This window comes from Oceaniserpentilla sp. 4NH20-0058 (assembly GCF_040371755.1).
Lineage (GTDB): Bacteria > Pseudomonadota > Gammaproteobacteria > Pseudomonadales > Oceanobacteraceae > Bermanella.
The window spans coordinates 57,672-115,342 of record NZ_BAABWE010000008.1; the positions used below are offsets into that span (position 1 = coordinate 57,672).

Below are 57,671 nucleotides of genomic sequence, written 5' to 3' on the forward strand. Positions count from 1 at the left end.
TGCGTTTATTAAGCGTGTTTAGTAAAGTATAAATAGGATGCGGGGCCATTATGGGCGATCGCCATGATTACGTAGCCCTTGATTGGGTTAAAGGCGAAATTGAAGAAGTCTTAAAACAGGCGCAGTACGAATTAGAAGCTTACGTAGAAGCTCCTGACGATACTGCTCGTTTGAAGTTTTGTCTTACATATCTCCATCAGGTGCGTGGCACCTTACAGATGGTTGAATTCTATGGGGCTGCCATGTTGGCAGAAGAAATGGAAGTCGTCGTTCAAGCAATGCTAGACGAAACCATTACTCATATTGAAGAAGCCCGCGAAGTATTAATGCAGGCGATTTTACAACTGCCGAATTACTTAGATCATATTAAGCTGGGCCGCAGAGATTTACCTGTTGTATTGCTGCCTGTATTGAATGATTTACGCAGTGCCCGTGGCGATAGTTTATTATCTGAAACGTCTTTATTTCAGCCAAAGCTCAAACATGCTGAAGCATTGACAGACAAACAACTGCATCACTTTTCCGATAAACAGTTTTCAGATGTTCTGCGAAAGCTACGTCAAATGTATCAAGTGGCTTTGTTAGGTGTATTAAAAGGCAAAGATACCAAACATAATCTTGAATACCTGCAAAAAGTCAGTGTTAGGTTGGTTAAGTTATTTTCCAATACAACCGCTGAGTCAATATGGAAAGTAGCCAGTGCCGTTTTAGATGGTCTATTGAATGATGGTATTCGCTTAAATAGCGCCGTTAAAGATTTGCTTAAACAGCTTGAACCTGAATTAAAAAATGTTGTTACCAATGGCGCACAAGCGTTAGAGCATATACCAGAAGAGTTAATTAAAAACTTACTGTTCTATGTTGCAAAAGCTGAGAAGCCAACAGATAAAATCACCCAAATTCGCAAAGAATATCAATTAAATGATGCATTGCCTTCCAGTAGTGAAGTTGATGAAGAACGCAGAGCACTCGACGGCCCAGATAAAGACACACTAGGCTCAGTGGCTGCGGCACTAATCGAAGAAATCACACGCCTTAAAGATGAACTAGATCAACTTGTACAAGATAAAATTGCTCAGCCATCTCAATTGGCAGGACTAGTGCCAGGATTTAAACAAATTAGTGACACAATGGGCATGCTGGGTTTAGGTGTGCCGCGTAAAGTCATTCAAGACCAGTTTGAAACCGTTAAAGGTTTTGTCGATAACAATCAGCCAGCAGATAATACCCAGCTAATGGATATTGCTGGTGCACTGCTTTATGTTGAAGCTACGTTGGTTGGCCTGTCTGATCGTTTGGGATCAGGTAATAACGAGTCGCCAGAAAGTCATCAGCTAGGTGAAGCTCAACGAGTTGTTATTAAAGAGTCGAAAAACTTTATTGAAAAAGTGAAAGACTTAGTTGTGGAATACGCCACCAAAAACGGCGAGCTGTCTCTATTAGATGAGGCAGCTGAATTACTCATGAGTCTTCATGGCACTTTAGTTATGGTGCCGCAGCAAGAGGCGGCGGATATAGCCAGCGATTGCTCGTTTATTCTTCATAACCATGCATCAGAGGCTACTCCTCCTGTAGAAGCATTGTTAAATGCCTTGGCAGAATCATTAAGTGGTATTGAGTATTTCTTAGAGCGTTTAGAGAAAAACAATCATAATTCTGGCTTAGAAATTTTACAGCGTGCGAGAGAGGCAATTGCAGCATATTTGCCTGAAAAAACGCAAGCTACTCCTGAGAATGATACGCATGAAACACAAGGGCAAGAGACCTTTAATTCAGGAGAAACCAATTTAGAGGTAGCGCCTTTATTAACGGTTGAAGATGATGAGTTTTCGTTTGAGCCAGTGATGGACTCAGAAGAAATCAGTTTAGAGTTGCCGCAACAAGACGAAACAGATATTGATCAAGAGGCATTAGAAGCACAGGCTTTAAATGCTGAATTTAATGAATCCATGCAATCTATCGATGTGGAAGAAGACCCACAAGATTGGGCCATGGCATTAGATGATGTATTGCAATTAGACATTAACGAACCCTCATCTTTCGATACACTTGAAGCAAACGAATTTACTGAAACAGAGTTTGAGTCCACAGAGCCTGAATTGGTTACTGAGGAGTCTGTAGTTGAAGTTGAAACGATAGAAACTCCAGTTACAGAGGTAACTCCTGAAACGAATGATTTCGATGACGATGATGATTTAATCGATGATGAAATCATTGAAATATTCTTAGAAGAAGCCGAAGAAGTTTTAGAAACCATTAATGAGTCATGGCCCGCTTTCAAAGCAAATAATGCTGACGATGAATCACTTACAACTACCCGACGTGCATTTCACACCTTAAAAGGCAGTGGTCGTATGGTGGGTGCTGAAGATATCGGTGAGACAGGCTGGGCAATTGAAAATATGTTCAATCGTTTATTGGATAAAACCATCCAACTAAGCGACCCTTTTGTTGATATTGTGGACTTTGCTGTGGAGCAAATTCCTAGCTTAATTAAAGCATTTGAAACGCGTCAGTCATGTGATGTGGATGTCAAACTGATACAAGAATACGCTGATGCGGTGTCTAAGGGTGAAGATGTATCCCCTTGTGCAGAAGTCATGAGTCAAGCACTGCAGCAAAATATCGAACAAGCTCAAGAAGCCCAAGACAACCTAGAGGAAACTCAGGTTTCAGCTCTCGACCCGGCTTTGCTCGAAGTATTTAGCTCAGAAGTCGAATCCCACTTAAAAGTGCTAGAAGACTTCATACAAACTGAACAAGACGCAGACTACAGTTCGCCCATTACTGACGAATTGCAACGGGCACTGCACACACTTAAAGGCAGTGCACATATGGCTCATATAGAGTCGATTGCCGAAATAGCAAGTGTGTTTGAAGTTTTTGCCAAAGATCTGCGTGCGTATCATGTCGAAACCACTGCTGAGATAGTGCATTTGTTTATTCGTGGTAAGGATTTGATCGAAGAAGGCTTTAATCAACTTGCGAGTAATCCGTTTGCACCAATCGCAGGTAGTGAAGACATCACTTCGGATGTAAATCGATTAAGCCAGCAGCTTATTCAACAGTTCCATCAAAAACTAGGCACTAATGCCAGCCGTAATAATGTTGACCCACAGGTGTTATCTGTTTTCTTATCTGAAGGAATGGATATCCTGATGGATGTGGAGCAAACATTAGATGAATGGCAGGCAGACGAAACAAATTTACAATTGCTAGATAGCATGGAAGACGAATTACACACCCTAGAAAAGGGCGCACAAATGGCAGACTTATTGCCAATTGTTAGTCTGTGTGAAGCCATTCGTCAGGCATATATAGCAGTTAAAGAGCATCGCATAGATGTAAATAATGAATTTATCGATATCATAAAAGATGGCCATGAAGGGCTGCTAAATATGATGGATATGGTGGCGGCTAGTCAAGCTGTGGTACCTGCTACCGAGTTAGTGCAACAGTTAACTGAAAGCATTCAGTACACAAAGCCAATAAGCTCAGATGAAGACACCTCACTTAATGACATCAATGAAATAGAGTCTAGTGAAGTTCTTATTATTGAAGAGCCCTTAATAGACGAGCCTGCAACTTTCGATGAAGAAATAGAATTAGATTTACCTGAAATACAAGTGGAAGAGCCTCAGGAGCAATCGGACATTGATCCTGAGCTTTTAGATATCTTTTTAGAAGAAGCTCAAGAGCTTGTGGATTCCATTAGTACGTCATTAGATGAATGGCAGCAAGACCCAGATAACCTAATTCAAGTTGCAGAATTACAACGTGACTTACACACCTTTAAAGGTGGCGCACGTATGGCAGAGATCAATGCCATTGGTGATCTCGCCCATGAACTTGAAGAGTTATACGAAGGCTTAAGTCTTGGGCGCTTAAATGCCACCAATCAATTATTTGATTTATTGCATCTTTGCCAAGACAGATTAGCCGAAATGGTTAATCAGCTATCTAATCAGCAAGTAATCAAATCAGCACCGGAACTGATCACCGCCATCCAGTTATTCATTACAGGTGAATCATTAGAGTTACCTGCGGAAGAATTAGATATTGATGTGCCAGAGCTTCAAGCTCCAGCCACTAATAATGACGAACCGCAAAGCGTGTCTGTTGCACAAATGGCAATAGATGCAGATGAAGAAGTGATTGAAATCTTCCTAGAAGAAGCTGAAGAGCTAATGGAAGAATTAGACGCAGCCATCGAAAAATGGAAGGAACAACCCGACCAGCTTGAGCATAATGAATCTATTCAACGTGTACTTCATACTTTAAAAGGTGGAGCCCGTATCTCTGGATTAAGCGAGATTGGTGATCTTGCTCATAACATGGAAGATGAATTACAGAATCGCTTACAGAGCAAACAAGCAGGTGATGATGAATTATTTAACCACCTTCATCAGCAACTGGATTTAATTGCTAGTCGTTTGGATAGTGTGCAGCTATGGCTAAACCAGATAGAACAAGCACAGCCCGTTGTAATTGAAACTCAGCAGGCTCCTGTTGAAGCAAGTGCTCAAGCACCTGCGGAAGAATCAAGTAATGTTGTATCTTTACCTGTTGCAAAAGCAGCTCCAGCTCAAGTAGAGCAAGCGGTTCCACAGGCTAAAGTCAGCCAAGCACAACAGGCTCGTATTCAGCCGCAAGAAATGATCAAAGTACCGGCGGAATTACTCGACGGATTAGTGAACTTAGCGGGTGAAACCTCTATTAGTCGTGGCCGTTTAGAAAACCAAGTAACGGACTTCTCCTACACCCTAGAAGAAATGGATTCCACGCTGGATCGTTTGAAAGATCAGCTGCGTCGTTTAGACATAGAAACAGAAGCACAAGTCCTGTTCCGTCGTGAGCAACAAGGGCCTGATTACGAGGACTTCGATCCATTAGAAATGGACCGTTATTCTCAGCTACAGCAGTTATCACGTTCGTTAGTGGAGTCTGCTTCGGATTTAATGGACATTAAATCCACGCTATTAAACAAAACCAAAGATGCAGAAACCCTATTGCTGCAACAGTCCCGTGTAAATACCGAGCTTCAAGAAGGCTTGATGAAAACACGCATGGTACCGTTTAGCCGATTGGTTCCTCGTTTACGTCGTATTGTTCGTCAGGTAAGTCAAGAACTGGGCAAGCAAGTAGAACTGCACGTTAATAATGCCGAAGGTGAAATGGATAGAAGCGTGTTAGAGCGTTTAATTTCACCACTTGAACACATGCTACGAAACGCAGTGGATCACGGTCTAGAAAACCAACAGCAGCGTCAAGCAGTAGGCAAATCTGAAACCGGTAATATACATTTGAGTTTGTCTCGTGATGGCGGTGACGTGGTACTGACCCTATCTGATGATGGTGCTGGTATACAGTTAGATGCGGTACGTAAAAAAGCCATTGAACGAGGCTTACTAGAAGAGCATGTACAAATTGCCGATGAAGAAGTTTTACAGTTTATTCTTCAAGCTGGTTTTAGTACCGCTGAAAAAGTGACGCAAATTTCTGGTCGCGGTGTGGGCATGGATGTCGTAAACAGTGAAATCAAACAAGTGGGTGGCAGTGTTGTTATTGCCTCTCAAGAAGGTAAGGGCACTGAATTCACGATACGTCTACCATTTACCGTATCGGTTAACCGAGCGTTAATGACAAAAGTGGGCGACGCATTATTTGCAATACCATTGAACAGTATTGAGGGTATTGTGCGTATTAGCGCGCAGAACCTCAAAGAACTCTATAAGCAAGATAAACCTGTATACAACTATGGTGGTCGTCAATATCAATTAGATTACCTAGGTAATCTATTGCGTGACGAAAATAGCATACGCTTGACTGATAGCAATGCTCCGATGCCTGTTGTACTTGTGCGAGGCTCGTCTCCGGCTGCGATTCAAGTCGATACCTTAATGGGCTCTCGTGAAATTGTCGTAAAAACCCTTGGGCCTCAGTTTAACTCAGTATTAGGTGTTTCCGGTGGCACGATTCTAGGTGATGGTAGTGTTGTAATCATCATCGACTTACCGAACATGATGCGTCACGTAAACAGCTTAGAATATAAACAACATATTAAACTTGAACATCAAGCGGAAGCCAAACTGGAATCCGAATCAGACAAAATCACCTCGGTATTAGTGGTGGATGACTCCGTAACCGTACGTAAAGTTACCACCCGTTTACTTGAACGTAACGGCATGGAAGTACGAACTGCAAAAGACGGTGTTGATGCTCTTGAAGTCATGCAAGAATATGTACCTGATTTAGTATTGCTTGATATTGAAATGCCACGCATGGACGGCTTTGAAGTGGCTACGCAAATGCGTCACCACTCGATATTGAAAAACGTTCCTATCATTATGATTACCTCCCGTACCGGTGATAAACATAAAGAGCGTGCGCTTTCGATAGGTGTGAATGAGTACCTTGGTAAACCATTCCAAGAAGATATTCTATTAAACACCATACAAGGCGTAACAAGGAATGATCAGTGAGTGAAAGCAGCTCGCTTAAGGTGGCTGTAGTTGCACAGGATACCTTGCAACTACATCGCCTTAGAAATGCCATTGAAGATTTTGGCTGTGAAGTACTTAGCCTAAGTCCACAAAGCCTAGAGCAAAAAGGTTTAGATCCGAAGGTCTCAATTTGGCTTGTTGATTTACATGAAGACCATGACCAACTTGATGCGTTTTTCGAATTAGACAAACCCGTACTTTTTGGGTTTGAGTCGGCCCCTTCGAAGTCCACGCCTGAATATCCAAAGTGGGAAAAACGCCTATATGCAAAACTTAAAGGTTTAATAGGCAACGACTTTATTGCTGCGCGAAACACCCAAGCAAGCTTACAAGCCATAGAACAATTAGCTCAACAGTCAGTGGAAATTCCACTGCCAGAATCTGTCATTGCCGACACTGAAAACGTTGCTAAATACATCTTTATAATAGGTAGCTCATTAGGTGGTCCAGAAGCGGTAAAAGAATTTCTTGATGCCCTACCAAAAGGATTACCGGTAGGCTTTATTTATGGTCAGCATATAGACGCACAATTTGTTTCTGTTTTGGCCAATGTATTGGGTCGACACTCACATTTTAGGTTGCGTGTAGCCGAGCAAAACATGAATATTAAAAACGGTGAAGTACTCATCGTACAGGCGGATAAAGAAGTCACCTTTAAACAAGGGGCGATACATGTATTAGAACGTCCATGGCCTGGGCCATATGGTCCATCGGTGGATCAGCTTATCGTCAACACACTAAAACACTTTCCTTACGCTGGAATCATATTGTTTAGCGGCATGGGGAACGACGGCGCAGAAGCCGTCTCTCAATTACAAAGTGAACATACGCAAGTATGGGCACAAAGCAGTGAAACCTGTGCAAGTGCCGCCATGCCTGATGCTTCCCGTGAGACGGGTTCCGTAAACTTTAGTGGCTCACCACATGCGCTTGCGCAGCATTTGGTTGAACATATCAAACAACTAGAAAATCAACACTTGATGGAAAACTCCCATGCAGCAACTGACAAGTGATAAAAAAACAAAAGAAGCACTCCCTTGTTTATTAATTCCCATGCAGGGCGGGCGCATAGTATTACCTAACGTAACCGTCGCAGAATTAATTCCATTTCAAGTTCCTCAAGAAAGTGCAGCGGACGCTTCATGGATCATTGGTAGTATAGAATGGCGTGGCACCATGATTCCGGTCGTGGCGTATGAAGATTTTTGTGGACAAAAATCCGGGCCAAAAGGACAAGATCTACGTATTGCCGTGATTAATGCACCTAATGGTGAATCGGGTAGTTTACGTTTTTTTGGATTAATCACACAAGGGATACCAAGCTTGGTAAAACTAGAAGACGCTGCCATTAAAGAGAATCAAAATACAAGCTTGCTTCGTGGCCAAAAAATGGCCGTGACGCTAGAAACTGGCCACGCAATAATTCCTGATTTGGACATGCTTGAGCAAGCGATACTGGCGGAGAAGTGGCAGTAGGCTTTACGCTCCTCAGGAGATGCTAAAAAGATAAAGCGGGTACGTGAAAGCGTATCCGCTTTTTTTTTTGTAAAAATCATTATGGCAAATGAGGGATGGAAATATATAGGCCTTAGTCACTTAATAAAATTGAAACCTGACCCAGATAAAGGCCATGAATTGGATGAAGAAATGTTTCTCATCCCCGAAATGCACGATGCGCTGTTAAACGATCCAGATGTTTTAAAGTAATCGGAAATACCAATTTTATGTAGATACCATCTGGAGACATCACACCCATTAAGCAAAATGATACCGAAGACGATTATGAAAAACTGGCCAAGGCTGTTGGTATTTACAACAGTAACGGTGCAGATGATCGCCTAATCTTTACTAATCGTAGCTGGGTAGGGAGATTGTGGTCGTAGCTTCAGAATCGCTTTTTATGATAAAGCTTATACCGCCAAGCATGATGTTTCAGATAAAAATTTGAAAATGATTATAATGGGTGACGAAGAAGTGATCATTGATGAGAATGGTCATACCGATGATGAATATGAAGTCTTAGTAAAAGCACTTGGGGCGTATAACCAAGGGGCGACGAAGTTTAATAATTCACTTTCTTGGTCAGAGATCTTAACTGATTCAAAAACAATGGAAGATGCAAAACTGGTTAAAGCAATTCGATATGGTCTTGATATTCTAAAAGACATAGAAAAACCACATGTAGTGAGAACGGATCATGGAATTCGCTTGCCACTTCGCACTTATATATGGAAAGGCGGCACCTATCCAGCTAACCTGACCGATGAAAATGGTAATTCTGATCCAAAGGCAGGAACAGAATGGTGTTTTGAGTATGGTGAGGAAGAATGGTTGGCTGGAGGCAAAATTATGGGTGATGATGGTAAGTTAAGGGATAAAGTATTTAGTGACTATCAGGATGTAGCTGACTTCGATGTAGATCAAAGGGTGGACTGTCAATGATAAATAAAAAAATTAAATTTTTATTACTAATTTGTTCTTTGGTGTCAGCTCATGTTTATGGCATTACCTTAGAAAAAGGAAAGACAAGGAGTGAGGTCGAAAAATCTCTTTTAAAAAGTATTTATCAAAAATATCAGACGCTTCCAGGTTATTTATATGAAATCTCGGAGGGTCAATATTTTTCCTTATCTAAAACAGGAAATACAATAGGTGTATTTAACTTATTGGATGAGAATGATGTTCTATCAGGTTGGCCCCTAACCCCTTGGCCCAATGCTGTTCGCATGAAAGGCGAAGGCACCAACTGGAAGGTTAGGCATATTATTGCCGGAGCCTTAGGAGGCGACACCACTCCTGTCACCGATCCAAATACCATGATTTTAAGCCAAGAAGCCTATCAATTACCGGCTTTTAAAGAGTTTTTAGGCTGCTTAGCATTAACACCATTACGTTATGGCGATATTGATGGAGACAATACTCAAGAGTTAGTACTGATTTTAGATTCAGACTTAGTCGTATTCTCACCTGATCAAGCAAAGATCATCTTTTCAACTCGCTTTGCCGATGCAGATGAATTGGCACCACACGAAGTGGCTTCTTGGTTTGATGGCAAAGAAAGCGATGTAATCAGTCAGTATGTAGCAGAAAGTGGAGTTGGTAACCGCTTAAATGCGGCATTTCCAGCAACGCGATCTTTCGCAAAAATATTTCTAGGTGATTTTAATAACGATAATAAAAAAGATATCGTGGTTTGGCGTAAGCTTTACGAGTCTCGTTTAAAGTCTGACAGCACTTTAGGCTTTCAGTTAGAAGCAGAACTGTTTGTACATTATCAATTAGAGAATGGAGAATATCAGCTTCAAACTAATGAGCCAGCGGAAGATGGGGAATTTCCATTGGATGCTGTTCAACAAGATCAAATCAAAGGCTGGCTCACCGCTAATAACCTCACTTGGCAAAAAGGCTTTCCATCCAAAAGCGAATGTGTGGGACAAGAAGGGCAGTTAATCCCTGAAATGCACGATGCGTTGTTAAACGATCCGGATGTTTTAAAGTAACCGGAAATACCAATTGTATGTAGGGTGGGTTAGCGAGGCACGAGCGTAACCCATCTTATTTGAAAGTGTAATTGATGGGTTACGATTTCGCTTCGCTTAATCTAATCCATCCTACATCTGGAGACATCACACCCATTAAGCAAAATGATACCGAAGACGATTATGAAAAACTGGCCTAGGCTGTTGGTATTTACAACAGTAACGGTGCAGATGATCGCCCAATCTTTACCAATCACATCTGGGTAGGGAGATTGTGGTCGTAGCTTCAGAATCGCTTTTTATGATAAAGCTTATACCGCCAAGCATGATGTTTCAGATAAAAATTTGATAATGATTATAATGGGTGACGAAGAAGTGATCATTGATGAGAATGGTCATACCGATGATGAATATGAAGTCTTAGTAAAAGCACTTGGGGCGTATAACCAAGGGGCGACGAAGTTTAATAATTCACTTTCTTGGTCAGAGATCTTAACTGATTCAAAAACAATGGAAGATGCAAAACTGGTTAAAGCAATTCGATATGGTCTTGATATTCTAAAAGACATAGAAAAACCAAATGGAGTGAGAACGGATCATGGTATTCGCTTGCCACTTCGCACGTATATATGGGAAGGAGGAGTGTACTCTTCCTTTAAATTCAATGAATCTGGTGAGTTGATATTAGATGAGAATGGCGCGCCAACCGTTCACCCCCAGGCAGGGAAAAAATGGTGCTTTGTGTATGGTGAAGAGCACTGGATAACTGGCTTGAAATACGATGATGTAAAAAAACAATCCAAGGCTCATGCGAGTGGTTATCCAAAATCAGAAGATACCGATTATCGAGTAGGGTGTAGTTAGTATGAAATTTAAAACAAAGGCAAGTATAGCTTTACTCTTTGCGCTTCTCTTTTTTGTCCAGTGTGTAAACGCTTTAGAACTACAAAAAGGGAAGCTAGCGCAGCAGGAATACCCAGAAGAATTATCGCTTTATAAAGAATATTTTCTATAGTTGACGGATGGCTAACATCAGCAATTAAGATATGGGATGAAGGATTAGGAAGTACGGTGCCGATAACCTATACAAAGAGCAAACATGATGCGGTGCTAACGCTTGCAGGGGTAAGCGGTGATCAGTACAACCGAAAAGCATTACTAAGATCATGGAAGGCACGTGAAACGAAATCACATTGGGGGCATGGCTTTCCTCAAACAGGGTATAGAATGACAGAAGGTGGTGGAGATGAATTGGGTAGTATGAGTTTTAACCAAATTCAGTACCACTATCGCTATAGCAAAAAGCCTATCCGTGTACACAAAGAGAAAGCATTAAATTATTTTGATCCAGAAGATAACTTAAAGGGCTTCATCGTACATACAGCAGCTAATGCACCCGGTAATACAGCAAATGACTATGGTCACACTGGCGCGTTTTATAAAGTGTTTGCTCAAGGTACGGCCAGAAGCCATAATGACAGTGATTTAAAAGCTTATCGTCATTGCAGTGGATCCGGTACGTGTACTGCCGTAAGCGCAATCAAAACCCAAGAGGATGAATACGAGCAGTTAGCTCGAGCCATTGCGGAATATAATCTTAATCCGGGTGATAAAAGTTGGCCTATCATTCTTAAAAATAAGAAGTTAGCGGATTGTAAGTCATGTGAATACTCCATAGACGTTCGAAATAGTGCGGACAAATTTAATTTGCCCTATCGAACTTATATATGGAAAGGCGGCACCTATCCAGCTAACCTGACCGATGAAAATGGTAATTCTGATCCAAAAGCGGGAACCGATTGGTGTTTTGCGTATGGTGAGAACGAATGGATGGAACCATTTGATGTTAAGGAACCTGGGCAGCCTACAAGAAAGGCAAAATTTGAAGATTATAAAAAGAAAGCCAAAAGAGATAAGAACCTAAAGGTTAGTTGCATATGATTAAAATTAATAAAAAACTATTAGCAATTTGTCTATGTTCGTTCGCCTTACAACTATGGGCACTTGAGAAGTCTACTTTATCCAACGGATTTGATGATGAAGAAAGCCCAATACCATTTGATACTATCTATAATCATTTTGAATACACTCCATATTACTTGGTAGAAAAGTCTCAAGATATATATTATGGGCTTTCAGGGGGTGGGCAAGGAATTGGATATTATGACTTGAAGAATAAAACGGAACCAATTGGCTGGCCTCTAACTTCCTCATCTCCCTGCAATGCTTCTAATGATGACTGTGTAGAACCTTGGTGGGTTGGACGTTGGAGTGAGCAGGAATTCTTAGAACCTGAAATCAAAAAACGATTAAATGATTATGAGATTACGCTGCCTTATGAATTAAGTTATGGAGATGAGGTTGCTGATGCCATTGGATGCTTAGAGCATACACCCTTACGTTATGGCGACATTGATGCTGATAGCGACTCGGAACTTGTATTGTTTTTAAAAAATACCTTGGTTGTCTTTTCTCCGACACAAGAAAAAGTGGTATTTAGTACATTATTTAACTACCCCGATTATATTACATGGCAAACGCTTATAGATGCAGAAATGTATTTAGATGACCCTGATGCAAATACACCTCAATACGCATCGTTGTATGAATTTAAAAAAGATCGTAATGCCATTATTGGTTATAGAGGGTACTCAAAACTATATGTGCAAGATTTTGATAATAACCAAAATGTAGATTTGGTACTTTGGCGTAAGCTATATCAATCTCGCCTTCAAGGGGATAGTTTGAAGGGTTTTGAAAAACTAAGTGATAGCTACTTACACTACAAGAAAGTTGATGGTGCATACCAACTACAAACCGGCACCGCCCCTGAAACCGTTCAAGGTTGGCTCACCGCCAACAACCTATCATGGCAAAAAGGCTTTCCATCAAAAAGTGAATGCGACGGACAAGAAGGGCAGTTGATTCCAGAAATGCACGATGCGTTGTTAAATGATCCGGATGTTTTGAAATAGTTGAAACAACAACTGAAGTGGGATGGGTTAGCACGAGCCTCGGCGAGGGCGTAACCCATCTTATTAAATTGAATGGTTTTTTGATGGGTTACGATTTCGCTTCGCTCAATCTAACCCATCCTACGAGAGTGCTCCGCCTCCGGAATGACAAAAGAAATTTTTTGACTAAATCGCTGCGAAGACTTTAGCTGCGTCTCCCGTCTCCCGTCTCCCGTCTCCCGTCTCCCGTTTTAAAAATCTCCCCACTGACTTTGCAATAGCGTCACCGCCGTCAACGCGGCTGTTTCTGTTCTTAACACTCTTGGGCCAATCAATTTAGCTTTAAAGCCTTGCTCACAAGCTTGTTTAATTTCATCTTGTGATAATCCACCTTCAGGGCCAATGGCGATGACGGCGGATGTGACTGTTTCTGGTGAGGTCTGTTCTGCATTTCCTCTTGGGTCCAGTACCCATTTTTCATCGGCGTTGACGTGTGCAATCCAATCTTGAAATTTAACCACAGGGTTTAATGTTGGCAGCAGATCTCGGCCACATTGCTCACACGCGCTGATGATAATGCCATGCCATTGTTTGAGTTTTTTCTCCATGCGCTCTGCATTGAGTTTTACATCGCAGTGTTCTGTCCATAAAGGGGTGATTTCATTTACCCCAAGTTCGACTGCTTTTTGAATCACTAGCTCCATTTTGTCCCCTTTTGAGAGGGCTTGAGCCACATGAGTATGCAAGGGGGATTCGTTGTTGGTGTCAATTTTCTCAATAATAGATACGCTGACCCGTTTTTTATCTGCATGTTCGATCACTGCATTAAAATGATATGGGCCTTGGCCATTAAACAGAACCAGTTTGCGCCCTGCTTGCATGCGCAACACCTTTCCTACGTGATGGGCGGCATTGTCATTAAGATCAATCTGAGTGTTTTCAGATAAGGGTTGAGGGGTGTAGATTCGTGGGATGCGCATCTGAATTGGACCTAGGTTTTATTGCAGTCATTATATATTATCCATATTAAAAGATAATCCTTGAAAATATAGGGAGGTATCATGAGGTTATCAAAGGCCGTTTTAGGGATTTGTCTTTTCATCGTTTTAGGTTATGCCATGCCGATGAATGCTCAGCTATACAAATGGGTCGATGAAAAAGGGCGGGTGCACTATAGCGATAAAAAGCATGCAGGCGTGCAACTTCAGGAGGTGAAGGGCACCGTTAACTCTTATGAGAATGTCACCTACGACGAAAGCTTATTCTCCCATACCGATAAGGTGGTGATTTACACTCGGCCCAAATGTGGATATTGCAAAAAAGCCTTGGCATTTTTTGCTGAAAATAGAATTCGTTATAAAGAATATAAGGTTGAACACAGCGAGTTAGCTAAGAAAAAGTATGCACGTCTAAATGCGACTGGTGTCCCCGTTATTTTTGTCGGGAAGAAAAGAATGAATGGCTTTTCAAAACGTGGGTTTGAAAAGGCCTTCTGCAAAACCACAGGCCCGTGTGAGTTTTATTAATGATAAGCCTAATGATTTATCTTGAGTGGCTGCCATCACAAAAAGGGGCTTTTTCGGTGTCTTTACAGGCACACAAAAACTTCGCTTCGCTTTTTTCAGCGGTGAATTTTAACGGCTGATATGGGGTGCCTTTATGGCTGCCATCACAAAAGGGTTGATTTTGGCTGCGACCGCATTCACACCAAAAATAGGTTTTACCGGCTTCTAATTCAACTCGAATAGGTTGGCGCATGTTTGTTCCGTTAGATGTGGTATGGGAGATGTAAGATGTATGTGACAGGAGTATGAGAAATGGAACCCCCCATCTCTCATCTTACATGCCACATCTTACGTATTACCAAAGCCCTAAGTTCTTCCAAACATTTATACACGGATCAGCTTGGTTAAGTGTATAAAAATGCAGCCCCGGTACGTCGTTTTCAACTAAGTCTTCACACATTTGAGTAATGACTTCTTCGCCAAATTTCATGATGCTTTCGCTGTCATCACCATACGCTTCTAGTTGCTTGCGAATCCAGCGTGGGATTTCTGCACCACATGAGTCACTAAAGCGTGCTAGCTTGGTGTAGTTGGTGATGGGCATGATGCCCGGCACGATTGGAATGTCGATGCCCATTTCTTCACATCGATCCAAAAAGTAAAAGTAGCTATCAACGTTAAAGAAGTATTGAGTAATGGCGCTATCGGCACCCGCATCTACTTTGCGTTTAAAGTTGAGTAAGTCTTGCTCAAAGTTAGTGGCTTGAGGGTGCATTTCTGGGTAGGCAGCCACTTCAAGTTGGAACTTATCGCCGTGTTCGGCTTTGATTAGCTCGACCAACTCATTTGCGTATTTTAATTCGCCTGCGCTGGCGGCCATGCCAGACGGTAAATCACCACGTAGTGCTACAATGCGTTCGATGTCGCTTTGAGCATAATGGTTTAATAACTCTTTAATATTGTCTTTGGTTTCACCCACGCAAGATAAATGAGGAGCGGCACTGATGCCTTTGGCGTTCATGCCTGTGACAATGTCTATGGTGTTATTGCGCGTCGAGCCGCCGGCACCATAGGTGACAGAGAAAAAGTCAGGGTTTAACTGGGCCAATTTATCGCGGGTGGCGAAAAGCTTGGCGGTGCCTTCTTCCGTTTTGGTGGGGAAGAATTCAAAGCTTAAACGGAAGTTGTCCATAGAGACCTCTGGTTGCTTTACGCTGTACGGAAAATAGAAATTTCCGAATCTGGGCTATAGAGTTGAGTATTGGTGCCTTTATACCACACCTGCTCGGGAAACAGGAGAGCAGCGTCTCCCGTTTTCCGTATAGCATTTAGCGTTTTAGTATTTGTAGCTTTCTGGCTTGTATGGGCCATCGACATCCACATGAATGTAGTCCGCTTGGTCTTTGGTTAATTGTGTAATCACACCACCAAAACCTTCTACCATGTCTTTTGCCACTTCTTCGTCCAGCTTTTTAGGTAGTACTTTCACGTAGATGCTTTCTTTTTTCTCAGCTTCCATCATGTTGGCGAATTTACGTTCGTACAAATAAATTTGCGCTAATACTTGGTTGGCGAATGAACCATCCATGATGCGGCTTGGGTGGCCTGTGGCGTTACCAAGGTTCACTAAGCGGCCTTCGGATAATAGGATTAAGTGATCGCCATGAGCTTTGTTACGGTAAACCTTATGTACTTGAGGTTTTACTTCATCCCATTCCCAGTTTTCACGCATGTAAGCTGTGTCTATTTCGTTATCGAAGTGGCCAATGTTACAAACTACTGCACCGTTTTTAAGAGCTTGCAGCATGTTTTTATCGCATACGTTCACGTTACCCGTGGTGGTTACGATTAAGTCTGTTTTACCTAGTAGGTCTTTATCAACCCCTTCTATGGTGCCGGTGTTAATGCCGTTAACGTAAGGTGATACCACTTCAAAGCCATCCATGCAGGCTTGCATGGCACAGATTGGATCCACCTCAGATACTTTAACGATCATACCTTCTTGGCGAAGAGAAGCGGCAGAGCCTTTACCTACATCACCGTAACCGATAACAAGGGCTTTTTTACCACTTAATAAGTGGTCGGTGCCGCGTTTGATGGCATCGTTTAATGAGTGACGACAGCCGTATTTGTTGTCGTTTTTCGATTTAGTGACGGAATCATTTACGTTGATGGCAGGTACTTTTAGTTCGCCTTTTTCCATCATTTCTAACAAGCGGTGAACACCTGTGGTGGTTTCTTCAGAAATACCGTGGATGTCATTTAATAATGCAGGATATTTGTTGTGAACCATTTCAGTGAGGTCGCCACCGTCATCTAATATCATGTTGGCATCCCATACTTTATCACTGCCTTTTTCGGCAAGGATGGTTTGCTCAATACACCATAGAAATTCTTCTTCGGTTTCCCCTTTCCATGCAAATACAGGAATGCCCGCTGCGGCAATGGCTGCTGCTGCGTGGTCTTGTGTTGAGAATATGTTGCAAGAAGACCAACGAACGTCTGCACCTAAATCCACCAATGTTTCAATTAATACTGCGGTTTGAATGGTCATGTGGATACAACCCATGATTTTCGCGTCAGCAAGGGGTTGTTCCTCTTTGTATTTACGACGAAGGGCCATTAGTGCTGGCATTTCACCTTCGGCAATTTGAATCTCTTTACGACCCCAAGCGGCGTCTAACGCGAATTGTTCTGCTGTGATGGCTGCTACTTTGTAGTCTGTGAATGACATAACTTATCTCCGGGAGATGTGGAACGAGAGATGTAAGATGAATTTCAACAACTTAGCTCTCGTTGTAATTTTCTTTTCAAGCTTTGGATAAGTGCGGATAATTTTGCAAAAACTTTATTGCATTGATAAAGCAATTGGCTGCTATCTACACAAAATCCTAAGCGGTGGCATATCTTAATTTGAGTTTCTAATTCAGCTAATGAACCTCGAGCGATGACTAGAAACTTCAAATAATCTTTTGTTGTATCTCGGGCAGCTCCTTCAGCAATATTTGAAGGAATACTTACAGCTGCACGTTGCATTTGTGAAATGAGTCCGAATTTTTCAGAAGTGGGCATACTTAAACAAAACTGATATATGACTTCAACCAGTGCCATTGAATCTTGCCAAACTGTCAATTTTTCATGTAGTCGTGGCATCATCCTTGAGCCTCCATCTAACATCTTTCATTTCACATCTAACGGCTAAACTCCGGCTGCCGCTTTTAACTCGTCAATCTTATCCGTACGTTCCCATGTAAACGCGGTGAACGTTTTAGATTTTTCTTCGCCTAGGTCGTTGTACGTATAAGTGTACTCAAATGGTTCGCGACCAAAGTGACCGTAAGCCGCAGTTAATTGATACATTGGGTTCAATAACTCTAGCTGGTTTTGAATGGCGTATGGACGCAAATCAAATACGCTGCGAATGACGTTTGCTAATTCGATGTCTGTTAGTTTGCCTGTGCCAAATGTATTTACAGAAATAGAGGTCGGTTGTGCGACACCAATGGCGTAAGACACTTGAATTTCACAACGGTCAGCCAAGCCTGCAGCCACAATGTTCTTAGCCACGTAACGGCCCATGTAAGCCGCAGAGCGATCCACTTTTGAAGGGTCTTTGCCAGAGAACGCACCACCACCGTGACGAGCCATGCCGCCATAAGTATCAACGATAATTTTACGGCCCGTTAAGCCCGCATCGCCCACAGGACCACCTATTACAAAGTTACCGGTTGGGTTGATGTGAAATAGTGTATCAGAGGTTAACCAGCCTGCTGGAAAAACAGGCTTGATGATGTTTTCTAATACGGCTTCGCGTAAGTCTTCTAGAGAAATAGACGGGTCGTGTTGAGTCGACAATACAATCGCATCTGCTTTTGGTTGGCCACTTTCGTAGTTGATGGTTACCTGAGACTTAGCATCTGGACGTAACCAAGGCAGAGTGCCATTGCGGCGTAATTCACTTTGGCGTTGAACCAAAAGATGTGCGTAGTAAACTGGCGCTGGCATTAGATTAGGGGTTTCGTTTGTCGCATAACCAAACATTAAACCTTGATCGCCAGCTCCTTGATCTTCTGGTTTTGCACGGTCAACCCCTTGGTTGATGTCCACAGATTGCTTGCCAATGCCGTTTAAAACTGCACAGGTAGCGCCGTCAAAACCCACGTCTGAGCTGTTGTAACCTATGCCTGTGATCACATCACGCACGATGTCTTCTAGGTCTACATAGCAAGATGTGGTCACTTCACCAGCTACCACGGCCATACCTGTTTTGACTAGGGTTTCTACCGCAACACGGGCCAATGGGTCGCGAGCAATGATGGCGTCTAAAACGGCATCACTGATTTGATCGGCCACTTTATCTGGATGCCCTTCGGATACAGATTCAGAGGTGAAAATCGAATATTCGCTCATGGTAGTTCCTCGTATAATTTTGCCCTACGGCAAATTGTATTTTAATTTAATGACGTTTAATAAATTGTTGAATTTGGATTTGAAAGCCGTTTCTCAAACCCACAAATACTTGATGCTGCGCATCTAATTGCGCATCGTTTGCCCATTGTTTGATATTGTCTGGGTCTAACCCTAGCCATACATCACCACAGCTTTCTTTTACCCAGTTTTGTTCATGTGGGCACAGGTCGGTGATCAACAGCGAGCCGCCAGGGTTGAGTAACTCAAAACAGGCATTCAATACATCTGCGGGTGTTGGTATGTGATGAAGCACCATATTAAAGGCCAATACATCAACGCGGATATTTTGTTCAACCGCTTGTTGTGGCGTGCCTAAAACAAATTCAACGTTACCCTGAGTGCAATGCTGCTTGGCTAACTCCAACATGGCTGGTGAGTTATCCAAGGCATATACCTGATGAAAGCGTTCGCTTAATGGCTTTAAAAAGCCACCTTGGCCTGGGCCCACTTCCATGGCGCTAGCATGGTTGGGTAGTTCAATAGCTTTTAGGATTTCTTCTAAACTTTCTGCGTAATGATCGTAACCAGCAATTAAATCAGTTACCTCTGTAAATTGACCGGCGTGCTTTTCAAAGAAGGTTTGGCTTTGTGCGCCGCGCTCGGCGTATATGCTTTGTAGGCCTGCTTCTAGCTCTTTATTCCACACCATGTTATCTACGGCTTTAAAAATTTCACTGCGAACGGGGTCTAGCTCGTTGTCGTTTAATAATGCTCGGCGATAAAAAATAGAGTTGCCTTCGCGTTGAGTGCTGACTAACTGCACGTTAGCCAGAATCTTTAGGTGATGGCTCATACGGGACTGGCTAACATCAAAAATGCCTGCTAATTCCAGCACCCCAAATGAATCTTGTTCTAACAATTGCAGTACTTGTAAGCGCATAGGATCGCCAGCGGCTTTATTTAAAGCAGCTAGGTTTTCTATTTGTTGAAGCGGTTCGAGTACGTGCACAGAGCTACCCATTCATAACAGTGGAGCAAAGGTAACACTCCAAAAGGGAATTGCCAATATCTATATTAAAATATTTTAATATAGATTGTGAGATTGAGAGTAGACCATGAAAAGGGGTCTGTCCAACTGGCGAGGCTTGTCTTATGCAAAATAAGTATAATTAAAAGTGATAAAAGTAAGCGGTTTTGGTGTGTAATGCATCAAGTTCTGTCAGTTATGGCCGCTAATAACAATAAGAAACAGGTAAGGATGAAGTTATGAAAAATACGCTAGGAGTGCTCTTTTTTGCGGGCTTATTGTCCATGGTGTTAACGGGTATGGTGTATTTGCAGCCAGAAAAACCTCAACCGCAAACCGCCGATTATGATATGCGTGGTTTTCCTGCTTTACCTAGTGAGATTAAGTAGCCACTGAACGTTATGCGACGCCTCTTTTGAGGCGTTATTTATATCTAGAAAGAAATTTTCATTTAATACTGATAATATTTAGGCTGAAGTGCGTTTACTATGCAGAGCGCTTCACTTCAATTACAAGGAAATATTATGATAAGATCAGTATTGTGTGTTGCCGTATTAATGTTGTTGGGAGGGTGTGCCTCTCATTACATGGATAGTGCAAAATCTAACCATGGCGGCCAATTTGTTGTTGGTGCCTATGATCATAGAGCCTCAATTTATCACTGCCCTTCTTCACCTAATACAGGTGATTGCGAGCGAGTAGATGTTGAATACAAATAAAATAAGGAAGAATTTATGATCAATAAATTAATTTTAAGCTCATTGTGTATTGTAGCTTTGTCTGGGTGTGCTTCTAATTTCACAAGTATTACACCATCCGAGAAAGATGGGCAGTATTACGTTACAGAAATTACAGCCACTTTTCCTGCTACAACAAGTGAACTATATTTGTGCGAAGCACAAAGTAATCAAAGAATGACTTGCGAAGAAATTGATTAACTATAATCACTTGTAAGTGAATAAAGGCGCTATTTGGCGCCTTTATTGTTTATGGCTTTTCTAAAACGCTACAATCTTTGGTTTATAAACCTTCAAATTCGGCATGGTCATGCCTAAGCTTGCATTAATATAGGTTGGATCAGTGACGGTATAGCGTTTGCCATTGTGCATCCAGCTATCGCCTGTGGTGTCGCTATTAAATGCCACGGCGGCGGCAATATGTCCTGGGTAATCTAATAATACGGTATCCAGTTTCAGTAGGCCTTTCACCAGCCATGCAAAAAGGGAGGCTCTGTCTTCGCAGTCGCTGTATGGGTAGTGTAAGGTTTCGATAGGATAGAGGTAGTTTTCTTGCTGGAACTGCTGTTCGTCGGTTTTGTAATTAAACGCGGTTTGCACAAAGCGTAATAATAAATTGACCGCATCCTGTTCACTTTTACTTTCCACCATAGGAGCTAATTGGCTCAGTAATTCATTGGCGGTGTTTTCCGGTAAGCCTTCGTGTGCATATTGGCTAATATTTAGTTGCGGCGTGGTATTGGCCAGTTCAATTTGTCCAATATCGTAGCTTAACGTGAGGGTATGATTTTGTCCTTGGTATTGAAAACTAAGTTGTTTTTTCTGGTGGTTTGCTGAGGGCAAAAGCTGTTGGCTGTTAGTGAAATCCAGTGGGTGTTTAGCGTCTGCATGTTTACCGCTATAGGTGTAAGCGCGGCCAGTATTGAGCTGTTTGCCATCTAGGCTTACTGCGTAATAACGGGTACCAGTAAAGGTGAAATAAGTAACACCATAAAGGGCTTGCTTGGAAGGCATGAGTAAAAATGCATTTTGATTGTAAGCAACACGAGCATCAAATCCTGCTTTAACCAACAAGTACCACGTGGTGAGTTGTTGAGCGTTATGGTCGTTGATTCCTAGTGTCTTGATATAATAATGAAACAAAACGGCCGTGCCCCAAGGGTTGAGCCTTAATTCTTTTGCTTTGGTTTGTAAGTCCTTAATGGCGTTATCGTGATTATGTTTGGCAAGTTTGCTATAAAAATTGGCAATGCTGTCGCTGTTCATGTTGCCCGTAAAGGACTGTTTTAAATTTGCGTCTTTATATATTGCCACGTTATGGGCAAAAATTTTCACATTCACAGTATTATCTGGTTGTTGAGCAATGGGCTTTGGAGTTGGATCGGGCTTAGGTTTAGGGATAATTGGTGCAGCCACAATAACGGGTTTACTAATAGGCTTACTGGTAATGGGCTTATCAACTGGTTTGGGTGCAGTGGGAAGTAACCTTGGTTTTGGTTTAGTGTCGAGTAGCTCTGGTTTTTTAACGTCCACCTCTTTCCATTGCTGTTTCAAAAAGCCTAAAAACGCCTTGTCGTTGGCATCCATGTAGTCTTGAAATTCTTGTTTGGCAGCGCCCATATCCATAGTGTTTTGTTTGAGCCAATCGTTGTATTCGCTATTGGCAAAAGTCGGTAGGGTTAGGCAGGCACATAAGCCTGAAAGTATTAATCGCTTCATGAATGTTCCTTATTCTTTTGCAAGTGAGCATATAGGTATTTTGATATAAGTGAAATGTGGATAGTGAGTTGATATCAGCGCTATACGCTAGTACATTTGCGGAGTCTTAGAATTGATAGAAAGGAAAGATTTAATGATTAGGGTATTTATTACTTTGGCCTGTGCGGTCATATTAAGTGCGTGCGGTTCAGGTGACTCCGATACACCTACATTAGATGTTAATTTTGATGCCCAAAAGGGGAGAGATTCAGCCTCTAGTCTTACAGTCGTTCAGGTTGAAAGTAGGGGTGAGGTCGATATTAATAGCCAAATTAATGCCGAAATTTCAGAAGATGAATCTTTTTGGGTTAGCTACACGGCCACTACAACACAAATGGTGATGGTGAAGCTCTCAAGTACGGCTGAGGATTTCGAGTTATTTGTTTACGGAGAAAACTATTACGATGAATGGAATAGTTCAGGGATAGATTCAAATGAATTGATTTTCTTCGAAGCTCAGGCGGGTGAAACTTATGGTATTGAAGTTTGGGCATTGTTGGGAGAAGGAGCCTTTACCCTTGATATAGCCGAGCCGAGCCGCAGTGCTTTGGGTTTATCTAGTAATGAATATGTTTACCAACTAAATGAACAGAAAAGTATAGAATGTGATGATGGTGAGTTTTCATTTAGTGACGTTTCTAATTTCGTTATCAACTATCAAGATGGATATTTAAAGTATTGGAATGTTGATGAATTAATTAGCTTTTCTTCTGTTGATGATTACACCGTGATCCTAAGAGAGTCCTATAGTGAATCCGAAGGTGAAGAAAGTTATTCTGCTGATTTTAATATGGAGTTTACTGTGAATCCAGATACTGGGAATATTTCTGGTACAGAGGTGGTGGATTCTGTAGGACAACATGAAAGTGGTCCGTATTCCTGTCGCTTTGAAAGCCGTTTTGATGGCGAAATTCTAATGTAATTTTCTTAATTACTTTGCACATAAAACCGGCCTTTGTGCCGGTTTTTTTATGATAGTTATATTCACCTTATATTTTTCAAATGTTTGCCCCTTTTGCCATTCTCAGGGATAATACCGCACCTAAAATTATCGCGCCTGTAGTAAGTACTTGCTTACTGCATACAATAGATCAAGCAGATCAGGAGTCATTTCATGACAGATCGTCGTCAGTTGGCCAACGCAATTCGTGCCTTAAGTATGGATGCTGTGCAACAAGCCAAATCCGGCCATCCAGGTGCTCCAATGGGCATGGCAGATATTGCTGAAGTGCTGTGGAACGACCACATGAACCATAATCCAGCCAACCCAGACTGGTTTGATCGAGACCGTTTTGTGCTGTCTAACGGTCATGGCTCTATGTTGATTTACTCTTTGTTGCACCTAACGGGTTATGCCTTAACTATTGATGACCTTAAGCAATTTCGTCAAATGCATTCAAAAACCCCAGGTCATCCAGAGTATGGCTATGCACCCGGTGTTGAAACCACCACTGGCCCGCTTGGCCAAGGTATCGCCAATGGTGTAGGCATGGCGTTGGCCGAAAAAATCATGGCGGCTCAATTTAATAAGCCGGGTCACGACATTGTTGACCACAATACCTATGTATTCCTAGGTGACGGCTGCATGATGGAAGGCATTTCCCATGAAGTGTGCTCTTTAGCGGGCACCCTAGGTTTGGGTAAGTTGATTGCTTTCTACGATGACAATGGCATTTCCATCGACGGTGAAGTGGAAGGCTGGTTCACTGATGATACTGTTCAGCGTTTTGAATCCTACGGCTGGCAAGTGATTCCTGCAGTTGATGGTCACGACAGTGCAGCTCTTGAAGCGGCAATCCAAGCGGGTAAAGCCGAAGCCAACAAGCCGACTCTAATTTGCTGTAAAACTATCATTGGTTTTGGTTCTCCAAACAAAGAAGGCAAAGAAGACTGTCACGGCGCGCCACTAGGTGATGACGAAATCAAACTGACTAAAGAGCGTCTAGGCTGGAATCACGGTGCCTTTGAAGTACCTGACGATATTTATGCAGGTTGGAGTGCAAAAGAAAAAGGCGCAGCCAAAGAAGCCGCTTGGAACGAAAAATTCGCAGCATACGCCAAAGCCTTCCCAACAGAAGCGGCTGAATTTACTCGCCGTATGAAAGGGGAGCTTCCTGCTGACTTCTCAGCCAAAGCCGATGCCTTTATTCAAGAATGCCAAGCCAAAGGCGAAAGCATTGCATCACGTAAAGCCTCGCAAAATGCGATTAAGGCGCTGGCCCCTGAATTACCAGAAATTCTAGGTGGCTCTGCTGACCTTGCTGGCTCTAACCTAACTTTATGGCCACAAGCCAAAGGTGTAGAAGCGAAAGATGCTTCTGGTAACTATGTATTTTACGGCGTGCGTGAATTTGGTATGAGCGCCATCATGAACGGTGTTGCCTTGCACAAAGGTTTTGTGGCGTACGGCGCAACCTTCTTAATGTTCATGGAATACGCTCGTAACGCCATTCGTATGGCTGCCCTAATGAAGCAACGGGCCATTCACGTTTACACCCATGACTCTATTGGCCTAGGTGAAGACGGCCCAACTCACCAACCGGTTGAACAGCTAACAAACCTGCGTACTACGCCTAACTTAAATACTTGGCGTCCGTGTGATGCGGTTGAAAGCGCAGTGGCTTGGAAAAATGCGGTTGAACGTGCCGATGGCCCAACCGCCATGATTTACTCGCGCCAAGGTTTGCCACATCAAGACCGCAGTGCGGCTCAAGTGGCAGATATCAACAAGGGTGGTTACATTCTGAAAGATGCCGCTGATGCCAAAGCCATCATCATCGCCACCGGCTCTGAAATTGGTTTGGCCATGGATGCAGCAGCAGCTCTTGAAGCCAAAGGCACACCAGTACGAGTGGTTTCAATGCCATGTGCTGAGATCTTCTGCAAACAAGATGCAGCCTATATTGAGTCTGTATTGCCAGCGGCCATTACGGCTCGTGTTGCAGTTGAAGCAGCCCATAAAGATTACTGGTACAAGTTTGTTGGCTTGAACGGTGCGGTTGTGGGTATGGAGACGTTTGGTGAGTCTGCTCCGATTGCGGATTTGATGGAGCACTTTGGGTTTACTGTAGAGAAAGTAGTAGCGGCCGTAGAAAACGTGCTTTAAGGGAAGCTATTGCGCTTGCTTATACTTTGTTAAAAATTATTTTTCACTCGTTACATAGGCAAGCTATGCGCCTTGCGAAAAATAATTTTTGCCTCGTCTAAGCTGCGCTCACAACGCTTCTGGAAACTCTCTTGTGAATTCACTTGAGAGTTTTTGTTTGTAAAGAATGAAGAAAGTAGGCCAACTTATGGACATACCGGTACTAAATTCAATAGGTATTTGGGGTATTGTTTTAAGTGCAATTCCATTTTGTGTTGGCCTGTTATTTATGTCTTTGCCAGCACTTGAAAAATATGGCCTTTTAGTTTTTCCGGCATCGATAATTTATACACTTATAAGACATTATGATGATGTTGAATATGGTTTTTCACTTTTTTGGAAAAGTTCATTGATTTTGTTTCCATCAATTTTACTGGTGAAGCTTTTTTAAGTTTTTCTGGATGAGCGAGTAGTATGTCTTTGAGGATTGCAATTAATGGTTTCGGTCGTATCGGGCGCTGTGTCCTGCGGTCCATCTATGAGCGCAATTTACAAAACGACATTCAAGTGGTCGCCATTAACGAGTTGGCGGACTGCGAAACCATTAGCTACATGCTGCGCTACGACAGCACTCACGGACGTTTTCCGTTTGATGTGTCGGTAGCCAATGATGTGCTGACCATTTCCGACGGCAAAGGCGTTAAGCGTGATATTAAAATTCTGCATGAGCATGAAATTGAAACATTGCCTTGGCACAGTTTGAATGTAGATGCGGTGTTAGAATGTACCGGGCAGTTTAAAAACCAAGGGCAATTGCAGCCCCATTTACAGCGGGGTGCGAAAAAAGTGTTGCTCAGTCAGCCCGGTGAAAGCGATGTGGATTTCACTTTGATTGCAGGGGTGAATCACAACCAATTATTGGCCGAGCATAAAATTGTATCGGTGGGTTCATGCTCTACTAATTGCGTATTACCTGTGATGCAAATTTTGGATGAGCACTTCGGTATTGAAAGTGGCGTAAGTACTACGATTCATTCGGCTATGAATGATCAGCCAGTAATTGATGCCTATTCCAGTGACTTGCGGCGTACACGAGCGGCGGTGGCCAGTATTATTCCAGTGGATACCGCGTTGCCAAAAGGTATAGCGCGCATCATGCCGCATTTAGAAGATTGTATCGAAAGTTTGCATTTACGGGTGCCCACATTAAATGTGTCGGCAATGGATTTAACTTTACAGCTTAAAACCAAGGTAACAGCCGAGAATATAAATACGTTGTTGCAACAGCGTAGTCTGACAGATTTAAATGGCTTAATCGGTTTTACCAATGAACCTCATGCCTCGGTGGATTTTAACCACGATGCCAGAAGCGGCATTGTGGATGGTACGCAAACCCGAGTGAGTGGTGAGCGATTGTTAAAATTATTAATTTGGTTTGATAACGAATGGGGCTTTGCTAATCGCATGGTGGATGCCTTGCAGCAAAATGCCTTTAAACAGAATTTGTAAATAATTTGTAGGAGCGTGCGAGCACGCTCCTACAGTAAAAGTTTCATAAATAAAATTTCATACATTAAATTTAAATTTTAAGAAGCGTCAGCGAGGCCGTCAGGGCAAGGCAAAAAATTTTGAGAATACCGGAGCTTAGCTTGCTAAGTGAGGATTTCGAAAATATTTTTTAACGCCGCACTGGCAACGCAGCTAGCTTCGAGCAAGGAGACAAAATGACTGTACTACGAATGGCCGACCAAGCCCTTAAGGGCAAACGCGTTCTAATCCGTGAAGACCTAAACGTACCCGTTAAAGATGGCAAAGTAACATCCGATGCCCGTATCCGTGCATCTTTGCCAACCATCAAACTGGCCCTTGAAGCCGGTGCAAAAGTGATTGTCATGTCTCACCTTGGTCGCCCAACCGAAGGCGAGTACGAAGATAAATTCTCGATGCAGCCAGTAGCGGATTACCTAGCTGATGCGTTAGGTAAAACCGTGCCTGTGGTTAAAGACTTCAAGGCAGGCGTTGAAGTGGCTGATGGCGAATTAGTATTGCTTGAAAACGTGCGATTCAACAAAGGCGAGAAAAAAGACGAAGACGATCTAGCCAAAGCCTATGCAGCTCTTTGTGATGTGTTCGTAATGGATGCATTTGGAACCGCTCACCGCGCACAAGCTTCTACTCATGGTGTAGCGAAGTTCGCACCCATTGCGTGCGCTGGCCCACTATTAGCTGCTGAATTAGATGCACTAGGCAAAGCGTTAGATAACCCTGAGCGCCCATTGGTAGCGATTGTTGGTGGCTCAAAAGTATCAACCAAGCTAGAAGTGCTAGAGAGCTTGTCTGACCTGTGTGATCAAATCATTGTGGGTGGCGGCATCGCTAATACTTTCCTAGCGGCAGCGGGCAAGCCAGTGGGTAAGTCTTTATATGAAGAAGATTTAGTACCACAAGCCAAAGCGTTAATGGAAAAAGTATCCATTCCTGTACCAACCGACGTGGTGTGTGCAAAAGAATTTGCTGAAAGCGCAGAAGCTACCCTAAAAAGTGCCGATGAAGTGCTTGCTGACGACATGATCTTCGACATTGGTCCGGATTCTGCAAAAGCATTGGCGGCACAATTAAAAGAAGCCAAAACCATTATTTGGAATGGCCCTGTGGGCGTATTTGAATTTGACCAGTTCGGTGAAGGCACCAAGGCGCTTTCATTGGCCATTGCTGAAAGTGCAGGGTTCTCTATCGCAGGCGGTGGTGACACATTAGCGGCTGTGGATAAGTACGACATCGCGGATAAAGTATCTTATATCTCAACTGGCGGCGGTGCGTTTTTAGAATTTGTAGAAGGTAAGGTACTTCCTGCCGTGGCGATTTTAGAAGAACGCGCTAAGTAAGGCAGGGTGTTATATGTGAGATGGGAGACGTTAGATGTGTCCTATCCCATAAATACTTTAGAAATTCTGCTTATTGAGTAGAATGGGTCAAAATAATTTTTAAACGTTGGGTGTAGATAGGAGGAATCATCTCTCATTCCACACCTCACGTCTCCCGTATTAAATGAGAGGACACACACATGGCACTGATTACCATGCGTCAAATGTTGGACCACGCCGCTGAATACAGCTACGGCGTGCCTGCATTCAATGTAAACAACCTAGAACAAATGCGTGCCATCATGATGGCGGCGGATCAAACCGATTCTCCGGTTATCGTGCAAGCTTCTGCCGGTGCGCGTAAATACGCAGGTGCGCCGTTCTTGCGCCACCTAATCTTGGCCGCCATTGAAGAATTTCCTCATATTCCTGTATGTATGCACCAAGACCACGGTGCGTCGCCAACTGTATGTCAGCGTTCTATCCAATTAGGTTTCTCATCAGTCATGATGGATGGCTCCCTAGGTGAAGACGGCAAAACCCCAATGAGCTACGAGTACAACGTAGACGTGACTAAGCGCACCGTTGAAATGGCTCACGGTTGTGGTGTTTCGGTAGAGGGCGAGCTAGGTGTGTTAGGTTCTTTAGAAACGGGTCAAGCCGGTGAAGAAGATGGCGTTGGCGCAGAAGGTATTCTGACTCACGACCAAATGCTGACAGACCCAGAAGAAGCCGCTGACTTTGTTAAACAGACTCAAGTGGATGCCCTAGCCATTGCTTGTGGTACGTCTCACGGTGCTTACAAATTTACCCGTCCACCAACGGACGACATTCTTGCGGTTGACCGTATTAAAGAGATCCACAAGCGTATTCCAAACACCCACCTTGTTATGCACGGCTCGTCTTCTGTGCCACAAGAGTGGTTAGCCATCATCAATGAATTTGGTGGTGAGATTCCTGAAACCTACGGCGTGCCTGTTGAGCAAATCGTTGAAGGTATCAAGCACGGTGTGCGTAAAGTAAATATCGATACGGATTTACGTTTAGCCTCTACTGGTGCGATTCGTCGCTTTATGGCGCAAAACCCAAGCGAGTTTGACCCGCGTAAATACCTTGCTGCCTCTGTTGAAGCCATGAAAGAAATTTGTGTGGCGCGCTACGAAGCATTCGGTACAGCCGGTAATGCTTCTAAAATTAAAGCGTTGTCTTTAGATGCTATGTTTGATCGTTATCAAGCAGGTGAGCTTAACCCTCAAGTTAAATAAAATCGGCTGCGATTCTCTCAAAACGCCTGCTTTTGCAGGCGTTTTTGTTTACATTAGAACAATAAAGATCAACCTCTGTGGTATTAAGGTATCTTATGGCAGATGACATTCAATGGGATTTACCCAATCCGTTTATCCATCATATTTCCGTTCAAAAAGATGAAACCGATCGCTTAGGGCACACCAATAATCAGGTATATTTAAAATGGCTAGAAGATATTAGTTGGGCGCATATTACCTCTTTAGGTATGGACTGGGCCATGCATGATCGCTTATCCAAAGCCATGGCCATTACTCGCACCGAAATCGATTATCTGGCGGCGACATACAATGGAGACGAGCTGATTGTGGGCACTTGGATTAATGAAAGTGACGGTCGTATCACCTCAAAACGTAAGTTTCAGATCGTGCGAGCCGATAATCATAAAACCGTGATTCGTGCGCAATCGTTTTATGCGTGTATTGATCTTAAATCCGGCCGACCTGCGCGAATGCCCAAAGAGTTTATTGAGGTGCACAATCAAGCCATGGCGCAACATCAGGGTTAGTTCATTAACTTGAAAGATATTTGGTCTAAACTGATTAAATAACACAAACCACATAGGACACCTATGGCTGCTACCAATCCTGTGAGTATCCAACCACAATGGAGCCCAGAGCAAATAAAAGGGCAAATACCACCCTTAACACTTGAGTTGTTAGGTAAGGATATGTCAGAGCCGTTACAGATGTATTGCCAATATTATGGGTTGGATTTTGAGTCGCAATTTTTGGGTTTGCAGCACGGTATAGGTCGTTTAGAAATAGAACAATTTGACATCAGTGTGCATGTGTTTAAGTTACCCGTAGCTAAAGGTACAGTGTTGTTAGTGCATGGTTATTATGATCATGTTGGGCTGTATGGCAGTATTGTTCAGCATTGTTTGTCTGAAGGTTACAATGTGATTAGCTATGATCTACCCGGCCATGGTTTAAGCTCTGGAGAGTTAGCGTCTATTCAATCGTTTCGTCAATATGATGAGGTGTTTAGTGGTGTGCTTGATTGGACGCAAGCTCATCTGCCGGAACCTTTAGTTGTAATGGGGCAAAGCACAGGCGGTGCAGTGATTATTAATTATCTGTTAAGTCGCGGCCTTAATAAACACAGCTCACCTTTTACCAAAATCTATTTACTGGCCCCGCTAGTACGCCCCGTTAATTGGACCATGTCCAAGTTATTTTATTATGTGGCTCGTCCATTTGTGAAACAGCTTAAGCGAGAGTTTGCCCAGAATTCCCATAATCAAGAGTTTCTCAATTTTTTAAAAAATCACGACCCACTGCAACCCTTGGTTTTAAAAACACGCTGGGTAGGCGCGCTTAAAAAATGGATACGTTTTATCGAATCTACTCAACCGGTGGATTTAGATATTCATGTAATTCAAGGTACGCAAGATGGCACTGTGGACTATCGCCATAACATGTTAATACTAGAACAGAAATTTACTGGCTTTAATGTGACGTTTGTCGAGCAAGGTCGTCATCATTTAGCCAATGAAGAAACCAATAAACTACAGCAGGTATTGTCAGCCATGACACCGTTGCTCTAGTAGTTAACGTAATTCCTCGCTAAACTCCGTGACCAATTAAAAAACAATAAATGAAATTCACGGAGTGAAGCCCATATGTATCGGCCATTGAAGTTATTTTTACTTGCTTGTATTAGTATTGCCTTAGTGGGATGTGCAACTTATGGGCAAGACGTCCGTCAAGGCTTAGAGTTGACCAAACAAGGCCAATACACACAAGCGGCAGAGGTATTTGAAAAGTCACTTAATCCAAAAGGGGACGATCGTCTTCTTTATTACACCGAACTCGGCATGGTTTACCACTTAGCAGGCGATTACAAAAAATCCAACCAACTGTTAGAAACCGCAGAACGTATTTCTGAAGACTTATACACTCAAAGAGTCAGCGACATGCTCACAACCGCCATGAGCAATCCACGCCAAGGGCCGTATCGCGCTGCTAACTTTGAGCGAGTGTTTATCAACTATTACAAAGCACTAAATTATCTGATGATAGCTCATGGTCATGATGACGCTAAAGCCAAAGATCGAGCGCTTGAAGGGGCTCGTGTAGAAAGCCGTCGCATTGATATGATATTAAGCGATATAGAAACTCAAAAAGGTAATTATCAAGAGCAAGCAGATAAAGAAAAGTCCATGTTTTCAAAGCTAATGCGTATCTTTGATAAGCTCACCGGAGAGATTATTGATAGAAACAAAATTGTGTATCGCAATGATGCGTTTGGCCATTACCTTGCCGGTATGATTTACGAGCAGCATCGTGAATACGATGATGCTCGAGTGGCTTATCAAAAATCAGCCTCATTGTATGAAAACGGCTATCAAGAACAATATGGCTTAAAGAAAGAAATAACTGAACAAGGGTGGTTTGATACCATTCGCATGATGCAAAAAGCCGGTGGCTGGGGTAATGAATGGCCAAAACTTAGCCGAACCAAGCTAAGTAAAGATAAGCGCCAACAGTTAAAAGATTTTGAGAGCATGGGTCACCTAGTCGTGTTAGAGCATACAGGCATGGTGCCCGAGCGCGATGAAATGAACATGTACCTTACTGCAGACCCTAATACCCGTCAGGTGGTGATGCACCCCATTTTAACCGGGGACCCGCGCCGCCAATTAGATCAGCGTTTTTGGTTTTATGCGTTATATGCCGATAAAGGCATTACGGATTTAATGAGTGCTATCTACGAAAACCGAGTTATTCCAGCGCTCATGCAATATTCTATGGTGAAGCGTGAATACCTTGGCCCATTATGGGGTGTGGCTGACAAATTGGGTTTAGTTGAGGTAATGAAAAGCGGTATGCGTATTACGGTGCCGTATTATCGGGTAACTTCATATCAAGGTGCAGGGGAGTCCTCGATTAATGTATCAGGTAATGATTACCCGTTAGTGGTTGGTCAATCTGTGGCACATATGGCGGTGCAACAGCAACTACTTGATGCTAGTAGCGATATTCAAGAGGCCATGGCCCGTGCCGCCTTTAAAAACCTAACCGCCCATCAAGCAGCCTCTTTAGGAGGTGATGCCGGAGCGGTATTGGGCTTTCTTGGAAAAATTGCTGCCAATGCCAGCTCTGCCGCCGAAACCCGTAACTGGTTATTGCTACCTGATCAAATTAAGGTGACTCGCATCCCATTAGCACCAGGCACTCACACAGTGACATTAACCAGTGAGCCTGTTAAAGGGCAAAAGAAAACCACGACTCAACAAGTAGAAGTGAAGGCTGGTGAAATGTCGGTTTGGAAAGTGAGAACCTTTCCCGCTCAAAACACTCAAAATTTTAAGCAATTGGGTATATAGTTTTGATTACGTTAAACTAGTCACCAATTATTAGAACATCAAAATAAGGAAGCAGCGATGAAAAAGATTTTAACCTATGCCGTGATGGCGGGGCTGTGTACGTCATTATTAAGTGGTTGTGGCAGCACTCGAGTGAATCGTGTGGATGCTAACCAAGAAATTGCTTTGACCGATAAGTGGAACGATAAAGACTCTCAGCTTGTAAGTGAAGAGATGATATCAGACATGTTGAGCTTCCCTTGGATTAGGGATTTCCGCAGTAACAATAGCGGTGACAAACCCACTGTAATTATTCAGCGTGTGCGTAATAAAAGTCATGAGCATATTTCCGCTGAAACCTTTTTGAATGATTTGAAGCGCTCTATTATTAGAAGCGGCGATGCTCGCTTTGTGGCTAGTTCTGATGAGCGTGCGGATGTGCGTGATGAACGTGCAGACCAAGAGCTTAACGCTAAAAACGCCAAAGCAATGGGCAATGAAACCGCCGCTGATTTTGCGCTTTCTGGATCTATTAATTCGTTTGTAGATCAATTAGACGGTGACCGTGTAACCACCTATCAAGTGGATTTGAAGCTGATCAACATGGAAACTAACGAAGAAGTTTGGAACGGTCAAAAGAAGCTGAAAAAACTTCAGGAAAAATCAAGCTACGGCTGGTAATACAACTTCAAGGTAGAAGAATATGCGTTTAATGGTCGCCGTGATGACGGCAAGTTTGGTTCTTAGTGGTTGTGTTAGCAGCCCAAGTAAAAAAGAAAGCTCTGGCTCAACCCCCCATTGGGTGGTTGATGAGCCGATCCAAGGTGGCCATGTGTATGGAGTGGGCAGTGCGCCAGTTTATGGTGACTCGGCCCGAGCGTTACAACAAGCGCAAGATGCTGCTCGTGTGAGTATGGTGCAAAAACTGAAAGTGACGATTTCAGGCTCATTCTCTCAAGATACCGAAGAAGTACGCCAAACGGGTCAACAAACCCAATTGATGAAAACGGTACGTAATACCATAAAAAGTACGATACCAAATGCCGAGCTTGATAATCTAGAAGTGCAAGAAAACTACGTTGATACCAAGGGTAAAGTGGCGTATAGCTTGGTGCATTTAGATCGCATCAAAGCCTCTAGTAAGTTACGCCAACGCATTGGTGAGCTGGATCTTAAAGTTACCGACCTAGATGCCAAAACCCCTTCTAATATAGATACCTTGAGACAATTACAGGGCTTAATGCCTGCGTTAAAGTATTTAGAACAACGTGGCCGCTTGTCTGAGCAAATGCAGCTAGTAGATGTGAATAATCGCAGTGTGCCAAAAGATGAAATGCTGAGAGGCGTGGAAGATCGCATTAAGGGATTATTTGATGCTTTGGTAGTGAACCTAATTCCGAGTAATAACGATGGTAGTAAAATGCGTGGTGGTTTATCAGAGTCGTTAACCGATCTTGGTTTGCGCATCAGCAAGCAATCACCTCATTTAACTTTCCGCTATTCGGCTAATCTTAGACCTATGGAAAAGGGTGAACGCTTTTATGTGTTTGCTTCTGGCAAGGTGAGCATTGAAGACGCTAAAGGTCGTACTTTAAGTAGTTTTACTCGTGAAGCAAAAGGGGTCAGTGGCGCGTCCAAAGAACAGGCTGAATTTAAAGCGGTTCAAGGATTAGCTAAAGCGCTTGGACAAGAGCTGGCTAATAGTTTTGTGAGTAAAATAGATTAATCAATTAACCCGATGGCTAAGTTGGGCTATCGGGAAATTTTAAGCGGATTTTTTGAAACTCATCCATTAGGTCTAATGCAATTGGCACTAACTGGGGATCAAAATATTTGCCTGAGCCTTTTTCTAAAAAGCTCTCAATTTCTTCCCGTTGAAAGGCTAGGCGGTAGGGCTTGTGACAACCCAATGCGTCAATCACATCAACAATTGTGACAATTCTCGACGTAATATCAATTTCTTCCCCTTTCAGTTGATTTGGATTGCCGCTGCCGTCCCAGTGTTCATGATGTTGGGCAGCAATACGACTGGCCATGCGTAATACGGGGCGTTCGGACTTCCCTAGTATGTTGCCTCCTATGGACATATGAAGGCCCATTACTTCTTTATCAGCTTGTGTATAACTGGTCTTTTTAGTGAGGATATGGTCGGGTACACCTATGGTGCCGATATCATGTAGTGGCGCGGCTAACTTTAAGCGCTCACAGGTATTATCTTTTAGACCGAATTTTTTGGCCAATAAATACGCCATTTTGCTCACTCGTCTTACATGATTACTTTCATCAGGTAAGCGCCTTTCAATGGTTTCACTTAATACATAAACTAGCTCTTGCCTGCTTTGGCGTATGGCTTCTTTATGATGCAAATTGCTATGAGTGATGGCCACACACTTTGTGTAGATATCTAATAGGTGACAACCCATTTTATCCAATTTCGCATTAGATTTAACGTAAAGCAGGTTCTCACCGGTGGCTTTGATATTGTAGTACCCAATGTAGACATCATCGTTATGAATGCTGCCATGTTTTTGTTTGGCTTGGTCAAAGTATTGAGTAATATCAGCAGGCAGTGGCTCATGGGATTCTAGCAGTTTTTTGATGTTACCAGTGGCGGCTAATATTGCGTAATTATGCTGTAGGGTTTTAGCGGCTACCGCATCAACCGGAGTATGAGTACAGACGGCTTCGGTATCTAAATTTAACAGTGTGCCGATCTCTTCTAACACAGCACTGGCAAAAATAGGTAATTGTTGAGCATCCACAATTTTTGAGGTGGCTTCAATTAAGTTGTATAGGCCTTGTCGATTGGTCTCAATGGTGTGTATATCTCGGTAGCTTCTTAGTGTGCTATACAATAAAGTTTTAAGTTTGGTCGAGGTTAATTCTGTTTTGTTCTTATAGTCATTGATGTCATATTTTTCGATCACCGTTTCTTCTGGCGCATGACCGGGCTGCCCTGTTCTTAATACTAAGCGGATATTTTTGTCTTTGAAGTCTTCGCGGATATAGTGCACTAAGCGCAGACCTGCGTCTTCGGTCTCCATCACCACGTCAATTAACGCTAGCGCAAACGGTTCTTGTTCTTCAAGGATTTTTTTAGCCTCGGCCATGGAATAGGCATGGACTATTTCAATGCCGCTATGGTCAAAACGACAACTGCTTAGTACCAAGGTGGTTACCTTATGAACTTGATCCTCATCATCAACGATGAGAACACGCCATTTGCGTTTGGTACTTATAACAGGCTCTAAATCGCTCTCTGATGAGTCGTCGTCGCCAAAAAGTAAGTCAGAATCAGACATGAAGGCTCCTTCTTTAACTATAGTTTAGACATATCTTCTGAGTCTGCTGCTACTCTTAGTGATGAAAGAGCAAAAAATTAACCGATTTTGCTGGTAAATATGAAATAACTAAGGACGATTGCCCTTATGAGGCATTGGTATGCCCGACTTGGTTTCGGCGGTAAAATTCAACTAATCATCAATTTTGTGAGTATTTCGGTACTGACATTTGCCATATTAGTGATTGGCATTGGTTTTTACGGCGAACTCAAGCGGAATTTAGAGCATAGAGTGCTACAAAAAAGTAACCTGCTTGCGGATGCGTCTGCTGTGGGGGTCGTTTTTGATCAGCCGGAATCGGTGAATTTATTACTGAGCTCATTAAGCGTGGACAAGAGGGTTAAAGCAGCCATTGTGTTTAAAAAATACGGTGCGGCTGATTACCGCTATTTTGCCCACTATGAAAAAGAAGGATTTGAACAAAAAGATTTAAGTTATTTAAGGGGAGCCGTACAAGAGTGGCGTGATGATGAATTTATTTTACGTTTGCCCATTTTAGTCGATGGTGAAGAAGTTGGTCGCTTACGATTCATAGAAAGCGATGACTACCTCGCCAGTTTTGGCTTAAATATTTCGAAGTATGTGATTCCTGTTTTGCTCATTAGTTTGCTGGTGGTTTGGATTCTGTCTCGCAGTTTACAGGCACGGTTAGCGTCCCCTTTAAATGATTTAACTAAGGCGGTTCATGAAGTCGCCTATAAACAAGACTATCAACGACAAGTCGAAATAGTCAGTGATGATGAACTAGGGAAGCTCGGCAGCGCCTTCAATTTTATGCTGGCTAAATTAGCCGAACATGAGGCCTTTCGTGTTGACAAAGAAACCGAGATTATTGAGTTAAACGCAGATTTAGAAAACAAAGTATATGAGCGAACAAAAGAGTTGGAATCTAGCCTTAATGATTTGAAGCTGACCCAGCAGCAGCTTGTAGAGCAAGAAAAAATGGCGTCCCTCGGAGAATTAGTGGCTGGTGTTGCCCATGAAATTAATACGCCAATTGGTGTTGGAATTACCGCGGTGAGTCATCTGATGGAAAGCGTGGAGCTGATTAATAAAGCATTTAATAGCGGCACGTTAACCAAAAAACAATTTTCAGACATGTTATCTGCCTTGCTAGAAAGTGCCGGGATTGTAGATAGCAATCTTCGTCGTGCTGCGGATTTAGTCAAAGCCTTTAAATCTGTAGCAGTAGACCAATCTAGTGCAGAGCCACGTTTATTTGCACTTAAATCATACACACAAGATGTAATAACATCCCTCCGACCAAAATTAAAACGTACTCAACATGAGATTATTGTAGATATTTCAGATGATATTGATCTGTATTGCGACCCTGGGGTTATTTCGCAAATCGTTACTAATTTGATTATGAACTCACTGAATCATGCTTTTGCTCCGCAAGAGGCGGGTAAAATAAAAATGTCTGCAAGTGTCCACGATAATGTGTTGCAGTTTAGTTATGAAGATAACGGTCAAGGCATAGACGAGTCTATTTTAAAACGATTATTTGATCCCTTTGTTACCACCAAGCGAGGCCAAGGAGGCAGTGGCTTAGGGACCCATATTATTTATAACCTTGTGACACAGGCCCTTGGTGGTCGCATTCAATGTATTAGTGATTTGGGGCATGGCACCCGATTTGAAATCACAATCCCGTTAGAAAATATTCTTCCAGAAGGTTACCACGTTTAACAAACCCCATCGTTTAACGCCTGCCACTGCTCGGTTGATATGGGCATAACTGACAAACGGCTACCTTTTTTAATCAAGATTAAATCATTTAAACGTGAGTCAGAGTCCGCCAGTTTTTTGATTTTAGCTAGTGGTAAAAGGGTTTTAAAAGTAGTGTGATGAGCCATATTGACTGCCACCCATTTATTTTCTATAAGAGATTTTTCATCGAAGTAATCACTGCTTTTATCAACGGCTAATGGGTCAGGGTAGGCCGTTTTCGTTACTTGCATTATTCCTGCAATTCCAATGTTCTTACAGCTTGAATGATAAAAAAACGCAAGGTCATCAACTTTCATTTCTTTTAGAAAATTTTTTGCTTGATGGTTTCTTATTCCATCCCAAGGGGCGTGACCTTTTTTTTCTAAATCATAAATAGAAAATTCATCAGGTTCACTTTTTAAAAGCCAGTATGCCACTTTAAACCTTTACATTAATGGGAGGTTGTATACATTTAATGCTCTTGATGTTACAAAAGTTACATCTGTGCACGATAATTGCCTAAGTCTTTACCAAGGCCTGCTTAAAGCTGTGACACTAGTCACGGTGTTATTTGTGCATTAAGCCTAAAGTAATAACAACAAAAACATTTAGGGATATCTCAACAGGCAACTTAAGTTTACAGGATGTAGAGCAATTGCCGGAGTGAAAATATGAAATCTCGACGTCCAGATCTAATGGTTATCATCAGTGTGATTTTTGTACTAGGTGCAGCAGTAACCAGTTTAACGGCTAACAGCGACAATAAAAATATGCATGCTCAGGTGTCTCAGCATATTCTTCGTTAATAAGATCGTTTACTTGCGAGTTTGACCGGGGTAAATGCCTTTATTGGTAATAATGGCATCCAATGGTATATCCCAGCTTTCAAGTGGTAATGTGGTTACTTTTTGTAAATCATGAGCTAAGCCAATAAGCTTGGGTTTGCTAAGCGCGCTTGAACGCAGAAATTCGAACGTGCGATCATAATAGCCCCCTCCCATACCAAGTCGACCACCAGTCTCATCAAATGCCACCAGTGGTAGAAACACCACATCCAGTTGTTTGGCGGATATCAAGTTATTTTGCTTAGGGTCCGGTTCTAAAATGCCAAATTTATTTTCGATCTTTTTACCTGAATCGCTATAAAAATTTAAATAGCCTTTTTTACTACTATGAAGGCTAGGTAAGTAGAGCTGTTTACCACGATATTTTGCTTTTTCGGCTAGGACTATTGGGTCTATTTCACCGTCATTTGCCAAATAAGCTGCGATGTTTCTGGCACGCTGAAACCAAGGCTGGCTGAGTATGATTTGGCTGATATCTTTGGCGGCTTTTAGTTGCTGTTGAGCCGACAGTGTTGTGCGCTGTTGGCGCATGTATTGACGAATACTGGCGCGATTTGAAAGGTCATATCCGGTGTTCAAAATAGGGCTCTCCACTGTGCCGCTGTCAGAGAAAGGCCTTGAACCGAAAGGTCCAAGGTGGTGGTTCCTGATCTGAATCGGGCTTTCCGCTCAAGGCGGACATGCACTCCCTCAATGTCGAGGAACCTCCAAAATAATGAGTAAGGCTCGAGGACTTCAAAGACTGGCTAACACCCCAGAGAGTCGTTAAATTATAACGCAACTACTGGGGGTTTGCCGCAAAAAGTCTTGAATTAAAGTACACAAAACACCTTGCTTTTTTGCTTAAGTTAAGCTGTTAGTCGCCCAGATCCATCTGCTGATCTTTGGCCAGTGCGCTTTCGATTTTGTGATTGATTTTTTTGATTTCAGTTTGTGTGTTTTCTGAGCCACAGGTGGCATTGAGGAAGTCATAGGCCAAATTCAGCGCAGCCATAATCGCCACACGTTCAGTGCCGTAAAGTTTGCCTTGGCCTTTGATTTCTTGCATGCGCGAATTCAGCAGCTGAGCGGCCCGATTTAAATCTTGGCGATTTTCAGGTGGGCAGGCCACTTGATATTCTTTACCTAGTAATTCAACCGTGGTGGTGTTGTCGCGCTTATTCATTGGGTTCATGCTCCAAGTGTCTAAGACGAGATAACATTTCCGCAATTTTATTGCGGGCAAGTTCGTTTTGTTGCAGTAAACGCTGGCGTTCGTGCTGCCATGTTTGTGCTTCGGCTTTTAGCTTTAGATTCTCATCTTTGGCGTTATGATAAGCAAGAATGAGCTCGTCGAGCTTTTTATTAATGTCTTTAAGACTTGGGGAATCCATTGTGAACCCTATTTGGCAGATGGTGTAAATATAATCTTGTGGCCTTGGTGGGTCAATTACAGCCGTGGTAGGATGGTGTATATTTTTACGAGTCGTATCATGTCCAGTTCAGCCAAAATCACCCGTTTTGACCTCTATAGTAACATTGCCTTAAGCCAAGGGGCCTTGTGTTCACCTTCTGCATTGCAAGGCTGGCTAGCGGGTTATTTATCCACAGGGGCTCGTTTATCTAAAGAACAGTGGTTAATTGAGAGTGCAGAATATTTAGCCCTACCAGATGCTTGGAATGCCAAGAGTAAGCTGCCAGTGCTGGGTTTCTATCAAGATGAACTTAAACAGCTAGAAAGCCAAGAGCTTGCGTATCAATTATTAATGCCTGCAGATGAAGAGGACTTCTCTGTGCGCATGCAAGCGTTTGCGGAGTGGTCGAAAGGGTTTCTAGATGGCTTTGGGGCATCAGGGCGCATTGCTGAGGCCGATATTACCGAAGAAGTGATGGAAATTCTTAAGCATTATGATGCCTTTAGCTACGGCATTGAAGAAGACGAACTAGACGATGATAGCGAGCGTTTATTTACCGAGCTGGTGGAACATGCCCGCGTAACCGCATTATTTATGTTTTATCACTTCAACCAAAAACAAGAAGAGCCAAAACTGCACTAAGAAGGATACTTATGTTGAATTTTGTCCAGCACCGAGATGCTCTGTTTAGCAAAATGGCAGATAACACCCTTGCTGTGGTGCCCTCTGCGGACGTGTTGCTGCGTAATCGTGATGCCGATTTCCCCTTTAGACAGAGCAGCGATTTTTTCTATTTAAGCGGATTTACCGAAGACAGTGCTTGTCTGTTATTGCAAAAGAAACAGGGGCAATGCAAAACCATTTTGTTTTGCCAACCAAAGGTAAAAGAGATGGAAATCTGGACGGGCTATCGCTTAGGTCAAGATGCGGCCATTGACCAACTGCAGGTAGACGAAGCGTTTGCCATTGAGGAGCTTGTTAAGCAGCTGCCAGATTTCATGGGTGATTGCGAGCAAGTTTACGCCGCTTGGGGTCATTCAAAAGCATGGGATGCCAAGCTAATTAATGCCATTGAGCAAGTGAAATTAAAATCCCGCTTAGGTATTCAAGCGCCTACGGCCATGCAAGCCATTGAGCCTTTATTACATGAGTTGCGTTTATTTAAAGGTGAAGCCGAAATCGAATTAATGGCTAAGGCTGCCAGCATAAGTGCTCACGGACACATAGCCGCTATGCAACGGGTAAAACCGGGCATGTATGAATACCAATTAGAAGGCACCATTCGTCAACATTGCGCTGAACATGGCTCGCGTTTTGATGCTTACACCAGCATTGTGGGTAGCGGTGCAAATGCTTGTATTTTGCATTACACCGCCAATGATCAAGCCATTAAAGACGGTGATTTAATCCTGATTGATGCCGGTTGTGAGCTAAACCACTACGCCAGCGATATTACCCGTACTTTTCCCGCTAATGGAAGATTTAACCCAGAACAAAAAGCCTTATATGAACTGGTATTGAAATCTCAGTTTGCTGCCATTGATGCGGTAAAACCGGGGAATCACTTTAATTCTCCCCATGAGGTAGTCTTACGGATACTCACCGAAGGTTTAGTTGAATTAGGTTTACTTAGTGGTGATGTGGATACCCTCATCAAAGAAGAAGCCTTCAAGCCATTTTATATGCATCGTACCAGTCATTGGTTGGGTATGGATGTACACGATGTGGGTGCGTACAAGCAAGATGGCAACTGGCGCAAGCTTGAGCCGGGCATGGTACTCACCATTGAACCGGGGTTATACATAGCCCCTGACGATGAATCTGTGGATGAGAAATGGCGTGGCATTGGAATTCGCATTGAAGACGATGTGCTAGTGACATCAGACGGGCATCGGGTGTTAAGTCACGAAGTTCCAAAAACTGTGGCGGATATCGAAGCCCTAATGGCTCAAGCTTCATGAATCATCAATATGATGTGGTTATCGTAGGGTCTGGCATGGTGGGAGCAAGCTTGTCTTTGCTTTTGCAGCATGCCATGGATCAAGGCTTAAATGTGGCCCTTATTGATGAACATGAGATCAAGCAGCATGGGGCGCAACAGCCGAGTTTTGATGATCGCAGCACCGCGTTATCACTGGGTACAAAACGCATTTTATCAGAGCTTAACATTTGGCAGTCCATAGCCAGCCAAGCCTGTGCCATTGAACATATTCAAGTGTCACAACAAGGCCAATTTGGTCGAGTGCGTTTACATGCAAAAGACGAAGGGGTAGAAGCCCTTGGTTATGTGGTGCCTAATCGTGTGATTGGGCAAGTGTTGTCACAATCTTTATTACAGCAAAGTCGTTTAACTCGCTTTACCCCTGCCAAGGTGGTGTCTTATGAAATGGCGGCTGATTCAGCTGTTGTGCATATTGAACATGCTGGGCAAAACTTAACCATTAATACTGCCTTATTGGTCTTAGCTGATGGCGCAAACAGTATGGGTTGTCAGCAGTTGGGCATCACACAAAAGCGCCATGATTATCAGCAAAAAGCGGTGATTTGTAACCTGAGTTTGGATGGCAACCATGAGCAATGGGCTTATGAGCGCTTTACCTTAGGAGGCCCATTGGCACTGTTGCCTGTACAAGGCAATCGATACGCCTTGGTTTGGTGTATGGAAAAGAGTGAAGCGGATGCACTTATGGGGGTTAGTGAATCGGCATTTAATGCTCGCCTGCAAGATGTGATTGGCTTTGATAAGGGGCGAATTATAAAAAGCGGCGAGCGTGCGCTGTACCCTTTACTGCTTAGTCAAGCGCAAGAACAAGTGCGCAGTCATGTGGTGGTGTTAGGCAATGCGGCCCATGGGCTGCACCCTGTTGCTGGGCAAGGGTTTAATCTTGCACTGCGCGATACTAAGGTATTGGTGAAAAGTATTGAGCAAACATTGACTCAACTTGGCCAAGATCAATTGGGACGTATCCAGCATTTGTTAGCCTACCAGCAGGCGCAACAACAAGACCAAACTCTGACCATTGGTATGAGCCATTATTTACCCACCAGTTTTACTCAATCTGGGACGCTTTGGTCCATTTTACGTGGTGTGGGTTTGAGCGCCATGGATATGATACCGGTGGCAAAAACCGTATTTGCAAGACAAGCCATGGGGCTGGTGGGTGCTGCTCAGCCTTGGCAGCCGTAATATTTTGTTGGACGAATTATGAATCAAACTTTTGATGTGGTGATTGTTGGCGGCGGCCTAGTGGGCAGTGCGTTGGCTCGGACATTAGCCGACACCCAATATTCCATAGCGTTAATTGAAGCCCAGCCTGTTCAGGCGATGGATGTGTCTGCTATATCATTAGAAAATACTGATCTTAGGGTGAGCGCGTTAAATCGAGCCAGTGAAACGTTTTTACGTAAAACAGGTGCATGGCAAGGTATGGCGCAAAATCGCTTGAGCCCTTATGACACCATGCGTGTGTGGGACGGAGAAGGCACAGGGCATATTCAGTTTTGTGCAGATGAAGTGGCTGAGCCCCATTTAGGTCATATTGTTGAAAATCGTCAGCTACAAGGGGCGTTAATGGATGGCTTGCTTGGTCAGTCCAATGTGCAAGTTTTTACCCCTACCAAATTAGAAAGCATCGAAAAAGTCGACAATGCCCAATATCTATTGCAGCTAGACTCAGGGCAAGTGTTAAAAAGCACATTGATTGTGGCTGCTGATGGTGCTCGCTCTTGGGTACGTGATTGGGCTGGATTTGAAACCCGTGAATGGGATTATGATCATCATGGGCTGGTGTGTGCTGTTGAGGTAGAAGCCTCCCATGAGGCTTGCGCTTGGCAACGCTTTACCGAGGATGGCGTATTGGCATTTTTACCGTTAGCGCAATCGAATTTATGCAGTATTGTTTGGTCTTGCCCACAAACGCGAGCCGATGAGTTATTGGCTATGGATGACACCTCGTTTAATGCCGCATTGACCCGTGAATTTGAGGGCATGCTGGGTCAGGTGACAGCCTGTGGTCAGCGAGCTGCGTTTCCGTTGCGCCAGCGTCACGCCAAGACATACGTGAAACAGGGTGTGGTGCTGGTGGGAGATGCAGCGCACACCATTCACCCATTAGCAGGACAAGGGGTGAATTTAGGCTTTATGGATGCCTATGTATTAGCTGACGAGTTAAAACAAGCCAGTAAAAAAGGGCTAAGCCCTGCACACCCTCAAGTCTTGGCTCGATATGAACGTCGTAGGATGACAGAGAATTTATCGATGATGGCCACAATGGAAGGGTTTAAGCGTTTATTTGCAGTGAAAACCCCAGTGGTTCGTTGGTTGCGAAATTGGGGAATGTCAAAAGTGAATCAATTTGATTTGCTGAAAAACCATCTAGTGCAAGCCGCTATGGGCACTAAGCGCGAAATGAGAGAATAAACGCTACTAGGATAGCCCGTAGTTATTCGGGCTGATGCCCATCTCAGAAAATTGTTCTTTAAAGGTTTCAAGGTCGTAATCATTGAGGCCTAAGTATTCCAATACCATTTGCCCAATGTCTTCCCATTCGGAATCTACGTCTTGCCTACCAAGTACTTTATAGGTGCCGCAAATATGCTCGGCCATTTTTAGGATACAAGTGAGGGTGGTTTGATCGTTTTCGATAGTATCTTTGCTAAATATACGTTTACAGTTGTGATGCTCGGCGATGATGTCACACAACATCTTAGGTAGATTCCAAGATTTTGCTGTGTAATAGCCAATGACCGCATGGTTAGTACTGAGCTGCTGGTTTTCAAAGTCCACAATCCGGTTATACCCTCCGCTATAGCTTTCTTCTAATATATCCAAATAGTTGGGATATTGATTCATTAGCAAAGGCACGCCCACGTTATGAAATAGGCCCAGTGCATAGGCGTTGTCGGGGTAGTTGTAGCCCACTTGTTTTGCGATGGTGGCGCTGGTCATGGCCACATCCATGGCGCTGTCCCAGAAGCGAGTGAGACTTTTAATGGTCTCGTCGGTCATGGAGCTTTTGATGCTAATGCCATTAACGATGTTCACCACGCTGTTCATGCCTAATATTCCGACGGCCTGCTGAATACTGGTGATTTGATTGGATAGCCCATAAAACGGGCTATTCACTACCTTAAGGACTGTGCCTGCTAAACCCACGTCTTGCTTTATTAGGTCAGCAATGCGGTTTATGTCTGGGTCTGGCATGACCTGTTCCATCTGTAAGTCCACCATGATTTGAGGTTGTGGTGGAATACTGATGCCCTGTAGGATCTTTTTGATTTGCTCTTCACTCAGCTCTGACACGTGCTGGTAACCCCCAATGCTGTCTCTTAAATAAGTTTAGACAACATTTCGTTTTTCCCAGTTATAATCCACTTTATTTTCGCAGTTTTTATTAAGAGATACTCATGAGCCTACCTGTGTTACGCCTTAGAGCAAAAGAAGATAAGCGCCTTAGACAAGGTCACGTGTGGGTTTACAGTAATGAAGTTGATAGCAAAGCCACGCCATTAAAGGACTTCACCTCTGGTGAGCAAGTTATTATCGAAAGTGCTCAGGGCAAAGCTTTGGGTGTGGGTTATATCAATCCTAATAGCTTAATTTGTGCTCGTTTATTGTCTAGGCAAGCCAAGTTATTTGGTCGAGGCCAAATAATGGGACGAATAGAGTCCGCTGTGGCATTACGAGAAGCCTGTTTTGAGCAGCCGTTCTATCGTTTGGTTTATGGGGAAAGCGATGGTTTACCGGGTTTGGTGATAGATCGCTTTGGGGATGTGTTTGTGGCGCAAATCTCCACCGCAGGCATGGAAGCCATGAAATCTCAGATTCAAGGGGCCCTCACCCGTTTATTCGAGGTTAAAGGCCTATTGTGGAAAAACGATGGCAAAATGCGAGTGCAAGAAGGCTTAGAAGAATATGTAGAGGTGGCCATTGGCGAGGTGCCTAACATGGTGCCTATGATTGAAAACCAAACCCAGTTTGAAGTACCAGTGTGGGATGGGCAAAAAACCGGATGGTTTTATGATCACAGGTTAAACCGTGAACGAATTAACCGTCATGTAAAAGGCAAACGGGTATTGGATATTTGTAGTTATGCTGGGGGGTGGGGTGTGCAAGCGGCCACGGCTGGTGCAGAACACGTGACCTGTGTGGATGTATCCCAACAAGCGTTGGATTGGGTAATGAATAATGCCAAGCTTAATGGGGTTGAAAAAAACCTAACCTGCATTAAGGGTGATGCCTTTAAAGTGATGGAGCAATTAATTGAAGACTTACAGCAATTTGACGTGGTGATTTTAGATCCACCGGCGTTTATTCCTAAACGTAAAGATATCGGGGCTGGTGAGCGGGCTTATCAAAAATTAAACCAGCTGGGGATGCGCTTGTTGGGTGCAGAAGGCTTTTTATTAAGCGCGTCTTGTTCCATGCATTTAAGTGAAACCAGTCTAGAGCGTATGCTAATGCAAGCTGGCAGACACTTGAATCGTCATGTGCAAATCATTGAGCGTGGCAGTCAAGGACCGGATCATCCCGTGCATCCTGCGATTGCTGAAACTCGATACATCAAAAGCCTAATGTGCCGAGTGGCGTTGAGTCAGTAGGAGATAAATATGAAAGCGCTGATTCAACGAGTCAAACACGCCAAAGTGGAAGCAAAAGGACAAATAACGGGGCAAATTGATCAAGGTATTTTAGTGCTTTTGGGTGTTGAGAAGCACGACACCCAAGCGCTGGCGGATAAATTATTAAATAAATTGTTGGCCTATCGTATTTTTGCAGATGCAGACGGAAAAATGAATCTGAACGTGCAGCAGGTAGCAGGAAAGCTGTTGGTTGTGTCGCAATTTACCTTGGTGGCGGATACACAAAAAGGCACCCGCCCAGGGTTTTCTAAAGGGGCAACACCACAATTAGGTGAAGCCTTATACGATTACTTTGTAAAGCAGAGTAAAACATTTATTGCCACTGAAACAGGGCAGTTTGGGGCGGATATGCAGGTGAGCTTACAAAACGATGGCCCTGTTACTTTTATGTTAGAGGTGTAATAAAAAAGGCGAGAATTTCTCGCCTTTTTTATTTAGAAAAGTTGCTCAGGGGTGAAGCTGTCTTCGTTGCCTTCCTCATTGTTTGAATAAGGGCTGCTAATTGAAGGCTCTTGCTCCATTTGTTTAGGCACGTTTTCTTCGCGGAAAATTTCAAACATAGCATTGGCTTGTCCTGGGTAAGCGCGGTTACCGGTTTCCGGATCGATACGAATACTCACTAGGCCATCAGGTTGCTTAAGGGGTGAGTTTGGCACACCATCAAGAGCTACACGCATGTAATCTACCCAAATCGGTAATGCTGTATTACTACCAAACGCCCACTTGCCTAATGTTTGCGGGCTATCAAAGCCAACCCATACATTGGCCACTAGTTTATTGTTATAACCTGAAAACCATGCATCTTTTTGATCGTTAGTAGTACCGGTTTTACCGGCTAAATCAGTGCGATTTAGGGCTAGCGCTCGTTTGCCTGTACCTTGCTTGATTACATCTTGCAGCATGGTGTACATCAGGTAGTTCACGCGAGCATCCATGATGCGCGGTGCCAGTGGAGGAAATTGCTGGATGAACTCTTCAATTTGCATTTGTTTTGCTTCGTTGAGTTCTATCACACTGATGCTGTCATCAAGGGCGGCTTCGTCTAGGTGCAGCTGGTATTCTTCATCCAGTTTTTGCTTGAAGTCCGCAATGCTGGCTAAACAGGGTTCGCATACTATGACGGTTTTATGGGTAAACAGTACTTCCCCTTCATCGTTTTCAATTTTACGAATGAAGTGAGGCTCTACTTTATAGCCACCATTAGCTAGTGCGTTGTAGCCACTGGCCATTTCAAATGGCGTTAAACCTGAGCTACCAAGGGCTAGGGATAAGTCACGATTAAGTTTTTCTTTTGGTAAACCGAAGTTAGATATGTAGCGAATGGTGCGACCAATACCTGTTTGACGCAGCATACGAATCGAGACTAGGTTACGTGATTTGTAAAGTGCTTGGCGCAAACGTGTGGGGCCAAAGAATTTACCACTGTAGTTTTCTGGGCGCCAGACAGCCTCTAAGCTGTCGTCATCAAATACAACTGGGGCATCATTAATAATAGATGCAGGTGTTAGCCCGTATTCAAGACCAGCACTGTAAACGAAAGGTTTGAAGCTGGAACCGGGCTGGCGGTCTGCCTGAATAGAGCGGTTGTATTTACTTAGGCTAAAATCATAGCCACCCACTAGAGCTTTTAGTTCGCCGTTTTGTGGATCAAATGATACTAGTGAGGCTTGTGCTTCAGGTGTTTGCGCTAACCAGTAATCGTCTTCAATTTTTTCGACTAATACTTTTTGGCCAATGCTGAGTACTTGTTTGGCTTCGGTAATATCTTTCCCTAATTCATTTACCGAGATGTAAGGCTTCGCCCACTGGTAGTGCTCTAATGGCATGGTGATATAAGGGTTGCCATTGGTCGCTAATCTAACGGATTGGTCTTCTTCGTTAATATGGGTAACAATCGCCCACTCTAAGTCACCTGGGTTATTGAGATTACGGATTTGTTGTAACCAATGGTGGCGATTCAAGTCAGCTGGGCTTGGAGGTAAATCAATGGTTTTGTCAAAGCTAGGGGCTGGATCACCCAACTGCCAAATGGTCGGTGAAAACGAAACGGGAATTTGCTGTTGCTCAGGTAGAATATAAGTGGGCAAAATGTTTCCCTGATCTCTTAGGCCGTGTTTACGGTCGTAATCTTGTAAGCCTTTTCGAATTACAGACTGGGCCGTTACTTGTAATTTGCTGTTGATGGTAGTGGTGACGATATAACCTTTTGTGTAAAGGTCATCGGGGAAACGCTCTAGCATTTCGCTGCGCACCATTTCTGCCACATAAGGTGCTTCGATTTCTGTGGATAATCCATGGTATTTTGCGCTGATGGCTTCTGAGCCAGCTTCATCAAACTCTTCTTGAGTGATAAAGCCAGATGTAAACATACGTGCGAGTACGTAGTTTCTTCTGTAAATGGCACGCTCTGGGTTATTAATTGGGTTGGCAGCACTAGGGGCTTGGGGCAACCCTGCAATCATGGCCAGTTGGGCCAAACTGAGTTCTTTGATGGATTTGCCATAATAGACTTGTGCTGCTGATTCGACCCCATAAGCCCGTTTACCTAAATAAATTTTATTCACATAAAGCTCTAAAATTTCTTTTTTGTTTAGCTCCTGTTCAATGTGTAGGGCTAATAAAATCTCGGTGAATTTACGGGTAAAGGTTTTTTCGGAACTTAAATAATAATTCTTAGCCACCTGCATGGTAATAGTACTACCACCTGATCGCTTTTTACCTGTTGTGATTAATTCATAAGCTGCTCGAGCCAGACCTTTGAAGTCGATACCAATATGGCTATAAAAGTTCTCGTCTTCAGCTGCGATTAGGGCATTATAGAATTGCTGAGGGACATCTTCATATGTGACAGGCATACGACGCTTCTCACCATATTCAGCCATGAGCTTGCCATCGCTGGTATAAATACGCAGAGGCGTCTGTAGTTGAATGTTTTTTAAGCTATCAACAGAAGGTAAACTTGGAGATAGGTACAAATAAACGCTGCTAGCGCCTAAAACAACACTAAAAAGGCCCGCAAGGCCACTTAATAGTAAAAAACGCAGAATAGGTCGATTTTTTTTCATCATTAATTGCTTAGAATGCTCGTTTACCCAGTAACTATGGGGTGTTGCCATTATAAATGGTTTTTGTTCTTTTAGCAGGATTGTGCTTATAATGCTTCGATATTCGTGCATTTTGGCATTTTTCAGCCCGCAATGCTGGATAATTTAAGGAATAGCAGTGCTAGCCAATCTATTTAAAAAGAAAAATAAGGCAGTCCTTGGGGTCGATATTAGCTCAACCAGCATCAAAATAATTGAACTTGTTGAGCAAAACGGTCGAATGCAAGTCGAAGCCTACGCATCCGAACCCCTGCCAGAAAACTCAGTGGTTGAACAAGCCATAAACGATGAAGAAGCCGTTGGTGGTGCAATTAAAAAAGCCGTTCAGCGTTCCCATAGTTCGGTGAAACGTGCATCGGTGGCGGTTGCAGGCTCTGCTGTTATTACCAAGGTCATTCAAATGGCTACTGGTTTATCTGACGATGAGCTGGAACAGCAAATCGCTTTAGAAGCCGATCAGTATATACCGTATCCACTTGAAGAGGTGGCTCTGGATTTTGAAGTTCAAGACGTGCTCGAAGAAGATAATCACAGAGTTAACGTTTTACTGGCGGCGTGTCGTAAAGAAACCGTTGAGCTTAGAGAAGACTCCATCGAAATAGCGGGTTTGGAATCTACAGTTGTGGATGTTGAGGCGTTTTGTATTGAGCGCGCGTATCAGTTGTTAGAATCGCAATTAGACGCTGAGCCAAAAGATACGGTGGCGATTATTGATATTGGCGCCACTATGACCACATTGAATGTGTTGCACGAGGGTAAAATCATTTACACCCGTGAGCAGATGTTTGGCGGTCAGCAACTTTCTGAAGAAATTCAGCGCCGGTATGGTATTAGTGCTCAAGAGGCAAACCGCGCGAAGATTGAAGGTGGCCTGCCAGATGATTATGAAACAGAAATTTTAGAACCTTTTAAAGATTCCGTTGTGCAGCAAGTCAGTCGCTCGTTGCAATTCTTTTACAGTTCCAGTCAGTTTAATGATGTTGACTACGTGATTTTAGCTGGTGGTACATCTTCATTAGAAGGTATTTCTCAGTTGGTCCAAGATAAAATCGGCACCCATGCCATTATAGCGAATCCATTCGCTAGTATGACGCTTGGCCCTAAGGTAAATCCTCAGACCTTGGCTAATGATGCTCCTGGTTTATTAGTGGCCTGTGGATTGGCCATGAGGAGTTTTGATTAATGGCGACTATTAACTTAAGACCTTGGCGTGAAGAGCTAAGGCAAGAGCGTCAAAAAGAATACACGGGTGTTCTCATTTTAGTATTCATGGCCGCGGGTGTTATTTGGTGGTTTGGAAGTAGTGCTATTGAAAGCTCGATCAAAGATCAAGAATACCGTAATCAATATATTCAAAAACAAACCTCTGCTTTGGAAAGTAAAATTAAAGAAATCCAAGAGCTTAGAAACAAAAAACGAGAATTACTTGATCGAATGCGCTTGATTCAGGACTTACAAGGTAATCGTCCGGTAATAGTTCGGGTGTTCGATGAAATGGCTCGTGTGATGCCGAAAGAGTTATTTTTTAATAGTATTAGTTCAAAAGGCAATCAATTTACCCTTAAGGGTAAAGCTTCCAGTAATGATCAGATTTCACAGCTAATGAGAAATTTTGATGCTTCACCATGGTTTACAAACCCCATATTGCTAGGCGTTAATGGGTCCGACGGCGGCTTTAATAGCTTTGATATGTTAGTGACTCAGTCCACTCCTGCACTTGAGGAGGTTAAATAATGGATATTCAAGCATCTTTAGATAAAATATCGAACTTTGATCCAAATGATATAGATTGGTCAAATATGGGGTCGTGGCCGTTAGTTGGCCGTGTTGTTTTTGCTTTCATGTTTTTTGTTGCCTTAATGGCAGCGGCTTATTTTTTTAGTATTCAAGAATTATCAGATAAATTTGATCGCACTATCGCTCAAGAAACCAGCCTTAAAAAGGAGCTTGAAACAAAAGCTTTTAGAGTGGCTAACTTGGATGCATTCAAGCAGCAGTTGGCAGACATTGAAGAATCATTTGGTAGCTTGTTACGCCAGTTGCCTCGTGATACTGAGGTTGCGGGTTTACTTGAAGACATTACGTCATCGGCTTTAGGTGCTAATCTTCAAATCCGTTCCATTAAACTGGATAAAGAATCCGAGACAGAATTTTATACTGAGCTTCCAATTAATATTGATGTGGAAGGTGAGTACCATGATTTTGGTGCGTTTGTGAGTGCGGTAGCCGGACTTGGTCGAATTGTAACCTTACATGATTTTACTGTTGCTTCCTCAAGCGAAAACAGTAATAGACTAAATCTTAAAATTGTAGCCAAAACCTATCGTTATAATGATGAAGTGAAAAAATCAAAGAAAAAGAAAAAGGGTAAAAGATAATGAAAAAGTTACTTTTACTTAATTTGATTTTTTTAGTGGCTTGTTCCAATTCATCAGATATATCTGACTTACAAGAGTTTGTGGCCAGCACAACTAATACCCCAAAGGGTAGAATTAAACCGCTTCCTGAGTTTAAACCTTATTCTGCATTCGTTTACAGTGCTTCTGCACTGCGCTCTCCGTTCGAATCACCAGTTACCTATGAAAAGTTATCTCAACAGGTGGATAGTACGGTTGAGGCTCCTAATGAATCTAGGGCAAAGCAGGCATTGGAAAATTTCCAGTTAAGTGATTTATCCTTAGTTGGGACTCTTGTAAAAGATGCGGACAATCAATTAAAAGCGTTAATAAAAACCAATGCGGGTAATGTGCACATGATAGAACAAGGTGCATATTTGGGTAAAAATAATGGCCGAGTTGTGATGATTGGCGAATCAAAAATAGAATTAATAGAAGTGGTGCCAAACGGCAGTGGCGGCTGGATTGCACGGCCTCAAACCTTGGGGCTAAGCCAATCGGCTGGGAGTGAATAAAGAATGAAAAATACAATTATAAAAAAACTGTTAGTACTTTGTTTGATGTCGGTGAGTTCTTCTTTATTCGCAGCCGTAATTGAAGATGTAAGCTTTGCATCTTTGCCTGGGGATAAAACAGAGATTAAATTAACGTTTGACGGTCAGCCTCCTGAAGTCTCAGGTTACACCATTGAAGAGCCTGCACGTATTGCATTGGATTTACCGGGAACGACCAGTGCCCTGAAATCCAAATATCATAAAATTGGAATGGGCACTGCTAGAACAGCCATTATTGTGGGCACTCAAGAAAAAACTCGCGTTATTATTAATTTAACAGAGTTAACCGGTTATCAAACCACTATTAAGGGTAATGATTTATTAATCACTGTGGGTCAGCAGGATATAGTAGAGGAAGCAGACACCTCTTTATTAGCGGTTAATAATAAACCCTCCTACAAAAGTAAAAAGAAAATTGAATCTGGGCGAATTATCGACGTTGATTTTCGCCGCGGCGATTTAGGTGAAGGTCAAGTACTTATTAGCTTGAGTAATCCTAATGTGCCAGTTGATATTAGTCAGCAGTCTGGTCGTATTCGTGTGGAATTTAACAATGTTACCTTGCCACAAGAAATGCGCCGCCGTTTAGATGTAAGGGACTTCGCTACTCCTGTGCGCTTTATTGATGCTACGGTTGAGGCGAGTAAACCGGTGTTTTTCATTGAGCCAAGTGATGATCGTTATGAATATTTGGCTTATCAAACAGATAACTTATTAACTGTAAATGTTAAGCCTTTAACAAAAGCCGAAGAAGAGCGCATTAAAGAAGAGCGTTTTCCTTATACCGGTGAAAAGCTATCCCTTAATTTCCAAGACATTGAGGTAAGAACGGTTCTGCAAATTATTGCAGATTTCACCGGCTTTAACTTGGTAGCGAGCGATACAGTACAAGGCAGTATTACATTACGTTTGAAAAACGTACCTTGGGATCAAGCATTGGATATCGTGTTGAAATCACAAGGTCTAGCTAAACAACAGATCGGTAATGTATTAATGGTTGGCCCTGCGGATCAAATTGCTAATCGACAAAAGATTGAGTTAGAGGCCAATCGTCAGGTTGAGGATTTTGCACCACTTCGTACTGAGTTTATTCAAGTGCGTTATGCAAAAGCTACAGACCTATTAGCACTTGTATCGGCAGAAGGCTCTTTATTAAGTGATCGTGGCAGTGCCAGTGTGGATGCGCGTACTAATACTATTATCATTCAAGATACATCATCTTCAATTGAAGCGGTACGCCGTGCGATTAAAGTGCTGGATATTCCTGTGCGCCAAGTATTGATTGAAGCCCGTATTGTTGTTGCGTCAACCAACGTAGGTGAAGACCTAGGTATTCGCTGGGGTGGTGGTTATGGTGTCTTGAAAAATGACAAGATATTCTCAGCTGGCGGTTCACGTGCTGCTGCTACATCTTACAATAATATCGTCGTTGATCGCTTGAACGGCGATGACCCTGAAGACTTTAATCTTGATGACGGTAGCGTGGTTGACTTACCTGTTAATAGCGCTAACGCCACTACATTTGGAATTGGCATTAACGCATTTGATTATATGTTAGACCTTGAACTTTCAGCCATGGAGTCTGACGGTAAGGCAGAAATTATTTCGCAGCCTCGTGTGATAACAGCAGATGGTCAGACGGCACGTATCCAAGCGGGTTCACAAATTCCTTATGAGCAAGCAACTTCAAGTGGTGCAACGTCTATTACCTTTAAAGAGGCGGTACTTAAGCTAGAAGTAACGCCACAAATTACGCCGGATGATCGTATCTTAATGGACTTGATCATTAACAAAGATGCTATTGGTGAGGTGTTTAATAATATCCCTTCAATTGATACTAATGAACTTGAAACCCAAGTATTGGTTAACAACGGAGAGACTATTGTGTTGGGTGGTATTTTCCAATCGGAAGATATTACACAAATTGATAAGACACCTTTCTTTGGGGATTTACCTGTTATTGGTCGTTTGTTCCGTCGTACCTCTCATACCGAAGATAAGAGCGAGTTGTTGATCTTCATTACACCTCGATTAGTTAAGGATGTGCTAAGCACCCGCTAGAGACGTTTATGGCAATACATAATGTATATTTAGTGGGGCCGATGGGTGCTGGAAAAAGCACCATCGGCCGCTTGCTTTCCGCTGAATTAAAACTGGAATTCAAAGATAGCGATAAAGAAATTGAAGATCGTTGTGGTTGTAATATTCCATGGATTTTTGATGTAGAAGGTGAGCAAGGCTTTCGTGATCGTGAAGTCATCGCAATTGATGAAATCACCCAAGAAAAAGATGTGTTAATGGCTACTGGCGGTGGTGCTGTTTTACGTAAAGAAAATCGTAATAACTTGAAGAATCGCGGCACCGTCGTGTATTTGAAAACGTCAGTCGAACAACAACTCGCACGTACTGCAAAAGACAAAAATCGACCGTTATTACAGATCGATAATCCAAGAGACGTTCTGACAAAACTAATGGCGCAACGAGACCCCTTATATAAAGAAGTGGCGGACATTACGATCTACACAGATGAACGCAACCCTAAATATGTGGTTCAAGAAATTTTAAAGCGCTTGGCAGAAATCAATATTATTGAGTGATATGAAAACATTAAATGTAGATTTAGGTGATCGTAGTTATCCTATTTTCATTGGGCAGAATTTATTATCGTCTAAAAAGTTGGTAGCGCCTTTTGTTAAAGGCAAACAGGTTATGATTGTCACCAACGAGACCATAGCTCCGTTGTATTTAGCACAAGCCAAGGCATTATTTGAAGACTTTCAGGTAGATACGGTTGTGTTGCCTGACGGTGAACAGTTTAAAAATTTAGATAACCTTAACTTAATTTTCACCGCTCTTTTGGAAAAACGCCACAATAGAACCACCACGTTAGTGGCGCTTGGGGGTGGTGTAGTTGGTGATATGACAGGGTTTGCTGCTGCCAGTTATCAGCGTGGTGTGGATTTCATTCAAATTCCTACAACCTTGCTGTCTCAGGTGGACTCCTCTGTGGGTGGTAAAACCGGTGTAAACCATGACCTCGGTAAAAACATGATTGGCGCCTTTCATCAGCCTAATTGTGTTTTGATCGATGTGGATTCACTTAATACACTGCCAGCCAATGAATTAGCAGCAGGCATTGCCGAGGTGATCAAGTACGGGTTAATTTGTGATTTACCGTTTTTTGATTGGCTTGAAAGCAACATGGAAAAACTTAATGCAAAAAATACACAGTCATTAATTTATGCCATCGAAACATCCTGTGAAAATAAAGCTAAGGTAGTGGCGCAAGATGAACGTGAAGGGGGGATTCGTGCCATCTTGAATTTAGGCCATACCTTTGGTCACGCCATTGAAACCCACCAAGGTTATGGCAATTGGTTGCATGGAGAAGCGGTCGCCACCGGTATGTTAATGGCGGCCGACCTATCCGCTAGATTAGGCTGGATAGAACAGGAGAGTGTCACCAGAGTTAAAGATATTCTGCAATCAGCCCACCTGCCGGTACAATCTCCGCAAGGTATGTCACCAGAGCGTTTTAAAGAATTAATGGCTGTAGACAAAAAAGTGCTAGATGGTAAGCTGAGACTAGTGCTATTACAGTCTATGGGTCATGCGGTGACCACATCGGACTTTGCACTTGAACAATTTGATGCCACATTACATCACTTGACCAACTAACAATAACAATGGAGGGCAAGATGACTGGCAAGGATATATCATCTCCCGACATTATTATGCTAGGTGAGCGTGCTCAGCAGCTGGATATGCTGCTGCATGTGCAGGAGTTTAGTGCCATGTCGGTACTTATTACCGGCCCGCAAGAAATAGGTAAAACCACTTTACTCAAAGCCGCTAGTGATCAACTCAGCGTTCATCATCAAGTGATCATGCTTGATGCTTTAAATATTCAGCAACTTCCCGATATTATTGATCTTATCTCAATGCAGGTAGGGTGTGATGCAAACTTAATTGACTTGGACTCTCGACTGGTTGCAATGGCCGCTGAGGGTGAGTCAGTGCATGTTTTAATAGATGACGCGCACCTACTATCCGATGATTTACTGTCGTTTTTCTTAGATAAATCCACCCTCGATCATGGCTGGCGGCTTATATTATGTGGTGATGAATCACTTAAATCCCGTCTTGATGAGCTTCAGCCCCAATTTGAAAATAAGTTATACCATTTGATTGAATTATCTCCCTTAACTGAGGAAGAAAGTGAGGTATTCATTACTCAAGTATTCAAACGATCTGGCATAGACGTTATTCCTATTAGCATGAAAGATATGCATCAGTTATGGATCTTGAGTAAGGGGGTTCCGGGTCAGCTGTTAGGACTTATTGAGTTAGAGCAAGAAAGCCAAACACAAAAAGACGCGAGTTTTCCCATAGGTCATATTGCGGCGGTTTTATTAATCGGCTCAGCATTGCTAGTTTCTGTTTTATATCAAACATCGTCTGATGAAGCGGCGCTCACTGATGAAGATGCGATTGCGGCTCTAGTGGTCAAAAAGCAGCTAGAGAAACAACAGAAACCCGAGCCAGCTACTTTAGCGTTACAGCCTGAAGAATTAAATGCACAAGCTCCATCTATGGTTACGAATCCTCAGCTTGATGTGGTGAAAGATACAAGCAGTGAGCAAAAAGCCACAATTGAGCGAGAGCAATCTGAATTAACACCGCAAGGGCAGCCCGTTGAAAAGCCAATGGAAGCTCGACAAGTTGCCCAAAGTAAGCCTTCACCG

Annotated in this window: 56 protein-coding genes and 1 other RNA gene (2 of these 57 cut by a window edge); 41 read left to right on the top strand and 16 right to left on the bottom strand. The window is 43.0% G+C overall.

Going from position 1 to position 57,671, the window contains the following annotated elements:
* From ABWV45_RS11320 to ABWV45_RS11365, 10 genes are all read left to right on the top strand, one after another.
* A protein-coding gene (locus ABWV45_RS11320) for a CheR family methyltransferase (RefSeq protein WP_353351700.1) crosses the window boundary here: on the top strand, positions 1-22 show its 3' end. Its footprint begins 839 nt before the window's first position; only the last 22 of its 861 coding nucleotides appear in the window; the start codon falls outside the window, past its left edge; its stop codon occupies positions 20-22.
* A gap of 28 nt (positions 23-50) precedes the next feature.
* Positions 51-6,482 carry an Hpt domain-containing protein gene (locus ABWV45_RS11325; RefSeq protein ID WP_353351702.1) on the top strand — a complete coding sequence of 2,144 codons (6,432 nt, stop codon included), beginning with the start codon at positions 51-53 and terminating at the stop codon, positions 6,480-6,482.
* Positions 6,479-7,516, top strand: coding sequence for a chemotaxis protein CheB (locus tag ABWV45_RS11330; protein ID WP_353351703.1), 1,038 nt, complete (start codon positions 6,479-6,481; stop codon positions 7,514-7,516). The genes ABWV45_RS11325 and ABWV45_RS11330 overlap by 4 nt, the downstream gene beginning before the upstream one ends.
* A complete protein-coding gene (locus ABWV45_RS11335) occupies positions 7,497-7,979 on the top strand; it encodes a chemotaxis protein CheW (protein ID WP_353351705.1) in 483 nt (160 codons plus the stop codon). Before ABWV45_RS11330 ends, ABWV45_RS11335 begins: the two co-directional genes overlap by 20 nt.
* A 483-nt stretch (positions 7,980-8,462) precedes the next feature.
* On the top strand, positions 8,463-8,945 hold the full coding sequence (locus ABWV45_RS11340) for a hypothetical protein (protein ID WP_353351707.1): 483 nt from the start codon (positions 8,463-8,465) through the stop codon (positions 8,943-8,945).
* A complete protein-coding gene (locus ABWV45_RS11345) occupies positions 8,942-10,003 on the top strand; it encodes a hypothetical protein (protein ID WP_353351709.1) in 1,062 nt (353 codons plus the stop codon). Before ABWV45_RS11340 ends, ABWV45_RS11345 begins: the two co-directional genes overlap by 4 nt.
* 330 nt (positions 10,004-10,333) lie before the next feature.
* A complete protein-coding gene (locus tag ABWV45_RS11350) occupies positions 10,334-10,846 on the top strand; it encodes a hypothetical protein (RefSeq protein ID WP_353351710.1) in 513 nt (170 codons plus the stop codon).
* A gap of 1 nt (position 10,847) precedes the next feature.
* Positions 10,848-10,997, top strand: coding sequence for a hypothetical protein (locus ABWV45_RS11355; protein ID WP_353351712.1), 150 nt, complete (start codon positions 10,848-10,850; stop codon positions 10,995-10,997).
* Positions 10,998-11,053: 56 nt separating this feature from the next.
* Complete coding sequence (locus ABWV45_RS11360; protein ID WP_353351714.1) at positions 11,054-11,923, top strand: hypothetical protein; 870 nt, start codon at positions 11,054-11,056, stop codon at positions 11,921-11,923.
* On the top strand, positions 11,920-12,957 hold the full coding sequence (locus ABWV45_RS11365) for a hypothetical protein (RefSeq protein WP_353351716.1): 1,038 nt from the start codon (positions 11,920-11,922) through the stop codon (positions 12,955-12,957). Before ABWV45_RS11360 ends, ABWV45_RS11365 begins: the two co-directional genes overlap by 4 nt.
* Before the next feature lie 230 nt (positions 12,958-13,187).
* On the opposite strand, the gene ABWV45_RS11370 is transcribed toward ABWV45_RS11365, so the two are convergent.
* Entirely contained in the window at positions 13,188-13,916 is a 729-nt protein-coding gene (locus tag ABWV45_RS11370; protein WP_353351718.1) for a 16S rRNA (uracil(1498)-N(3))-methyltransferase, read from the bottom strand.
* Positions 13,917-13,997: 81 nt separating this feature from the next.
* Between ABWV45_RS11370 and ABWV45_RS11375 the strand changes: the two genes are divergently transcribed.
* Entirely contained in the window at positions 13,998-14,462 is a 465-nt protein-coding gene (locus ABWV45_RS11375; RefSeq protein ID WP_353351720.1) for a glutaredoxin domain-containing protein, read from the top strand.
* 16 nt (positions 14,463-14,478) lie between these two features.
* Here ABWV45_RS11375 and ABWV45_RS11380 read toward each other — a convergent pair whose 3' ends face one another.
* From ABWV45_RS11380 to ABWV45_RS11405, 6 genes are all read right to left on the bottom strand, one after another.
* Positions 14,479-14,694 carry a CDGSH iron-sulfur domain-containing protein gene (locus tag ABWV45_RS11380; RefSeq protein WP_353351722.1) on the bottom strand — a complete coding sequence of 72 codons (216 nt, stop codon included), beginning with the start codon at positions 14,692-14,694 and terminating at the stop codon, positions 14,479-14,481.
* 102 nt (positions 14,695-14,796) lie between these two features.
* A complete protein-coding gene (metF, locus tag ABWV45_RS11385) occupies positions 14,797-15,633 on the bottom strand; it encodes a methylenetetrahydrofolate reductase [NAD(P)H] (protein WP_353351724.1) in 837 nt (278 codons plus the stop codon).
* Between the two features lie 144 nt (positions 15,634-15,777).
* Positions 15,778-17,175, bottom strand: a complete 1,398-nt coding sequence (gene ahcY / locus ABWV45_RS11390; RefSeq protein ID WP_353351726.1) for an adenosylhomocysteinase — start codon at positions 17,173-17,175, stop codon at positions 15,778-15,780.
* Between the two features lie 44 nt (positions 17,176-17,219).
* Positions 17,220-17,597, bottom strand: coding sequence for a four helix bundle protein (locus tag ABWV45_RS11395; protein ID WP_353351728.1), 378 nt, complete (start codon positions 17,595-17,597; stop codon positions 17,220-17,222).
* Positions 17,598-17,639: 42 nt separating this feature from the next.
* Positions 17,640-18,851, bottom strand: a complete 1,212-nt coding sequence (gene metK / locus ABWV45_RS11400; protein ID WP_353351730.1) for a methionine adenosyltransferase — start codon at positions 18,849-18,851, stop codon at positions 17,640-17,642.
* A gap of 46 nt (positions 18,852-18,897) precedes the next feature.
* Positions 18,898-19,860: a metalloregulator ArsR/SmtB family transcription factor gene (locus ABWV45_RS11405; protein WP_353351732.1), complete on the bottom strand. Its 963-nt coding sequence runs from the start codon at positions 19,858-19,860 to the stop codon at positions 18,898-18,900.
* 257 nt (positions 19,861-20,117) lie between these two features.
* Here ABWV45_RS11405 and ABWV45_RS11410 point away from each other — a divergent pair, with 257 nt between their 5' ends.
* From ABWV45_RS11410 to ABWV45_RS11420, 3 genes are all read left to right on the top strand, one after another.
* On the top strand, positions 20,118-20,267 hold the full coding sequence (locus ABWV45_RS11410; RefSeq protein ID WP_353351733.1) for a hypothetical protein: 150 nt from the start codon (positions 20,118-20,120) through the stop codon (positions 20,265-20,267).
* A gap of 135 nt (positions 20,268-20,402) precedes the next feature.
* Positions 20,403-20,597, top strand: coding sequence for a hypothetical protein (locus ABWV45_RS11415; RefSeq protein WP_353351735.1), 195 nt, complete (start codon positions 20,403-20,405; stop codon positions 20,595-20,597).
* 15 nt (positions 20,598-20,612) lie between these two features.
* Positions 20,613-20,816, top strand: a complete 204-nt coding sequence (locus ABWV45_RS11420; RefSeq protein WP_353351737.1) for a hypothetical protein — start codon at positions 20,613-20,615, stop codon at positions 20,814-20,816.
* A 60-nt stretch (positions 20,817-20,876) separates the two neighbouring features.
* Here ABWV45_RS11420 and ABWV45_RS11425 read toward each other — a convergent pair whose 3' ends face one another.
* Entirely contained in the window at positions 20,877-22,334 is a 1,458-nt protein-coding gene (locus ABWV45_RS11425; RefSeq protein WP_353351739.1) for a hypothetical protein, read from the bottom strand.
* 133 nt (positions 22,335-22,467) lie between these two features.
* Here ABWV45_RS11425 and ABWV45_RS11430 point away from each other — a divergent pair, with 133 nt between their 5' ends.
* From ABWV45_RS11430 to ABWV45_RS11480, 11 genes are all read left to right on the top strand, one after another.
* Positions 22,468-23,295 carry a hypothetical protein gene (locus ABWV45_RS11430; protein WP_353351741.1) on the top strand — a complete coding sequence of 276 codons (828 nt, stop codon included), beginning with the start codon at positions 22,468-22,470 and terminating at the stop codon, positions 23,293-23,295.
* 192 nt (positions 23,296-23,487) lie between these two features.
* Positions 23,488-25,479: a transketolase gene (gene tkt / locus ABWV45_RS11435; RefSeq protein ID WP_353351743.1), complete on the top strand. Its 1,992-nt coding sequence runs from the start codon at positions 23,488-23,490 to the stop codon at positions 25,477-25,479.
* 187 nt (positions 25,480-25,666) lie between these two features.
* Positions 25,667-25,909: a hypothetical protein gene (locus ABWV45_RS11440; RefSeq protein ID WP_353351745.1), complete on the top strand. Its 243-nt coding sequence runs from the start codon at positions 25,667-25,669 to the stop codon at positions 25,907-25,909.
* Positions 25,910-25,932: 23 nt separating this feature from the next.
* Positions 25,933-26,967 (top strand): type I glyceraldehyde-3-phosphate dehydrogenase, encoded by a 1,035-nt coding sequence (locus ABWV45_RS11445; protein WP_353351747.1) that lies wholly within the window; start codon positions 25,933-25,935, stop codon positions 26,965-26,967.
* Between the two features lie 215 nt (positions 26,968-27,182).
* Positions 27,183-28,343 (top strand): phosphoglycerate kinase, encoded by a 1,161-nt coding sequence (locus ABWV45_RS11450; protein WP_353351749.1) that lies wholly within the window; start codon positions 27,183-27,185, stop codon positions 28,341-28,343.
* Between the two features lie 179 nt (positions 28,344-28,522).
* Positions 28,523-29,587 (top strand): class II fructose-bisphosphate aldolase, encoded by a 1,065-nt coding sequence (fba, locus tag ABWV45_RS11455; RefSeq protein ID WP_353351751.1) that lies wholly within the window; start codon positions 28,523-28,525, stop codon positions 29,585-29,587.
* Positions 29,588-29,682: 95 nt separating this feature from the next.
* A complete protein-coding gene (locus ABWV45_RS11460) occupies positions 29,683-30,135 on the top strand; it encodes an acyl-CoA thioesterase (protein WP_353351753.1) in 453 nt (150 codons plus the stop codon).
* A 63-nt stretch (positions 30,136-30,198) separates the two neighbouring features.
* On the top strand, positions 30,199-31,176 hold the full coding sequence (locus tag ABWV45_RS11465) for an alpha/beta hydrolase (protein ID WP_353351755.1): 978 nt from the start codon (positions 30,199-30,201) through the stop codon (positions 31,174-31,176).
* Positions 31,177-31,251: 75 nt separating this feature from the next.
* Positions 31,252-32,958, top strand: a complete 1,707-nt coding sequence (locus tag ABWV45_RS11470; RefSeq protein ID WP_353351756.1) for a COG3014 family protein — start codon at positions 31,252-31,254, stop codon at positions 32,956-32,958.
* A gap of 57 nt (positions 32,959-33,015) precedes the next feature.
* On the top strand, positions 33,016-33,618 hold the full coding sequence (locus ABWV45_RS11475; protein ID WP_353351758.1) for a penicillin-binding protein activator LpoB: 603 nt from the start codon (positions 33,016-33,018) through the stop codon (positions 33,616-33,618).
* 22 nt (positions 33,619-33,640) lie between these two features.
* Positions 33,641-34,663 carry an LPP20 family lipoprotein gene (locus tag ABWV45_RS11480; protein WP_353351760.1) on the top strand — a complete coding sequence of 341 codons (1,023 nt, stop codon included), beginning with the start codon at positions 33,641-33,643 and terminating at the stop codon, positions 34,661-34,663.
* Between the two features lie 16 nt (positions 34,664-34,679).
* Here ABWV45_RS11480 and ABWV45_RS11485 read toward each other — a convergent pair whose 3' ends face one another.
* Positions 34,680-36,239, bottom strand: a complete 1,560-nt coding sequence (locus ABWV45_RS11485; protein ID WP_353351762.1) for a DUF3369 domain-containing protein — start codon at positions 36,237-36,239, stop codon at positions 34,680-34,682.
* Between the two features lie 126 nt (positions 36,240-36,365).
* Here ABWV45_RS11485 and ABWV45_RS11490 point away from each other — a divergent pair, with 126 nt between their 5' ends.
* Positions 36,366-37,970, top strand: a complete 1,605-nt coding sequence (locus tag ABWV45_RS11490; protein WP_353351764.1) for a sensor histidine kinase — start codon at positions 36,366-36,368, stop codon at positions 37,968-37,970.
* Here ABWV45_RS11490 and ABWV45_RS11495 read toward each other — a convergent pair.
* Positions 37,967-38,428, bottom strand: a complete 462-nt coding sequence (locus tag ABWV45_RS11495) for an EVE domain-containing protein (RefSeq protein ID WP_353351766.1) — start codon at positions 38,426-38,428, stop codon at positions 37,967-37,969. The genes ABWV45_RS11490 and ABWV45_RS11495 overlap by 4 nt on opposite strands.
* 234 nt (positions 38,429-38,662) lie before the next feature.
* On the opposite strand from ABWV45_RS11495, the gene ABWV45_RS11500 reads away from it, so the two are divergent.
* Positions 38,663-38,797, top strand: coding sequence for a hypothetical protein (locus ABWV45_RS11500; protein ID WP_353351768.1), 135 nt, complete (start codon positions 38,663-38,665; stop codon positions 38,795-38,797).
* 9 nt (positions 38,798-38,806) lie between these two features.
* Here the strand turns inward: ABWV45_RS11500 and ABWV45_RS11505 are convergent, their stop codons facing one another.
* The 4 genes from ABWV45_RS11505 to ABWV45_RS11520 all read right to left on the bottom strand — a co-directional run bounded on the left by ABWV45_RS11505 (position 38,807) and on the right by ABWV45_RS11520 (position 40,209).
* Positions 38,807-39,430 (bottom strand): 5-formyltetrahydrofolate cyclo-ligase, encoded by a 624-nt coding sequence (locus tag ABWV45_RS11505; protein ID WP_353351770.1) that lies wholly within the window; start codon positions 39,428-39,430, stop codon positions 38,807-38,809.
* A non-coding RNA gene (gene ssrS / locus ABWV45_RS11510) (6S RNA) lies at positions 39,420-39,600 on the bottom strand. The genes ABWV45_RS11505 and ssrS overlap by 11 nt, the downstream gene beginning before the upstream one ends.
* Before the next feature lie 92 nt (positions 39,601-39,692).
* Entirely contained in the window at positions 39,693-40,001 is a 309-nt protein-coding gene (locus tag ABWV45_RS11515; protein WP_353351772.1) for a cell division protein ZapA, read from the bottom strand.
* Positions 39,994-40,209, bottom strand: a complete 216-nt coding sequence (locus tag ABWV45_RS11520) for a DUF904 domain-containing protein (RefSeq protein ID WP_353351774.1) — start codon at positions 40,207-40,209, stop codon at positions 39,994-39,996. Before ABWV45_RS11520 ends, ABWV45_RS11515 begins: the two co-directional genes overlap by 8 nt.
* Before the next feature lie 99 nt (positions 40,210-40,308).
* Between ABWV45_RS11520 and ABWV45_RS11525 the strand changes: the two genes are divergently transcribed.
* From ABWV45_RS11525 to ABWV45_RS11540, 4 genes are read left to right on the top strand one after another with little or no spacing between them, the layout of a single operon-like run.
* The gene (locus ABWV45_RS11525; RefSeq protein ID WP_353351776.1) at positions 40,309-40,872 is read left to right on the top strand and encodes a UPF0149 family protein; all 564 of its coding nucleotides are present in this window, start codon (positions 40,309-40,311) and stop codon (positions 40,870-40,872) included.
* Between the two features lie 11 nt (positions 40,873-40,883).
* Positions 40,884-42,191 carry a Xaa-Pro aminopeptidase gene (pepP, locus tag ABWV45_RS11530; protein WP_353351778.1) on the top strand — a complete coding sequence of 436 codons (1,308 nt, stop codon included), beginning with the start codon at positions 40,884-40,886 and terminating at the stop codon, positions 42,189-42,191.
* Positions 42,188-43,417 carry a 2-octaprenyl-6-methoxyphenyl hydroxylase gene (gene ubiH / locus ABWV45_RS11535; protein WP_353351780.1) on the top strand — a complete coding sequence of 410 codons (1,230 nt, stop codon included), beginning with the start codon at positions 42,188-42,190 and terminating at the stop codon, positions 43,415-43,417. Before pepP ends, ubiH begins: the two co-directional genes overlap by 4 nt.
* An 18-nt stretch (positions 43,418-43,435) precedes the next feature.
* Positions 43,436-44,650: a UbiH/UbiF/VisC/COQ6 family ubiquinone biosynthesis hydroxylase gene (locus ABWV45_RS11540; protein WP_353351782.1), complete on the top strand. Its 1,215-nt coding sequence runs from the start codon at positions 43,436-43,438 to the stop codon at positions 44,648-44,650.
* A gap of 6 nt (positions 44,651-44,656) precedes the next feature.
* On the opposite strand, the gene ABWV45_RS11545 is transcribed toward ABWV45_RS11540, so the two are convergent.
* Positions 44,657-45,532 carry an HDOD domain-containing protein gene (locus ABWV45_RS11545; RefSeq protein ID WP_353351784.1) on the bottom strand — a complete coding sequence of 292 codons (876 nt, stop codon included), beginning with the start codon at positions 45,530-45,532 and terminating at the stop codon, positions 44,657-44,659.
* Positions 45,533-45,636: 104 nt separating this feature from the next.
* On the opposite strand from ABWV45_RS11545, the gene ABWV45_RS11550 reads away from it, so the two are divergent.
* The gene (locus ABWV45_RS11550; RefSeq protein ID WP_353351786.1) at positions 45,637-46,830 is read left to right on the top strand and encodes a class I SAM-dependent rRNA methyltransferase; all 1,194 of its coding nucleotides are present in this window, start codon (positions 45,637-45,639) and stop codon (positions 46,828-46,830) included.
* Between the two features lie 9 nt (positions 46,831-46,839).
* Positions 46,840-47,274, top strand: a complete 435-nt coding sequence (gene dtd, locus ABWV45_RS11555) for a D-aminoacyl-tRNA deacylase (protein ID WP_353351788.1) — start codon at positions 46,840-46,842, stop codon at positions 47,272-47,274.
* Positions 47,275-47,306: 32 nt separating this feature from the next.
* Here dtd and ABWV45_RS11560 read toward each other — a convergent pair whose 3' ends face one another.
* The gene (locus ABWV45_RS11560) at positions 47,307-49,988 is read right to left on the bottom strand and encodes a penicillin-binding protein 1A (RefSeq protein ID WP_353351790.1); all 2,682 of its coding nucleotides are present in this window, start codon (positions 49,986-49,988) and stop codon (positions 47,307-47,309) included.
* Positions 49,989-50,094: 106 nt separating this feature from the next.
* On the opposite strand from ABWV45_RS11560, the gene ABWV45_RS11565 reads away from it, so the two are divergent.
* The 8 genes in view from ABWV45_RS11565 to ABWV45_RS11600 are tightly spaced (at most 20 nt apart) and all read left to right on the top strand, a layout consistent with a single transcriptional unit that may run on beyond the window.
* A complete protein-coding gene (locus tag ABWV45_RS11565) occupies positions 50,095-51,159 on the top strand; it encodes a pilus assembly protein PilM (RefSeq protein ID WP_353351792.1) in 1,065 nt (354 codons plus the stop codon).
* Positions 51,159-51,710: a PilN domain-containing protein gene (locus tag ABWV45_RS11570; RefSeq protein WP_353351793.1), complete on the top strand. Its 552-nt coding sequence runs from the start codon at positions 51,159-51,161 to the stop codon at positions 51,708-51,710. Before ABWV45_RS11565 ends, ABWV45_RS11570 begins: the two co-directional genes overlap by 1 nt.
* Positions 51,710-52,354 (top strand): type IV pilus inner membrane component PilO, encoded by a 645-nt coding sequence (locus ABWV45_RS11575; RefSeq protein WP_353351795.1) that lies wholly within the window; start codon positions 51,710-51,712, stop codon positions 52,352-52,354. Before ABWV45_RS11570 ends, ABWV45_RS11575 begins: the two co-directional genes overlap by 1 nt.
* Complete coding sequence (locus tag ABWV45_RS11580; RefSeq protein WP_353351797.1) at positions 52,354-52,887, top strand: pilus assembly protein PilP; 534 nt, start codon at positions 52,354-52,356, stop codon at positions 52,885-52,887. Before ABWV45_RS11575 ends, ABWV45_RS11580 begins: the two co-directional genes overlap by 1 nt.
* A 3-nt stretch (positions 52,888-52,890) precedes the next feature.
* A complete protein-coding gene (locus tag ABWV45_RS11585; protein WP_353351799.1) occupies positions 52,891-54,987 on the top strand; it encodes a type IV pilus secretin PilQ in 2,097 nt (698 codons plus the stop codon).
* Between the two features lie 8 nt (positions 54,988-54,995).
* Positions 54,996-55,523, top strand: coding sequence for a shikimate kinase AroK (gene aroK / locus ABWV45_RS11590; protein ID WP_353351801.1), 528 nt, complete (start codon positions 54,996-54,998; stop codon positions 55,521-55,523).
* Position 55,524: 1 nt separating this feature from the next.
* Positions 55,525-56,604, top strand: a complete 1,080-nt coding sequence (gene aroB / locus ABWV45_RS11595) for a 3-dehydroquinate synthase (protein ID WP_353351803.1) — start codon at positions 55,525-55,527, stop codon at positions 56,602-56,604.
* A 20-nt stretch (positions 56,605-56,624) separates the two neighbouring features.
* Positions 56,625-57,671, top strand: the 5' portion of a protein-coding gene (locus ABWV45_RS11600) for an SPOR domain-containing protein (RefSeq protein WP_353351805.1). Its footprint extends 333 nt past the window's final position; the window shows 1,047 of its 1,380 coding nt (coding positions 1-1,047); it begins with the start codon at positions 56,625-56,627; its stop codon lies off the right edge, out of view.

Bases quoted from the DNA above. Each gene is read 5' to 3' on its own strand.
- pepP (WP_353351778.1), top strand. From the start codon at position 40,884: ATGTTGAATTTTGTCCAGCACCGAGATGCTCTGTTTAGCAAAATGGCA.
- ABWV45_RS11470 (WP_353351756.1), top strand. From the start codon at position 31,252: ATGTATCGGCCATTGAAGTTATTTTTACTTGCTTGTATTAGTATTGCC.
- ABWV45_RS11540 (WP_353351782.1), top strand. From the start codon at position 43,436: ATGAATCAAACTTTTGATGTGGTGATTGTTGGCGGCGGCCTAGTGGGC.
- ABWV45_RS11355 (WP_353351712.1), top strand. From the start codon at position 10,848: ATGAAATTTAAAACAAAGGCAAGTATAGCTTTACTCTTTGCGCTTCTC.
- ABWV45_RS11515 (WP_353351772.1), bottom strand. From the start codon at position 40,001: ATGAATAAGCGCGACAACACCACCACGGTTGAATTACTAGGTAAAGAA.
- ABWV45_RS11420 (WP_353351737.1), top strand. From the start codon at position 20,613: ATGATCAATAAATTAATTTTAAGCTCATTGTGTATTGTAGCTTTGTCT.
- ABWV45_RS11580 (WP_353351797.1), top strand. From the start codon at position 52,354: ATGAAAAAGTTACTTTTACTTAATTTGATTTTTTTAGTGGCTTGTTCC.
- ABWV45_RS11520 (WP_353351774.1), bottom strand. From the start codon at position 40,209: ATGGATTCCCCAAGTCTTAAAGACATTAATAAAAAGCTCGACGAGCTC.
- ABWV45_RS11550 (WP_353351786.1), top strand. From the start codon at position 45,637: ATGAGCCTACCTGTGTTACGCCTTAGAGCAAAAGAAGATAAGCGCCTT.
- ABWV45_RS11585 (WP_353351799.1), top strand. From the start codon at position 52,891: ATGAAAAATACAATTATAAAAAAACTGTTAGTACTTTGTTTGATGTCG.
- ABWV45_RS11365 (WP_353351716.1), top strand. From the start codon at position 11,920: ATGATTAAAATTAATAAAAAACTATTAGCAATTTGTCTATGTTCGTTC.
- ABWV45_RS11325 (WP_353351702.1), top strand. From the start codon at position 51: ATGGGCGATCGCCATGATTACGTAGCCCTTGATTGGGTTAAAGGCGAA.
- aroK (WP_353351801.1), top strand. From the start codon at position 54,996: ATGGCAATACATAATGTATATTTAGTGGGGCCGATGGGTGCTGGAAAA.
- ABWV45_RS11485 (WP_353351762.1), bottom strand. From the start codon at position 36,239: ATGTCTGATTCTGACTTACTTTTTGGCGACGACGACTCATCAGAGAGC.
- ABWV45_RS11450 (WP_353351749.1), top strand. From the start codon at position 27,183: ATGACTGTACTACGAATGGCCGACCAAGCCCTTAAGGGCAAACGCGTT.
- ABWV45_RS11335 (WP_353351705.1), top strand. From the start codon at position 7,497: ATGCAGCAACTGACAAGTGATAAAAAAACAAAAGAAGCACTCCCTTGT.
- ABWV45_RS11480 (WP_353351760.1), top strand. From the start codon at position 33,641: ATGCGTTTAATGGTCGCCGTGATGACGGCAAGTTTGGTTCTTAGTGGT.
- ABWV45_RS11370 (WP_353351718.1), bottom strand. From the start codon at position 13,916: ATGCGCATCCCACGAATCTACACCCCTCAACCCTTATCTGAAAACACT.
- ABWV45_RS11500 (WP_353351768.1), top strand. From the start codon at position 38,663: ATGAAATCTCGACGTCCAGATCTAATGGTTATCATCAGTGTGATTTTT.
- ABWV45_RS11345 (WP_353351709.1), top strand. From the start codon at position 8,942: ATGATAAATAAAAAAATTAAATTTTTATTACTAATTTGTTCTTTGGTG.
- ABWV45_RS11350 (WP_353351710.1), top strand. From the start codon at position 10,334: ATGATTATAATGGGTGACGAAGAAGTGATCATTGATGAGAATGGTCAT.
- ABWV45_RS11375 (WP_353351720.1), top strand. From the start codon at position 13,998: ATGAGGTTATCAAAGGCCGTTTTAGGGATTTGTCTTTTCATCGTTTTA.
- metK (WP_353351730.1), bottom strand. From the start codon at position 18,851: ATGAGCGAATATTCGATTTTCACCTCTGAATCTGTATCCGAAGGGCAT.
- aroB (WP_353351803.1), top strand. From the start codon at position 55,525: ATGAAAACATTAAATGTAGATTTAGGTGATCGTAGTTATCCTATTTTC.
- ABWV45_RS11445 (WP_353351747.1), top strand. From the start codon at position 25,933: ATGTCTTTGAGGATTGCAATTAATGGTTTCGGTCGTATCGGGCGCTGT.
- ABWV45_RS11575 (WP_353351795.1), top strand. From the start codon at position 51,710: ATGGATATTCAAGCATCTTTAGATAAAATATCGAACTTTGATCCAAAT.
- ahcY (WP_353351726.1), bottom strand. From the start codon at position 17,175: ATGTCATTCACAGACTACAAAGTAGCAGCCATCACAGCAGAACAATTC.
- ABWV45_RS11460 (WP_353351753.1), top strand. From the start codon at position 29,683: ATGGCAGATGACATTCAATGGGATTTACCCAATCCGTTTATCCATCAT.
- ABWV45_RS11430 (WP_353351741.1), top strand. From the start codon at position 22,468: ATGATTAGGGTATTTATTACTTTGGCCTGTGCGGTCATATTAAGTGCG.
- ubiH (WP_353351780.1), top strand. From the start codon at position 42,188: ATGAATCATCAATATGATGTGGTTATCGTAGGGTCTGGCATGGTGGGA.
- ABWV45_RS11490 (WP_353351764.1), top strand. From the start codon at position 36,366: ATGAGGCATTGGTATGCCCGACTTGGTTTCGGCGGTAAAATTCAACTA.
- ABWV45_RS11570 (WP_353351793.1), top strand. From the start codon at position 51,159: ATGGCGACTATTAACTTAAGACCTTGGCGTGAAGAGCTAAGGCAAGAG.
- ABWV45_RS11465 (WP_353351755.1), top strand. From the start codon at position 30,199: ATGGCTGCTACCAATCCTGTGAGTATCCAACCACAATGGAGCCCAGAG.
- tkt (WP_353351743.1), top strand. From the start codon at position 23,488: ATGACAGATCGTCGTCAGTTGGCCAACGCAATTCGTGCCTTAAGTATG.
- metF (WP_353351724.1), bottom strand. From the start codon at position 15,633: ATGGACAACTTCCGTTTAAGCTTTGAATTCTTCCCCACCAAAACGGAA.
- ABWV45_RS11395 (WP_353351728.1), bottom strand. From the start codon at position 17,597: ATGATGCCACGACTACATGAAAAATTGACAGTTTGGCAAGATTCAATG.
- fba (WP_353351751.1), top strand. From the start codon at position 28,523: ATGGCACTGATTACCATGCGTCAAATGTTGGACCACGCCGCTGAATAC.
- dtd (WP_353351788.1), top strand. From the start codon at position 46,840: ATGAAAGCGCTGATTCAACGAGTCAAACACGCCAAAGTGGAAGCAAAA.
- ABWV45_RS11560 (WP_353351790.1), bottom strand. From the start codon at position 49,988: ATGGCAACACCCCATAGTTACTGGGTAAACGAGCATTCTAAGCAATTA.
- ABWV45_RS11415 (WP_353351735.1), top strand. From the start codon at position 20,403: ATGATAAGATCAGTATTGTGTGTTGCCGTATTAATGTTGTTGGGAGGG.
- ABWV45_RS11380 (WP_353351722.1), bottom strand. From the start codon at position 14,694: ATGCGCCAACCTATTCGAGTTGAATTAGAAGCCGGTAAAACCTATTTT.
- ABWV45_RS11425 (WP_353351739.1), bottom strand. From the start codon at position 22,334: ATGAAGCGATTAATACTTTCAGGCTTATGTGCCTGCCTAACCCTACCG.
- ABWV45_RS11340 (WP_353351707.1), top strand. From the start codon at position 8,463: ATGGGTGACGAAGAAGTGATCATTGATGAGAATGGTCATACCGATGAT.
- ABWV45_RS11475 (WP_353351758.1), top strand. From the start codon at position 33,016: ATGAAAAAGATTTTAACCTATGCCGTGATGGCGGGGCTGTGTACGTCA.
- ABWV45_RS11525 (WP_353351776.1), top strand. From the start codon at position 40,309: ATGTCCAGTTCAGCCAAAATCACCCGTTTTGACCTCTATAGTAACATT.
- ABWV45_RS11440 (WP_353351745.1), top strand. From the start codon at position 25,667: ATGGACATACCGGTACTAAATTCAATAGGTATTTGGGGTATTGTTTTA.
- ABWV45_RS11410 (WP_353351733.1), top strand. From the start codon at position 20,118: ATGAAAAATACGCTAGGAGTGCTCTTTTTTGCGGGCTTATTGTCCATG.